Source organism: Ensifer sp. ENS02 (assembly GCF_014851885.1).
GTDB classification, from domain to species: Bacteria; Pseudomonadota; Alphaproteobacteria; order Rhizobiales; family Rhizobiaceae; genus Ensifer; species Ensifer adhaerens.
Genome location: NZ_JACVAO010000001.1, coordinates 610,857 through 666,753, shown reverse-complemented (window position 1 = coordinate 666,753; position 55,897 = coordinate 610,857). Strand labels below are relative to the sequence as shown.

Below are 55,897 nucleotides of genomic sequence, written 5' to 3'. Positions count from 1 at the left end.
CGCCACTTCCGGATCCTGGTCGTCCACACCGATACGGCACTTGACCGTAACCGGGATTTTTACCGCCGCCTTCATCGCCGCAACGCAGCCGGCCACCGTTTGCGGCTCCTGCATCAGGCAGGCGCCAAACGTGCCGGACTGCACCCGGTCCGACGGGCAGCCGACATTCATGTTGATCTCGTCATAACCGAAGCCTTCGGCGATCCGTGCCGCCTCCGCCATCTTCGCCGGATCGTTACCGCCGAGCTGCAGCACCACCGGATGCTCGGATACGTCAAAGCCGAGCAGCCTCTGCCGGTCCCCCCGCAGGATCGCCTCGGCGACGATCATTTCCGTATAGAGCAGCGCATGCTTCGATAGCTGCCGCGCGAAAAACCGATAGTGCCTGTCCGTCCAGTCGATCATGGGCGCAACGGCGAAGACCGGTGCGTTGAAATACGCCTTAGTGCGCGCAGCTTTTCCTGCGGTCTCAGTCATCTTTCGTGCGTCTCTTGTTCAATGGCCGCGGCAAGGGCAGCGCCGAATATTCGCGCATGCCGCCAGCAGGCATTATCTAGTGTTGCCGGGCTTATATAACGCGACGCCGAAGAAAGCGAGCTTTAGACACCTACGGCAATGAGAGGCAACGAGGAGGCCTCAGCAACGCGACCCGTCAGCCAAAGGGAACGGTCGTCCAGCGGTAGCGAATGCTGCGCAAGAGGAACGGCGGCAACGCCGCCACCTGCAGTGACAGTCGCTTGCACTCGCGCCAGAGCTTCTGATGTATCTTGAGCTTCAACTTCACGCGAGCCGCTGCTCCGGCCGGCTTGCGGATCGTGCTTCCATGCGCCGGGTCGGCGCTGTCGAGAAGCATGCCCTGGATGCAGACGGCCGGATAGAGCTGATGAATGCGGCAGTCGTCCGGCCGCGGCACCTCATCGTCGAACATGAAATGATCGACAGGGCATGGAAACGCCCCTTCCGAGAGCTCGAGCAGTCTTTTTGCATAGTCACGAGAGATGACATAGCCGCCCGTGCCGACATGACATCCCCGCAATGCATGGATCGTACGCCCGGCATCGGCGAGCACACGGGCACGGCTGAGAAACACCTTCTGCCGGAAAGTTTCGATCTTCAGCAGGCCCACTTCGGCCGGGATCCAATCCGATGACGACAGCGCGTGGGTTGCGCTCGGGGAAAAGAAGACATCGTCCTCGATCACCGCGCCATAGGCATCGCTCCCTTCCGCGATGATGGCCCAGCACTTCCGATGGCTCATGAAGCAGGCGATTTCAGCCTTGTTCATCCTCTTCCACTGCTTCGACACCGGCTGCATCGCCAACACGGCGTCATCGAGCTCTCGCCCGTCAACGGCAGCCACGCGCTCAAAATTCAGGCCGAAGGTGGAAAACTGGCTTCCGATGTGGATCAGTCGCTCAGGGGAACGGTCGAGATTGATCACCAGGCAGCGCATGGATACCCCTTGCTTCCTTCCATCTTGACGTGTGTGGGCCGAAGGCGCACGCCGCTTGGTCAGCCTATCGCGCCCGATCCTCGGAACTGCGAAAAAACGCTCCGAAATCAACGGCAGGGTAACCGAACCCATCGTCGGGATTCGTACAACTGCGCGACGAGCTACCACGGATCGCACGGCGTCACAACGATCAGCGCTGAAGCGACAAGCGCCTGCGTTGCGACAACTCCCCTGAACTCCTCGCGATACGGCACTGACGAGGCCACCAGCAAGGTGCCAGCAACACGGCCGCCGTCGATAGCGTCCTGCCGACGGCGGCTCCCCGCCGGGCATGGTTTCCACTTTGTTAAGAAGAATCGCACATCTTGCCGCCTCGACTGGATCGTCATCGGAGCGAAACATGAGCTACGATTGGAGCGGCGCACGGCGCCGACGGACAATAGCGACCGTCATCGGCGCGGCATTTCTGCTGCTGGCGCTGGCGGCCACGGTCGCTGCCGCGGTTGGCACAAGCCTTTTTTGAGCGACAAGCGCTTTTTGCGTCTTCGTTTCACAAAGGACGAAACTCGCAATTGCCAACGGAAAGAAGGCAGATGATCAGCTCGCCTCAGCCCCGCCGCTACGCACAGCACGGGGTTGACGGCGACCGCGGACAGGACTAGGGCAGCGTTCCTGTATCGTTACCGGTCACAGGAATAAGGACAGACGGCATGAAACGCGCGATCGCGGCACTTCTCACGCTTCTCTTGGCCGGGTGCCAATCGATGGAGTTGGAGGCGCCTGAGGTCGCAAAACCCCGGCCGACCGCCCCGTCCGTTCCGACGCTTTCGGGCGATGCGCTCCAGGCCTTCCTCGTCGGCAAGACGCTGCGCTACAATCTCAACGGCGTCAACTCCACCTTCTTCCCCGACGGCCGCTACGGTTATCGTGACTACGAGGTGCGCGATGGCGGCAGCTACACGATCACCGGCGACGAGGTCTGCATCACCTTCGAGGATGGCGGCCGGCGCTGCGACCAGTATGCGCAGATCGGCTCCGACTATTACCGGATCGAGGAAGGCGGTCGCCGAACCAAGGTGGACCGCGTCGTCCCGGCGGCCTGACAATCCCGACGGCAACGGGCGTGCCCGTATAACCCCTCATTCCCGAGGGGTTCAATTCGCCGGCCTTCTGCCATAGTGCGCGCGGGAATGCGGCCTTGTGGGAGGACGGGTGGCCCCATTGCGAGCGACACAATGCCTGGCGCTGTCGAAGGCCGACATGGAGCGGTTGCAGCGCGTCTTTGACGCGCTTTGCATCGAACAGGGCTGGGCGCGAGACGGGGAGCCTGCGCGGCGGCATGCCAGGATGCTGATCGACGACTATCTCGCAGGCAATACCAGCGAAGGACGCCTGCTTATTGCCGGTCGCGCCTTCGCCGAAAGCTTGCAGCGTGGCATCGCCAGATAACGCCAATCGTGGCACTCGCGCCAGGCGGAGCGGCCGCCGGCGGCAGCCTGTCCTGCCATAACCGAAAAGCTGCTTACAAAAGCGAACTCCTGCGCTACATTAGCAAGATCGACTGCCGACCTTCTCGAGAGGAGCCAGAGGCCGGCGGTCGCAAATGCCGATGTTCATTGAGATGATCTCGAGGAGGAGACGCATGCAATTAGTCTGGAAACAGCCGATCGAACTCGACTTCGTTAGCGGCGATTGCCGCACCGTCAAAGGCCCCTCAGACGCCCTCGCCTGCCTTGCAGACCACTGGCCTCGCCGCGGACCATTCTATGTCGCCGCCCGCAGTGCCTGCCGCGCCGCCATCGACGGCCGTCGCACCGCAGAAGAGGCCCGATCGCTGTTCATCTCGGCCGCCGAAGAAGCCGAGTTGCCTACGCACTAACGCGCCTACCGGCGCTGAACGAAAGGTGCCGCTGGAAGGCGGCGAGCGTTTGCCATCGAGCAAGCGACACGATGACTTTTTTGATTGAAAGCTTCGGCCATTGACGGCCGCGTACGATTATTCAGGCTCCGGGCATTCGCCCAGCAAACGCATCATTTCAGCACATTACTGCCCAATCTCGGGTGATTTTTCCAGAAATGGCCCGATTTCTGTCGTGAAGCATTCATTTCTTTCTACTATATTCTGAGGTGCCTCACAAAAACCAATTTCGGAGCGCCTTAGTCCCATTAAGGGAATTCAAGAAAAACGATATACGGGAGAGAACATATGAGCGAGAGCAATCTCTATCGCATCGTTGAAGTCACCGTGAAGCGTGAAGGTGGCCGTCGTGATCTCGGCATCATGACCGTGCGCCAGGCCCTTGAGCTTCCCCAGGTCCCCAGCCTCGAATACAGCCATCCTGAACTCAACTCGCGTTCGGACGGTCGGTTCCTGACCCGAGACCAGCTTCAGGCCTACGCTCATTGCGCCTGACTTTGCCGATGATGGCATCCTTTCGGATGCCGTGATCGCGCGCGCCCAGGTGGGCGCGCCTTAATCAAAATCTTCGTCCCCAATCCTTGTTCTTAATTTTTCTGCGGATCGATTCCGATTCGCGGATTTATGCAGTAACGTCCGGATTCTCTCTTGCCTCGCCTCAACCGAAATCGGCCAACGGCGAACGCCCAACAAACGCGCGGTGCTCTTCCTGTCGGTTGCGACAGGCGGACGCCCAAGACCGGACGATCATGGAAACAATCATCCCCCCACCGCTTCCCGTGCTGCTGCCGATTTCCGGCAGCCTCGTCGGCTTTCCGGTTCGCCGGGTCTATTGCGTCGGCCGCAACTATGCCGCCCACGCGATCGAAATGGGCCACGACCCGGACCGCGAGCCGCCGTTCTTCTTCCAGAAGAACCCGGACAACCTGCTTGCAGCCGGTAGCGCCTTCCCCTACCCGCCCTTGACCACCGACGTTCATCACGAGGTCGAACTGGTCGTCGCCCTGAAACGTGGCGGCAGCAACATCGCCGTCGAGGACGCGCTCGATTGCGTCTACGGCTATGCCGTCGGCATCGATTTCACCCGCCGCGACCTGCAGGCGGAGGCGAAGAAGGCTGGCAAGCCCTGGGCTGCAGCCAAGGCGTTCGAGCATTCCGCCCCGCTCTCGGCGATCGCATCGGCCGAAACGATCGGCCATCCGCTCAACGGCAATATCTGGCTGAAGGTCAACGGCGAACTCCGCCAGCAGGGCGATCTCGACCAGATGATCTGGAAAGTGCCGGAGATCATCGCCGAACTCTCCAAACTCTTCACGCTGGCCCCCGGCGACGTCATCATGACTGGCACGCCCTCGGGCGTCGGACCGGTCGCGCGCGGTGACGAGGTCACCTGCGGCGTCGACGGGGTTGCGGCGCTCGCCGTCAGCGTCGTCTAACCGGCTCACTTCCGGCAGGCGGCCCGCCGCCTGCCGACCGGCCCCGATCGGCCATGTTGCGAAAGGACAGAATGGATGCCGCTTTACGCCCTTGGATCACTTCGCCCACAGACGCCGCCGAAGGGCAGCTATTGGGTCGCCCCGGACGCCAATGTCATCGGCCAGGTCGAGATCGGCGAAGAGGTCGGCATCTGGTTCGGCGTAACCCTGCGCGGCGACAACGAGCCCATCCGGCTCGGGGCGCGCACCAACATCCAGGAAAACGTCGTCATCCATGTCGATCCCGGTTTCCCGGTGACGATCGGCGAAGGCTGCACCATCGGGCACGGCGCCATCATCCATGGCTGCACCATCGGCGAAAACTCGCTGATCGGCATGGGCGCGACCGTGCTTAACGGCGCCAAGATCGGCCGCAACTGCCTGGTCGGCGCCAATGCGCTCGTCACCGAAGGCAAGGAATTTCCGGATAATTCGTTGATCGTCGGCGCGCCGGCCAAGGCGATCCGCACGCTGGATGATGCGGCGGTCGAAGGCTTGAAACGCTCGGCAGCGCATTACGTCAAGAACTGGCGGCGTTACGCCGCCGACCTCACCCGGCTGGACTGAGCGCCAAACACCTCAAGGTAAGCTTTCCACGGGCCCTGAAGAGTTGCCCTTATGCGCAGCTCTGGCAATGGCCGCGGATCTCGATCGTCGTCTTCTCGGTCTTGAAGTTCTGCGCCCGCGTCAGCGTCGAAAGCCGCTGCTCGATCGCCTCGTCATGAAACTCGGTCACCTGGCCACAGCCTTCGCAGATGGTGAAGGCGGTGACGCCGTGATCGTGTTCGTGGTCATGCGGGCAGGAACAGGCGACGAAGGCATTCAGGCTTTCCAGCCGATGCACGAGGCCATATTCGAGCAGTTTGTCGAGTGCGCGGTAAACCTGCAGCGGGGCGCGGAAGCCGTGATCGCGCAGCTTGTCGAGAATGGTGTAGGCGCTCATCGGCCCTTCGGAGTGGCTGAGCGCATCCATCACCAACGTCTGGTTCTTGGTCAGTTGCGGCGTAGCCATTAGTGGTGCCCTCCAGGCGTGGAATGATGCGCCGCCTCGAGCGGGCGGCGGCCGATCGGTAGCAGACTCAGAACGAAAAGCCCAACCGCGGCAACAACGATAGACGGTCCCGACGGGGTATCCCAGTGAAGCGAGCCGAAAAGTCCGCCGGTGACGGCGAGCGCGCCGATGACCGATGCGAGTACCGCCATCACTTCCGGCGAGGTCGAGAAGCGCCGTGCCGTTGCCGCCGGGATGATCAGCAGCGAGGTGATGAGCAGAATGCCGACGATCTTCATGGCGATCGCAATCACCAGCGCCATCAAGAGCATGAAAAAGAGCCGCGTGCGTTCGGGCTTCAGACCCTCGGCTTCCGCCAGTTCCGGATTGACGGTGGAGGCCAGGAGCGGCCGCCAGAGATAGACAATCGCGAATATGACGAGGATGCCGCCACCCCAGATGATGTCGATGTCGGACTCGGAGACCGCCAGAATGTCGCCGAAGAGGAAGCCGACGAGATCGATGCGCACCCAGGTCATGAAGGCGACGATGACGAGGCCGAAGGAGAGTGCTGAATGGGAGAGGATGCCGAGCAGCGCATCCGTCGACAGCGCCCCGCGCCGCTGCAGGAAGAGCAGCAGCACCGAGACCACGGCCGCGACGATGAAGACGCTGAGCATCAGGTTGAGCTCGAGCAGCAGCGACAGCGCCACGCCGAGCAGCGCCGAATGGGCCATGGTGTCGCCGAAATAGGCCATGCGCCGCCAGATGACGAAGCAGCCGAGCGGCCCGGCCATGACGGCAATGCCGATGCCGGCGATCAGCGCGCGCACGAAGAAATCGTCAAGCATCGCGCTTCTCCTTCACTTCATAGCCGTGCAGTCGCGAATGATGGCCGCAGCCGCAATCCTCGCCGTGATCGTGCACGTTTTCCTCGTCGTCGTGGTGATGGCCGTCACCGGGGTAGCAATGTTCGGTGATCGAACCGTCCGCATGCAGCACCCGGCCGTCGGGCAAATGGGTGTGGTCGTGGTGGTGGCTGTAGACCGCAAGCGTATTGGCGGCCCGCCTGCCGAAAAGCTTCTGGTATTCCGGGCTCTGGCTGACCGCCTGCGGCGTGCCGCGGCAGCAGACATGGCCGTTGAGACAAACGACCGTATCGGTCTCGGCCATGACGATATGCAGGTCGTGCGAGATCAGGAGAATGCCGCAGCCTGTGCGGTTGCGGATCTGCTTGATCAGTTCGTAGAGCGCAATCTCGCCGCTGAAATCGACGCCCTGCACCGGCTCGTCGAGCACCAGCAGGTCCGGCTTGCGGGCAATCGCGCGGGCGAGCAGCGCGCGCTGGAACTCGCCGCCGGAGAGATGCTGCACCTCGGATTTCGCCAGATGCAGCACGCCGGTCGCCGACAGCGCCTCCTCGATCTCCCGCCCCTTCAAGGGGCCGGTCAGCGTCATCAGTCGCTCGACCGTCAAAGGCAGCGTCCAGTCGACGGCAAGCTTCTGCGGCACGTAGCCTACTTTCAGGCCCGGCTTGCGCTCGACATAGCCCTCGTCCGGTTTCAGCACTCCGATCGCCGTCTTCGCGGTCGTCGATTTGCCCGAGCCGTTCGGGCCGATCAGCGTGACGATCTCGCCCGGGCTGATCGAGAATTCGACGCCACGCACCAGCCAGCGACCGTTGCGGCGCACGCCGGCATTGCTGAGATTGACCAGTGGCAGCGCTTCTGGGGAACGGAAATTCAGCATGAAAAAATTCCGGATTGCATGGTTGCCACTGGCTATCGCACACGTTATAGCATAACGCAATTGATGTAATAACATTACATGACGACTTCAAGGCCGGCAACGGCCCGTTGGAGTAACAGTTTTGCATGCCCGAAGCGCGCTTGGCCGATGTGGCAGGCACGCCAATCAAGCCCGGAGAACCCGATGAAATCGACATCCGCCCTGCTTTTTGCCTCTACCATGCTTCTTGCGGCACCTGCCGCAGCGGACAGCCCCAATGTGGTGGTTTCGATCAAGCCGATCCACTCCCTTGTCGCCTCGATCATGCAGGGTGTGGGCGAGCCGTCGCTAATCGTCGAGGGCGCCGCCTCGCCGCACACCTACAACATGAAGCCTTCGAACGCCTCGGCCCTGCAGGCGGCAAAGGTGGTCTTCTGGGTCGGTCCCGGCCTCGAAGCCTTCCTCGACAAGCCGCTCGACGCCTTGAGCAGCGGCGCAAAGGTGGTGGAGCTCAGCGAAGCGCCCGGCATCGAGAAGCTGAAATTCCGCGAAGGCGGTGCATTCGAGGCGCATGACCACGGCGACGAAGGCCACAGTGAAGAAGGCCAGAGCGAGGAAGGCCACAAGCATGCCGAGGGCGAAGCGGGGCACGATCACGGCCATGACCACGATCACGGCCACGGCGATGCCGATCTGCACATGTGGCTCGATCCCATGAATGCCAAGGCGATGGCCGCCGAGATCGAAAAGACGCTCACTGAGGCCGATCCTGCCAATGCGGACGCCTACAAGGCCAATCTGGACGCCCTGAACAAGCGCCTGGATGCGCTCGACGCCAAGCTCACGGAAACCGTGGCACCGGTGAAGGACAAGCCCTTCGTCGTCTTCCACGACGCCTATCAGTATTTCGAGCACCGCTATAAGGTTCGCGTCGCCGGCTCGATCACCGTCAGCCCTGAGGTCCTGCCTGGCGCGGATCGGGTGTCGCAGATCCATGCCAAGATCAAGGAACTCGGTGCCACCTGCGTCTTTGCCGAGCCGCAGTTCGAGCCGAAGCTGATCAATGTGGTGATCGAGGGAACGCCGGCGAAATCCGGTACGCTCGACCCGGAAGCCGGCACGCTGGAGGCCGGCCCGGATCTCTATTTCCAGATGATGGAAGGGATCGGCACCTCGCTGAAGACCTGCCTCGCCTCGGCAAGCTGACCCGTCCTCCCAAGGCGGTATCGGTGGGCGCTCGCTTGGCTCGGCTATACGGGCGCCCGCCCCTCTCTCTATCATTCTCGGGATTGGCATTCTCGGCGAGATGGTGCGGAACCGGGCCGCCTGCTGGAACCTCGGGTCAAGGAGGATTGACGGAAAGACTAGCCACAGGCGACCAAAAGATTGGAACGACGACCTGCCGGCAAGTTGGGTTCAGCCCAGAGGTCCGGTGCCAAACTTCGCACTCGTATCAGGCGAGCAAACGCGCTCGCCTTTTTTACCGACGGTATTCGTAACGATATAACATACAGGACCAATCGATGGAAAAGCTCCCTGTCACCGTTCTCTCCGGCTTTCTTGGCGCCGGCAAGACGACACTGCTCAACCACGTGCTTTCCAACCGCGACGGGCTGCGCGTCGCCGTCATCGTCAACGACATGAGTGAGGTCAACATCGATGCGGCGCTGGTGCGTGATGGTGGTGCCGGTCTGTCGCGCACGGAAGAGCAACTGGTGGAAATGACCAATGGCTGCATCTGTTGCACGCTGCGCGACGATCTCCTGAAGGAAGTCCGCAACCTCGCCGAACAGAACCGCTTCGACTATCTGCTGATCGAATCGAGCGGCATTTCCGAGCCCCTGCCCGTCGCCACCACCTTCGATTTTCGCGACGAGGACGGTGAAAGCCTGGCCGATGTCGCGCGGCTCGACACGATGGTGACGGTGGTCGATGCCGCGAACCTGCTGGCCGACTATTCCTCGCTCGATTTCCTCGCCGACCGTGGCGAAACGGCGGGCGAAGGCGATACACGCACCCTCGTCGACCTCCTGGTCGAGCAGATCGAGTTCGCCGACGTGGTGGTCTTGAACAAGGTCGGCACTGCGACGCCCGAGCAGGTGGATGCCGCCCGCAAGATCATCGTCGGGCTCAATCCCGATGCGCGGCTGATCGAAACCGATTTTGGCAAGGTGAACCTGCGCGAGGTGCTTGGAACCGGCCGCTTCGATCTCGCCAAGGCCGAAGAACATCCGCTCTGGTACAAGGAACTTCACGGCTTCAAGGACCATATCCCGGAGACCGAGGAATACGGCATCCGCTCGTTCGTCTACCGCGCCCGCCGCCCGCTCGATCCCATGCGCTTCCAGGCCTTCCTCAACCGTTCCTGGCCGGGCGTGCTTCGCGCCAAGGGCTTCTTCTGGCTCGCCACCCGACCGCATTATGTCGGCGAGATCAGCCAGGCCGGCCCCCTTGTGCGGACCGGCAAGATGGGGCTCTGGTGGTCGGCCGTGCCTCAGGAGCAATGGCCGCGCGAACCAGGTTTCCTGAAGGCGGTCGGTCCCTACCTGGACCCGGTCTGGGGTGATCGTCGCCAGGAGATCGTCTTCATCGGCGCCGACCCGATGGACGAGGCGGAGCTTCGTGCCGAACTCGATGCCTGCCTGATCGCCGACGAGCGCTTTCGTCCGGAACGTTGGCGCGATCTTGCCGACCCCTTCGCCAGCTGGTCGCCACGGGCCGCCTGATGGCAGACGCCGCGCGCGTACCGCGCCGACCGCGCTTCACCTGCATGGCGCTCAACGCCGCCGGGCGGCCGGTGCCGATGTTCGATCCGTTTCTGGGAGATGAACCCGCAGATGGGGACGCGCCGGAAGCGGCAGGCGCTATCGAACTCCTGCTTTTTGGCGACCGGCAAAACCCACGCGCCGGTGACCGAAAAGGCGAAGGGGCGGCGTGAAAACGCCGCCCCTTCGCTGAACCCAGAGTGCCTTATCAGCGTGCTGCCGCCAGGCCGACAATGACGCCGGTGGCAAGGCTGATCAGCAGGAAGTCGTTGCCGGACCGTACCCATTGCTGGCCGCGCGGCGGCTGGCGAAGCTTGTAGTAACGGTAGTCGCGCACCTGCGCCATGTGGCGGCGCTCGGCCGGCGACAGGCGATGGCCGCGCGCCCAGCGCTCCTTCTTCTTGACGATCACCCGCTTTTCGATCGTGACGTGCTTGTCGACGTGACGATCCACGCGGCGGTCCATGTGACGATCGTAATCGCGATCGACGGGTCGACGCGAACGATCATAGTTCTGCGCCACCTCGAAGGATCCTGCCGGCTGGGCAAGGGCTGCGACCGGCGTAATCAGAACGGAGCTGGCGACGAGCGCGATCAGGAGACGTTTCATTCGGGTGTCCTTTCTTTGTCTGCACCCGAAAATTAGACCCCGCTTCCTGAACCGAATATGAAACTCTACATTACAAATACGTAATGATATCCATCACTTATTCCATAATTCTAATGTTTACGGATCAACTTGCCGCAAGGCTGACGTAGCGGAAGCGGTCGAAATCGGCAGCCTTGCCCGCGCCTGAGGTGTCGAAGGCGAACATGCCGGCGAAGGCCCCGGTGAAGGATCCATGCTCGCCGCGGCCGCCCTCGTCGGAGACCACGCCCGCATCGAGAACCGGGCCGATCGGCTGCCAATCCACCGCTGCGTTCGCCCGCCAGAAGAACTGCAGGTCATTGTCGCGAACGTCCATGGCAAGGTCGATCGGACCATCGGGAATGGCGATGCCGCTGCCGACGGGGAACTGCAGCCGGCCGTGCGGAAAATCGCCGGGGCATGAGAGGATCGTCAGCGCCCGGCCCAACGTTTCGTGCCAGGTGATGCCGAGCGCATGGAACTTGTGGCGATTGTAGTAATGCGTCACACCTGCAACCTGTTGGTAGGTTACGGCCGTGAAATCGACCGTCGTCTCGGCGCGGAAGGAATGATGCTCCTGCCGCCGCGCGACCAGCGCCTGCTCGAACCAGCTGCCGATGCTCTCTCTGCCGAACAGCCTGAGGTGGCCCGGCCGCCATTCGAGCGAGAAGATCCGCTCCAGTTCCGGCGTACGCAGCCATTGGAACTCGACGGGCAATGCCTGGCCGTCGAAATGCGTTTCCGTAACCACCGGTGTCGCCACCTGCCCCGCCGGTCCCGGCGCCGGCACGAGCACCTCCGGCACCGGGCCGCCGTTTTCGAGATAGAGCCAGCCATCATCGCGCCAGACACATTTTTGCAGGGCCGTCTCGCGACCGAGCGTACAGCGGCGTCCGGGAGGCAGCGGTCGGCCGGTCAGATGCGTATGATAGGCCTGCCCATCTGGCGTCTCGAGATATTGGCCGTGGCCCGCGCGCTGCAACGGCGCTTCGGGGTGATCCTTCGACGTGATCAGATAGATATCCGGATGCATCTCATAGGGGCCGTCGATCGCGCGTGAGCGGGCCATGGTGACGGCGTGGTCGTAGCCGGTCCCGCCTTCCGCCGTCGTCAGATAATACCAGCCGTTTCGCTTGAACAGATGCGGCCCCTCGACGAGGCCGAGTGGTGAGCCGGCAAAGATGTTCTTCACGGGGCCGACGAGCCTGCGTGTCCGTTCGTCCCATTCCTGCAGCAGGATGCCGTCAAAGGCCGGATGTTTCGGCGAGCCGCCGAAGCTTTCGGTGCGGTGGTTCCACTGCATGTTGAGGAACCACTTGCGGCCGTCGTCATCATGGAAGAGCGACGGGTCGAAGCCGGAGGAATTGACGTAGACCGGATCCGACCAGGTCGCCTCGATCGCCTCAGCCGTGACGATGTAGTTGTGCGCGTCCTTGAAGTTGCCGTCGAAGCGCTTGACGTCGGTGTAGACCAGCCAGAACAGGCCATCGTCATAGGAAAGACACGGCGCCCAGACGCCGCAGCTATCCGGGTTGCCGCGCATGTCGAGCTGGCTTGCCCGCTCCAGCGGCCGGCGGACGAGTCGCCAGTTCACCAGATCCCGCGAATGGTGGATCTGCACACCCGGGTACCATTCGAAGGTGGAGGTCGCGATGTAGTAGTCGTCTCCGACACGGCAGATCGAAGGGTCCGGGTTGAAGCCCGGCAGAATGGGGTTTCGGATCATGGCAGTCATGGTTCAGGCGTCCTCCCTTGGCGGCGCCATCCGACCTCAAAAATCATACAAATTCAAGCCTGCAACGTTGCAGTAATTCGCGCGTCGTATCGCCTGTGCCCGGCTTTCCACATCGATTCGCTTGGCGATGTGCACCTTAAGGCGGCTGACGATCGCCGTGCCTCGCCGTCTGCAACCGGATTGCACAAACAATGGGCAAAGCGCTGGATCACCCTATTCTACTTTAGTCGGAGGCGGCCGAACTACACGGGAAAATCGCACCTCAGACTTGAACGTGCGCTTGAAATCGGCACTCTGGCTATGCTTGGCACAAGAACCATAAAAGCCATCGCGGGGAGGAAATCGATGAGAGCTTTGCTCGGCTTTAGCCGACTTATAGACACGATCACGGAATTTATCGGAAAGAGCGTTTCATGGCTGATCCTGGCCGCTGTTCTCGTCAGCGCCGGCAACGCAGTGATCCGCAAGATCTTCAACATGTCGTCGAATGCCTGGCTCGAGGCGCAATGGTATCTGTTCGGCGCCGCGTTCATGTTTGCGGCCGCCTATACCCTGAGCCAGAACGAGCACATCCGCATCGACGTGGTCTACGCTCAGTTCTCGCGCCGCGTGCAGCATTGGATCGACCTTCTTGGGCACCTCCTCTTCCTGATGCCCTTCGTGCTGCTCGTGCTCTATTACCTCTTCCCCTATGTGAAGATGTCCTACGTCTCGGGCGAGGTCTCATCATCCGCCGGCGGCCTGATCATCTGGCCGGCCAAGGCCATCCTGCTCTTCGGCTTCCTGCTGCTGGCCTTCCAGGGCGTGTCGGAGATCATCAAGAAAATCGCGATCATGACCGGAAACATGGAAGACCCGACACCCTATGTGCCGACCCATGCGCCGCTTGACGATGTCGTGTCTCCGGAGACCCGTCCATGATCGAATTCATTGCTGAAAACCTGGCGCCGATCATGTTCGCGTCACTGATCGTGTTCCTGCTTTTGGGATACCCGGTCGCCTTCTCGCTCGCCGCCAACGGCCTGCTGTTCTTCATCATCGGCGTCGAACTTGCGCCGCTGTCGGATTCGATCAACCTCTCCTGGCCCCTGCTCAACGCGCTGCCTGACCGGTTCTGGGGGGTGATGTCGAACGACACATTGCTTGCCATCCCCTTCTTTACCTTCATGGGGATCGTGCTCGAGAAATCGGGCATGGCGGAAGACCTGCTCGACACGATCGGCCAGCTCTTCGGCCCGATCCGCGGCGGTCTTGCCTATGCGGTCATCTTCGTCGGCGCGCTGCTTGCAGCCACGACAGGCGTCGTTGCCGCCTCGGTCATCGCCATGGGCCTGATCTCGCTGCCGATCATGTTGCGCTACGGCTATGACCGGAAAGTCGCCTCGGGCGTCATCGCGGCTTCCGGCACGCTCGCCCAGATCATCCCGCCGTCACTCGTGCTCATCGTTCTTGCCGACCAGCTCGGCCGTTCGGTCGGCGACATGTATGCCGGCGCGCTGATCCCAGGCCTGGTGCTGACCGGACTGTACATGGTCTACATCCTGATCATGACGATCCTGAAGCGTGATTCCATGCCGGCCCTGCCGCTGGAAGCCCGCACGCTGGGCTCCGGCGTTACCTCGCTGTTCATCGCGCTCGCGGTCGCAGCCGGCATTGCCTATGCCGCCCACGTCTATCTCTACCCGACCCAGGGCGAGAACGCCGACATTCTCGGCGGCACAGTGGGCGTTGCCTTCATCTATATCGTCGCCCTGCTCGACCGCGGCCTGAAGATCAATGCGATGTCGAGGCTTGCCCAGCAGGTCATCATCGTGCTGATCCCGCCGCTGGCGCTGATCTTCCTCGTCCTCGGCACCATCTTCCTCGGCATCGCAACACCGACCGAAGGCGGCGCCATGGGTGCAGTCGGCGCGCTGATCATGGCGGCCGCCAAGGGTCGTCTCAATCTGGACGTCGTGCGCGGCGCACTGACGGCAACGACAAGGCTTTCCGCCTTCGTGCTGTTCATCCTGATCGGTGCACGCGTCTTCTCGCTCACCTTCTATGGCGTCAACGGCCATATCTGGGTCGAGCACCTGCTGACGGCGATGCCGGGCGGCGAGACCGGCTTCCTGATTGCCGTCAACCTGCTCGTCTTCTTCCTGGCGTTCTTCCTCGATTTCTTCGAGCTCGCCTTCATCATCGTGCCGCTGCTTGCGCCCGCTGCCGACAAGCTTGGCATCGACCTCATCTGGTTCGGCGTGCTCCTCGGCATCAACATGCAGACGAGCTTCATGCACCCGCCCTTCGGCTTCGCGCTCTTTTACCTGCGCTCGGTCGCGGCCAAGGTGCCCTATCTCGACAAGATCACCGGCAAGTCGATCCAGCCCGTTACGACCGGCCAGATCTACTGGGGTGCCGTACCCTTCGTCGGTATCCAGATCGTGATGGTGGGCCTGACGATCATGTTCCCGCAGATGGTCATGCACTACAAGGGAACCGGAACGGGCGTCGATCCGAACACCATCAAGATCGAGGTGCCCGGCTTCGGCGCCGGCGGTGGCGGTCTCGGCCTGCCCGGCGGCCTGCAGCTTCCAGGTGGCAGCCCGCTCGACCAAAAGCCGGCCGATCAGGGTGGCGCCCAGCCGCAGACCGCTCCGTCGAACGACCTCAGCCAGCCTCCGTCGTTTGGCAGCCCGGGTGCCCAGCCACAGCCGGCCCCCTCAAACGACCTCAGCCAGCCGCCGTCGTTCAAGTAGGACCGCCGGCAGACAGAAAAGCAAAGGGCGGCCGATAAGCCGCCCTTTCCATTTCTACAATCGCTGAGACGACGACCGAACTCGTTCAATCCAGCCGCTTGGCCGGATTTTCGCGGTACCAGTCGACGATCATCGGCATCGCCTCCTCGAATGGACCGCCGACATAAACGTTGAGCAGCCCCATGCGCGCCTCGCTCTCGTTCTTGAAGTCATGCATCGTCCCGCGCGGGATGACGAACAGCGAGCCCTTCGGCTTCTGGTGCCAGATGTCGCCGACGAGCACGCTCGCCGTGCCCTCGATCACGTAGAAGATCTCGTCGTTGTCGTCGTGCTTGTGGGCGCCCGGTCCCTCGTGCCTGGCATCGAGCCACCATTCCGAGACCGAAAATCGACCAGCGGTTTCAGCGCCGTCGGCTTTGAAGACGGCCTGGATGGCGCCCATGTCGTAGCGGCGGCCCTCGTCGGGACCGAGCACGACCGATTGGCCTTCGCTTGGCATAGTTCTTCCTCCGTCCTGTTGAGGCAGCAACCCTACCACGAAATGCGTTCAGTACGGCGCGCAGCAATACGCCGTGCGCGCGGCAACGAAAAAGCCGCCCGCAACGGATATCGCGAACGGCTCGTTTCAATCGGCAATGAGGGAAAAGCTTAGAGCTTGCCGCCGCGCTGCTGGATCATCATGAAGGTGTCGTAATTGTATTCGGCGATCTGGGCGTTGAGGTAGTACTCGCCGCGGAAAGCCTTGATCGAGTCCCAGATCTTCTTGAAGGTCGGGTTCGAGGCTTCCATCTCGGCATAGACCTCGTTGGCCTTGTCGAAGCAGGCTGACAGGATTTCGGCGCTGAACGGGCTGAGCTTGGCACCCGAAGCCACCAGGCGCTTGATCGCCGAGGGGTTCAGGTAATCGTACTTCTGCAGCATGTTCGCGTCAGTGGCGTGGCAGGCGGTGCGCAGCAGCGACTGGTAGTTCTTCGGCAGTCCTTCGAACGCCGCCTTGTTGAACATGGCGTGGACCGTCGGACCACCTTCCCACCAGCCGGGATAGTAGTAGTAGGGCGCAACCTTGTAGAAGCCAAGCTTCTCGTCGTCATAGGGGCCGACCCATTCGGCAGCGTCGATGGTGCCCTTTTCCAGCGCCGGGTAGATGTCGCCGCCGGCGATCTGCTGCGGCACGACGCCGAGCTTCTCGACGACCTTGCCGGCGAAGCCACCGATGCGCATCTTCAGGCCCTGCATGTCGGCAACCGTCTTGATTTCCTTGCGGAACCAGCCGCCCATCTGCACGCCGGTGTTGCCGCCCGGGAAGCCGACGAGGCCTTGGGTGCCGAGGAACTCGTTGAAGAGGTCGATACCTCCGCCATGGTAGTGCCAGGCGTTCATGCCGCGCGCGTTGAGCGCGAAGGGAACGGCTGCACCGAGCGCCCAGGTTGGGTCCTTGCCCCAGTAATAGTATGCAACCGTGTGGCAGGCTTCGACCGTACCGGCAGCAGCCGCGTCAGCGGCCTGCAGGCCTGGAACGATTTCGCCGGCAGCGAAGACCTGGATCTGGAAAGCACCGTCGGTTGCCTCCGAGACGTATCTCGACAGCACTTCGCCGCCGCCATAGATCGTGTCGAGCGACTTCGGGAACGACGACGCCAGGCGCCAGTTCACCTTCGGGTTTGCCTGCGCGATGGCCGGTGTCGCAAGCGCGGCTGCACCTGCGGCCGCCAAGCCGCCGAGGCTTGCGTTTTTAATGAATGAACGGCGATCCATGGTTCCTCCCCTAGTTCTCGCCAAAGGGCGGGCGCAGCGCGCCTCTACCCATCAATCCACCCTGCCCCTTCCCGGACAAACGGTGGCTCTCCTCCTCGTTACCCGCCGAAAGCGACTGAGATCAGCGGCGCAACCGGCAGGCATTGTCGCACCTTACAGAAACACCGGACCATGTCCAGAAGCCGCTTTCCGGCGTTTATTCGACTTTTGTCTAATACGCCGGAAAGCGATGTGCTTTGCCTAAAATGCAGGCAAATCAATATTTTCGGTCGAAATCAGAGCTCGGCTGACTTGGCCCAGAGGTTGATGTCCGCCTCGCGCGCATAAAGATCGATCTCGGCCAGTTCGTCGGCCGTGAACGTGTCGTTTTCGAGCGCCTTGACGCAATCGACGATCTGCTCGGAACGGCTGGCGCCGATCAGTGCCGAGGTGATCCGGCCGTTGCGCAGCACCCAGGCAAGCGCCATCTGCGCCAGCGTCTGGCCGCGCTTTTCGGCGATACCGTTCAGCTTGCGGATGTTGTCGATGATCTCGGGGCGGATGAAGTCCTTCTTCAGGAAGTGGTTCTGCGCCGCGCGGCTATCAGACGGGATGCCGCCAAGATACTTCGTCGTCAGCATGCCCTGGGCGAGCGGCGAGAAAACGATCGAGCCGATGCCGAGATCTTCGAGCGTATGGATCAGCCCATCGTCCTCGATCCAGCGGTTGAGCATGGAGTAGCTCGGCTGGTGGATGAGGCAAGGCGTGCCGAGATCCTTAAGGATCGCGGCGGCTTCGCGGGTGCGCTGCGAGTTGTAGGAGGAAATCCCCACATAGAGCGCCCGGCCCGAACGCACGATATGGTCGAGCGCACCGCAGGTTTCTTCGAGCGGCGTCTCAGGGTCGAAACGGTGCGAATAGAAGATGTCGACATAGTCGAGGCCCATGCGCTTCAGGCTCTGGTCGCAGGATGCGATCATGTATTTGCGGCTGCCCCATTCGCCGTAAGGGCCGGCCCACATGTCGTACCCAGCCTTGGACGAGATGATCAGTTCGTCGCGCAAGTGCGCGAAGTCCGTGCGCATGATTTCGCCGAAGGCAGTCTCGGCCGAGCCCGGAGGCGGGCCGTAATTGTTGGCGAGGTCGAAATGGGTGATGCCCAGATCGAACGCCGTGCGGCACATGTCGACCTTGCGGTCATGCGGTGTGTCGCCACCGAAATTGTGCCAAAGCCCCAGCGAGATCGCCGGCAGCTTCAGGCCGGAACGGCCGAGACGGTTATATTTCATGGTGTCGTAGCGGTTTTCCGCCGGTAGCCAGGTCATCGCACAATCCTCCGCGATCGATCTCCGGATGGCGAACTCGTCCGCCACCCTCAAAAATGAAACGGTTTCCGTAGCGGTTGGCCGCTACGGAAACCTCAGTTCACAAAGGTCTAAACCTCTCCGGTGTCGCTATGAAGCGGCAGCGACGCGATTTCCCGACATTTCTTCTTCGGTCTCGCGCAAGAGCGCCCGAGCTTCCTCGATGCCGAGGGCGGCCGGCTGGGTGCAGGTGGTGGAGAGTTCGATGAAACGTCCCTCCTCGCCAGATTTCAGGATCGACACCATGACGTCGACGCCGTGCAGCGCGCGGTCGAGCGAGCAGCGGGCATCGCGGCCTTCGAGGATGGCGAGCGCCATGTCGGCAAGGCCGGCGGTGCGGTAATTCGCCATCGGCCCCTGCGGATGCTCCTGGTTGGCAACACCGAAAGGATGATCCCAGGGCTCCAGCGGCTCGATTTTCTTGTCGCGGCCGCTTGCTTCCACCGTGCCGCCGAAGAAGTTCGGGTCGGGCACGTAGAGCGAGCCTTCGGTGCCGTAAAGCTCCATGTTGGCATGGCGGTGCGACCAGACATCCCAGCTGGCCGACAGCGTGATCGTCGCGCCGTTCTCAAATTCGAGCAGCGCGTGGATGTTGGTCGGCGTCTTGACCGGGATCACCTCGCCCTTGCGCGGTTCGCTGGTGATCGTGCGGGTCGGGTTGGCCATGGTGGCGAGCGCCGCCACGCGCTTCACCGGGCCGATCAGGTTGATCAGGTTGGCGATGTAGTAGGGACCGAGATCGAGGATCGGGCCGCCGCCGGGCAGGAAGAAGAAGTCCGGGTTCGGATGCCACATCTCCATGCCCGGGCTCATGACGTGGCAGGTGCCCGAGGTCACCCGGCCGATCTTGCCCGCGTCAACATAGCTACGGGCAAGCTGATGCGCGCCGCCGAGGAAGGTGTCCGGCGCGCAGCCGACGGAAAGGCCCTTCGCCTTGGCGATCGCCCTCAACTCCTCGCCCTGCTCCAGGGAGAGCACCAGCGGCTTTTCCGAATAGACGTGTTTGCCGGCTTCGAGGATTGCCTTGGAGACCGGATAGTGCGCGTCCGGAATGGTCAGGTTGACGACGATGTCGACATCGGGATTGGCGAGCAGCGCCTCGATGCTCTCAGCTTTAACGCCGTATTCGGCCGCCCGCGCCTCGGCTGCCGCCGGGTTGATGTCGGCGCAGGCGACAACCTTGATGCCCCGGAAAAGCGGGGCAAGCTTGAAGTAGGTGGTGGAGATGTTGCCGCATCCGATGATGCCGACGCCAAGTTCCTTGGTCATGGATAAACCTGCTTCTCAATAGGATTGGATGGAGGCGAGCGAACGCTTGGCGAAGCGCTTGAAATCACTCGGGTTGTCGTGCTCGGCGATGAAGTAGCGGGCCTTCGTGCCGGAAAGTGCCGCAAACAGGCCTTTCCAGTCGACCGTGCCCTCGCCGACATCGGCCCAGCCGTCCTCGTCCTTCTTCTCGCCTGTCGGCGCGATGTCCTTCACATGCACGGCGGTGATGCGGTCGCCATACTTCTTGATCCAGGCGATCGGATCGGCGCCGCCGCGGATGATCCAGGCGATATCGGCCTCCCAGGAGAGATCCGGTCCGCCCGCAAAGATCAGGTCCTGCGGAATACTGCCATCCGGAAGGGCCGCGAACTCGAAGTCGTGGTTGTGCCAGCCGAAGATCAGCCCGGCATCACGATAGGGCTTGCCGGCCTTCTGCAGCCGCTCGCCGAAGGCGCGCCAGCCGGCGGCATCGTTCGGGCGCTGGTCGGGCATCAGGTAGGGGCAATAGATCGCCTTGATGCCGAGCGCCTTGGCGATTTCGAGCACGCGCGCCGGATCGCTTTCGAGCATGTCCAGGCCAAAGTGCGCGGTCGGCATGGCGAGACCATTGTCGTCGAGACCTTCCTTGAAGCTGGCGATCTCGGCGTCGCTGAGCGCTGCGTAAAGCGCGCCGTAACCTTCGACCTGGCTGTAGCCGGCGTCGCCGAGTGCTTTCAGCACATTGGCGAAAGGCGGGAAATTGCGAGCGCTATAAAGCTGGAAACTGACGTCCTTCATGAAATCCTCCTCGATTTCGTCCTGGGGGTCTTGGGATAGTGGGATCTTGGGGTTGTTGGGGTCTCGGTATCACCTGAGCCAGGTATCGTAGTCCGACACCAAGAGGTGGGCGGGGCCTGCGTCCTCCTCGATCGCCGAGAAGCGACCGACCGGCTCGCGGAAATAGTTGTCGGTGAGATCGTCGTTGACGGTCGATACTTCGCCCATCAGCACGTCGGCGCCCTCGGCCCAGAAGGCGTGCCAGTTGCCAGGGAGAAGTGTGACGCTTTCACCGGCCTTGAGCTTCAGCAGGTCGCCAGCTTTCAGCGTGCGCTGCCGTGCATCGGTCGCCACAACGACGTCGCTCTCCTCGTCAACCGAGCCGTCCGGTTTGGAATTGTACATCTGCAGCACCAGCGAACCGCCGCCACGGTTGATGATGTCCTCGGTCTTGACCGCGTGACGGTGCAGCGGGTTGACCTGGTCCTTGGCGGTGATCATCAGCTTCTCGGCGTAAACCATGCCCTGCCCGGTCTTCAGATTGGCGGCATTGCCGTTGCGCAGCGTGAAGAGCACTAGCCCGAACTCATCGAAGCGGCCCTTGCCATAGTCGGTAATGTCCCAGCCGAGCCGGGCATCAAAGATCGTCGGACTGTCGGAAGCGACGCGCGCCTTCAGTTGCTCCGGCGACCAGTAGGCAAAGGGTGGCAGGGTGAAGCCGAAGCTCTTCATGAAGGCATCGCTCTCGGCGATGATGTCGTTGACGTGGCTGCGTTTCATGGCGGTCAACCCTTTCCCTGGCAGGATTCGAGATCGAAGGCGGAAAAGCGCGGCAGGTCACCTGCGCCAAGCGGCACCTTCGGGGTGAAACGGATGACCTTCGTCTCGCCGGCCAAGAGGTCGAAGGCGTTGTCGGAATAGCGCCCGGCGACATCCGCCTCGATCATCACATGCAGCGCCAAGCCGCTCGCCTTGACCGTGACGTCGAAGGCGCCTTCGCCTGCGGGCGCGACATCGAGTGTCAGGCCGGACGGCTTGAGGTCGAGCGCCTTGTAGGTGCCGTTGACGTGGTGCCCCTCACCGCGCATGCCGTTCGATGCCTCGAACGACCAGAACAGCAGGTCGCCTTCCGGAATGTCGAATGCCGCGATCGTCGCCAACGTTGCCGCCCGGTCCGGGCTGCAGGTACCGGCGACCGCCGCGAGCGGCATGCGCTGGCCATCGAGCGAAACCAGGAAGGTCTGCAGCTCGACGGTCACCGGCTCTGCCGTATCGTTGACCATCGAGAACGCGATTTCCTTTCCGTCTGCCGATGGGATCGCTGCGACCGAGACCGGCTGGAAGAAGCGACGGACCATGTAGTGCATCGCCTTCCAGCTGCCGCCATAGTCGAGGCTCGACCAGGAGGCGACCGGCCAGGTGTCATTGAGCTGCCAGTAGAGCGTGCCCATGCAATGGGGCTTCAGCGAGCGCCAGTAGTCGACGGCCGTGCGGATCGCCAGCCCCTGCTGCACCTGGCTGAGATAGACGAAAGCCGGAAAATCCTTGGGGAAACGGAAGTAGCGGAACATCGTGCCGGCGATGCGCTCGTTGCCGCCGACATTCTTCTGGTGGCTCTCGATCACGGGCGACGCGATATTGAGGTCCTTCTCGGCCGCAAACTGCCGGATGACCGGCATCGACGTATAGGACTGGAAGCCGAACTCCGAGCAGAAGCGCGGCCGCACGGTGCGGTAATTGTCGAAGGACTTGTTTTCGTGCCAGACCGACCAATAGTGCATGTCGCCGGAACCATCGGCATGCCAGGCGTCGCCGAAGTCGAGATATCCCGACGCCGGGCTCGACGGCCACCAGATCGCTTCGGGCAGCGCCGCCTTCAGCGCCACCTCGATGGTGCGGTTCAGCCGGTCATAGGAGACGAGATAACGGTCGCGATCCTTGCGCGGCTCATCGAACCAGGTGAGCGCGCCGACGAGCTCGTTGTCGCCACACCAGACCGCGATCGACGGATGCGACGACAGGCGCTTGGCCTGGTAGTCCACCTCGGCTGCGACATTCCCCAGGAAATCCGGCGTCGAAGGATAGAGGTTGCAGGCGAACATGAAGTCCTGCCAGACCATGAGGCCCAGCCGGTCGCACAGATCGTAGAACCAGCCCGGCTCGTAGAAGCCGCCGCCCCAGACGCGGATCATGTTCATGTTGGCATCGACAGCCGAGGTCAAAAGGTCCTCGACGCCTTCGCGCGTCACCCGCGACGCCAGCGCATCGGCCGGGATCCAGTTGGCGCCCTTGCAGAAGATCTCGCGGCCGTTGACGCGGAAGGCGAAGCGGCTGCCGGCCTCGTCCTTGTCGGTCAGAAGCTCGACGGTGCGGAAACCGATCTGACACGTCACCTGCTCCTGCGGCACCTCGACGGTCAGCCGCGACAGGTCCTGCTCGCCGCTTCCAGCCGGCCACCAGCGCTTGGGCTCGCTCACGGAGAAGACATGGGTGATGCGGGTCTCGCCCTTGCCGACGGCGCAATCGAGCCGTTCGCGGTCCTCATCGAGCGAGAAGTGCACCGGCACAATGCCCGGCCCATCGGCAAAGAGCGTCAGCGTCACCACCAGATCGACGCTGCCATCCTCCAGCCAGACCTGCTTGCTCGTCACATGCTCGATGCGGGCGATCTCCAGCCGGCAAAGGGCGATCTCTCCGTAGACGCCGAGCGGTGCGATCGCGAGGTTCCAGTCCCAGCCGAAATGGCACTGGGGTTTGCGCAGCATATTGCCGTTGGCGATCGGTGAATTGCCAGGGTGATAGGGCACGTAGAAGGGCTGCTCCGCCTGCCGCCGCGCGCCTTCGGCAATCGAGGAATGCAACACGATGCGGATGCGGTTCTCGCCTGCAACCAGCGTCTTCGAGACATCCGGGCGATAGCGGCGGAAGCAATTCTCCGCTTCAAGCACCAGCTTGTCATTGACGAACACCGAGGCAACCGTGTCGAGGTATTCAAGGTCGAGATACCAGTAACCGGCAATGTCGTCGGCACCGACCGTGACCGTGCGCTCGATCACCCAGTCCTTGTGCGCCACCCACTGCACGTCGTTCTCGTTGCGCCCCACATACGGGTCGTCGATCACGCCGGCCTTCAGCAGCGCCGAATGCACATCGCCCGGCAACTCCATTGCCAGCGCACGGCTATTGTCGACGGAAGAAAGTTGCCAATCCCCTGCGAGATCGAGACGAATGGCGGTGCGGGTGAAATCCTCAGAGAGCATGCGCATGGTTCCATAGATCGACCGGCCACGCCGGCACAGTCATTGCTGGGAGGTGCCGGGCAGAGGTGGCCGCCCGGCATCTCCTTATTTCAGAGTCGGTTCTCGCTTGTCGCATCGAAGATCGAGGCGACGCCCATGTCGAAGGAGAGCGTGACCGCCGTGCCCGGCGCATAGCGCCGCTGGCCGGCGATACGAACCGACATCGACTGTCCGGCAAGCTTCAGCCACAGCAGATTGTCGGCGCCCATCGGCTCCTCGATATCGACGACCGCCCGGTGCGAGGCCGGCGCGCCACTTGCCGCTTCGTCGACGCGCACATGCTCGGGCCTCAAGCCCAGCACCACCTTCTGGCCATGCACGAAGGGCGCGCGCGACGGATAGGCCGACACGTCGAAATCGACGCCGTTGGCGTGGACGTAGGCGCGCTGGTCGCGCAGCTGCAGTTCGCCGCGAAAGAAGTTCATCGACGGCGAACCGATGAAGCCGGCGACGAACAGGTTTTCCGGCGCGTTGTAGATCGTCATCGGGTCGGCAAGCTGCTGGATCACGCCGCTCTTCATGACCGCGATGCGGTCGGCAAGCGTCAAGGCCTCGATCTGGTCGTGGGTGACGTAGATCATCGTGTTCTTCAGCGACTGGTGCAGCCGCTTGATCTCGACGCGCAGCTCCGAGCGCAGCTTGGCGTCGAGGTTGGAGAGCGGCTCGTCGAACAGGAACACGTCGACATCGCGCACCAGCGCCCGGCCGATCGCCACACGCTGGCGCTGGCCGCCCGAGAGCTCCGAAGGCTTGCGCTTCAAGAGCGGCTGGATCTGCAGGATCTCGGCGGCGCGGCTGACGCGCTTGTCGATCTCTTCCTTCGGCACCTTGGCGACCTGCAGGCCGAAGGAGAGGTTCTTCTCCACCGACATCTGCGGATAGAGCGCGTAGGACTGGAACACCATGCCGATGCCGCGGTCCTTGGGCTCCTCCCAGGTGACGTTCTTGTTCTTGATGAAGATCTGCCCGTCGCTGACATCGAGCAGACCGGCGATGCAGTTCAGCAAGGTCGACTTGCCGCAGCCGGACGAGCCGAGCAGCACCAGGAACTCGCCGTCCTTGATGTCGAGGTTGAGCGTGTCGAGCACAGTGACGGCACCGAAGCTCAACGACAGGTCTTTGACCGATACGCTGACGTTTTGCATGTTGTTACCCTTTCACTGCGCCGGCGGCGATGCCGCGGACAAAAAGCCGTCCGGAGACGAAGTAGACGAAGAGCGGAACCGCCCCGGTCAGGATCGTCGCCGCCATGTTGACGTTGTATTCCTTCACGCCCTGGACCGAATTGACGATGTTGTTGAGCTGAACCGTCATCGGGTAGTATTCCGGCCGGGTGAACACGACGCCGAACAGGAAGTCGTTCCAGATGCCGGTGACCTGCAGGATCATCGCCACGACGAAGATCGGCAGTGACATCGGCAGCATGATCTTGAAATAGATCGTCCAGAAGCCGGCGCCATCGACGCGCGCGGCCTTGAACAGTTCCTCCGGCAGACCGGCGAAATAGTTGCGGAAGAGCAGCGTCAGGATCGGCATGCCGAAGATGGTGTGCACGAGGATGAGGCCGGTGAGCGTGCCGTAGATGCCCATTTCCCGCAGTACGATGACGATCGGATAGATCATCACCTGATAGGGAATGAAGGCGCCGACAATCAGGATGGTGAAGAACAGCTCCGCCCCCTTGAAGCGCCAGTTGGCGAGCGCATAACCGTTGACCGAGGCGATCGCGATCGAGACGATCGTCGAAGGAACGGTGATGCGCACCGAGTTCCAGAAGCCGCGCGAAAGGCCGTCGCAGTTGAGCCCCGTGCAGGCGCTCGCCCAGGCCTTTGCCCAAGGCTCGAAGGTGATTTCAACCGGCGGGGCAAAGATGTTGCCGAGCCGGATTTCCGGCATGCCCTTGAGCGAAGTCATGACCATCACGTAGAGCGGCAGCAGGTAGTACAGCGCCACGACGATCAGCGTGCCGTAGATCATGATGTTGCGGCCAGACAACGCCCGGCGGGGCTTGGCGCCGCGGGGGCCGGCGACGACCCGGTTTGTCTGCGCCTGCAGCGCGGCCTCTTCAGTCACCGAATTGAAAGCAACGATATCAGACACGCTTGCGCCCTCCCCCGAATTCCAGATAGGCCCAAGGCACGATGATGATGGCGACGGTGATGAGCATCATCGTCGAGGCGGCAAAGCCCTGACCGAGGTTCTGCGCCTGGAACATGTAGTCGTAGACATACTTTGCAGGCACTTCCGACGCGATGCCGGGACCGCCGCTCGTCTGCGCCACCACCAGGTCGTAAACCTTGACGATGCCGCTGGCGATGATCACCAGCGTGGTGATGAAGACGCCGCGCATCATCGGAATGACGACGAAGATGTAGGTCTTCCACATGGGTATGCCGTCGACGCGCGCGGCCTTCCAGATGTCCTCGTCAATGCCGCGAAGACCTGCGAGCATCAGGCACATCACGAGCCCGGTGCCCTGCCAGAGGGCTGCGATCAGGATGCCGTAGATGACGATGTCGGCATTATAGAGCGGGTCGAAGGTGAAGCTTTCCCAGCCGAGCGAGCGCACCACCGACTGGATGCCGAATTCCGGATTGAGCAGCCATTGCCAGACCAGGCCCGTCACGATGAAGGACAGGGCGAAGGGATAGAGCATGATGGTGCGGAAGGTATTTTCGAAGCGGATCTTCTGGTCCATCAATGCGGCCAGCACGAAGCCGATCAGCAGGCTGAAGATCAGCGAGAAGATGCCGTAGATTGCCAGATTCTGCACCGAAATCAGCCAGCGCGGCGCCGCCCAGAGGCGCTCGTACTGATCGAGGCCGACGAATGAGAGCCGCGGCAACAGCTTGGAATTGGTGAAGGAATAGACGACCGTCCAGATCGTGCCGCCGAGGAAGATCACCACGGCCGTCAAGATCATCGGGACGGAGGCAATCTTCGCGTTCAGGTTCCGCAGCCACTGGTTCGGTCGGCCCGAACCTTGTGTGTAACCCGCCATGTTTCGTTCCTCCGGAACTGCATTGGGTTTCGGACGATGGGCAGCCCCGCGCACTCAGCGCGCAGCGCTCTGCCACATCAGGGCGACAACCACTCCCATGGGGCCCGCAAACGCATCACGCGCGGACGACCGGCACATCCTGCCGAATGGGAGGCTTTGACCGGCCTCGTTTTCAAAGAGGCCGGCCAAGGCAGTTGCGGTTACTCCGCGTTCGCGATGATGTCGGCGAAGCGCTTCTGCGCGTCTTCCGGCGTGATCGACGGGTTGGCGAAGAATTCGGAGAACAGGTCTTCCTTCTGCTTCTGGCTGTCGGCCGAAAGCAGCTGGTCGGTACCCTGGATCACGTTGCCCTTGGCAAGAATGTCCAGCCCCTTCTTCATGCAGTCGTTGGCAGCCGCCAGATCGACGTCGCCGCGCACCGGCAGCGAACCCTTCTTGAGGTTGAAGGCGACCTGCGTCTTCGGATCGAGCAGCGTCGAGGCCAGCGCTTCCTGCGCCTTCGACTTTTCCTCGTCCTTCAGAAGCGGGAAGTAGAAGGCGTCGCCACCGGTCGAGATGATCTCGTTGACGCCGAGGCCCGGCAGGCAGGTGTAGTCGGTTCCGGCCTTCTGGCCGGCAAGCGCGAATTCACCTTGCGCCCAGTCGCCCATGATCTGGCCGCCGGCCTTGCCGGTGATGACCATGTTGGTCGCCTGGTTCCAGTCCTGGACGTTGGAGCCCTTCGACATGCGGCGGGCATCGTCGGCAGCCTTGAAGACCTTGGCGATCTCAGGACCCGCTGCCACTTCCTCGTCCTTGTCGCCGAACACCTTCTGGAAGGTGTCCTTGCCGGCGATCGCCACCATCAGCACGTCGAAGGCGCCGGCTGCCTGCCACGGCTGACCGCCGACGGCGAGCGGCACGATGCCTGCCTTTTCGAGCGCGGGCGCCGCGGCCACGAATTCATCCCAGTTCTTCGGAACCTCGACGCCGGCCGTCTTGAAGGCCGCATTCGACAGCCACAGCCACTGCCAGGAGTGGATGTTGACCGGGGCGCAATAGATCTTGCCGTCGATCGTGCAGGAATCAAGCAGGCTCGCCGGCTTGATGATGTCCTTCCACTTCTCGCGGGTTGCGACATCGGTGAGATCACGCATCAGCCCGGCCTGAACCAGTTCCTCGGCCTGGCGACCATGGTTGAACTGCGTGGCGCCCATCGGGTCGCCACCGGTGATGCGGCTGATCATGATCGGACGGGCGGTGCCGCCAGAACCGGCGATCGCGCCGTCGACCCAGTGATTGCCCGTCGCATCGAAGGCCTTGGCGAGTTCCGCGACCGCGGCAGCTTCGCCGCCCGAGGTCCACCAATGGGTCACTTCAAGATCGACAGCGTTAGCTGCGCTGAGCGGCAGGGCCACGGCGGCTGAAAGCACGGCGGCGAAAGAACGTAAATTCATGAGTCTCCTCCCTCACTGTAACGTTACCGTAAAAAACTTAGTGCAATCGATTACAGGACGCAACACCCACCACAATCGATTTAAACAGAATTTTAAAAAACACCCATTGCGTGCATACGGCAGCCGCGTTCCAAAGCGCTTTGCGCGCAATGGCGGCACCCACGCGGCCAGCAGGAATCCCTTACATCGCGCTGAAATACATATATTTTCCGCAAAAATGGCGTACCGGCATCGGAGGCGCCATCTCGCAAGTGCAAAAAGCATGCGCCAAAACTTCCGATTCAACCAGTCCGCTCCATCTTTCGCAGCGCAGCAACGAAAACGCTCGACATCGCAACTGTATCGTTACAGATTTGAAGCAATTTGATCCATCCAAAGCAGCATAGCCGCCACCGACTTTTCGTATATAACGCGATGACGTGACAGGGCGACGGCGCGGCGGATGGAACTGAACCGACGCGTTTCGCTGCCGGACGGGCAATCTGGCGGCGTGCGGCAAGAGAGTGGGCGGGTGACGGCAATGGACAACAAGACGAAAAACAGGCCGCAGACACTGCCGGATGGAGCCCGTCCGACATTGAAGACGATCGCCTTCATGACCGGGCTCGGCATCACTACGGTTTCGCGGGCGTTGAAGGATGCGCCCGATATCGGTGCGGAAACCAAGGAGCGTGTGCGGCTCGTCGCCAAACAGATCGGCTACCAGCCGAACCGCGCCGGCGTGCGCCTGAGAACCGGCAAGACCAATGTCATCAGTCTCGTATTGACGCTGGAAGAAGAGATCATGGGCATCACCAGCCCGATGGTCGTCGGCATCACCGAGATCCTTGCCGGCACGCCCTACCACCTGGTCGTCACCCCCTATAGCGCCGTCAAGGACGCGCTGGCGCCGATCCGCTATATCCTCGACACGGGTGCCGCAGACGGCGTGATCATTTCGCGCACCGAGCCGCACGATCCGCGTGTGGCGCTTTTGACCGAGCGCGGCCTGCCCTTCGTCACGCACGGCCGCACCGAAATGGGGATCGTTCACCCCTATCACGACTTCGACAACGAGCGTTTCGCCTACGAGGCGGTACGCAAACTGGTGGCGCGCGGCCGGCGGAAGCTGGTGCTGCTCGAGCCGCCGCCGCACCTCACCTTCTATTCACACATGCGCGCCGGTTTCGAGCGTGGGCTTCGCGATTTCCAGGCGGATGCAGTCGGCTTCCACCAGACCAACATTGACCATTCGCTGGTCGAGATCCGCGACGCCTTCGAACCCCTGATGCGCTCGGCGGACGCGCCCGACGGCATCGTTTCGGGCAGCGGCTCCGGTGCGATCGCTTTGATCGCCGGCCTGGAAATGGCCAAGAAGAAGCTCGGCGAAGACTGCGACATGGTCTCGAAGTCACCGAGCGACTTCCTGCGCTGGCTGCGCCCGGAAGTCATGACCATGTACGAGGACATCCGCGTGGCCGGCCGGGAACTGGCCAAGGCAGTCATCGGCCACATCGACGGCCAGCCGCCAGAAACGCTGCAGAGCCTCAGCCAGCCCGAGTTCCAGCCGCCAATCACGCGTGGCTTGCGCGCCTAGGAAAGGCTGAAAACGGCCCTCAAGTCTTGCTTGTGACGCAGAAACCTGCGACAGGCCGGGGCAACAATTGGGCGCGACTGCGCCCCGCTCCTCCCTTCAGGCTACCGCAGACATGATCCGTATCGAAAACATCAGCAAGCAGCTCAGCCACCGCATCCTTTTCATCGAAGCCTCCGCCGCGCTCAACCGCGGCGAAAAGGTCGGCCTCGTCGGCCCGAACGGCGCCGGAAAGTCCTCGCTCTTTCGCATGATCACCGGCGAGGAAATCCCGGACGAAGGCCAGGTCGCCGTCGATAAGGGCGTCACCATCGGCTACTTCAACCAGGACGTCGGCGAGATGTCCGGCAACAGCGCCGTTGCCGAAGTGATGAACGGCGCAGGCCCTGTCAGCGAAGTTGCCGCCGAACTGCGCGAGCTCGAAGCCGCCATGGTCGATCCGGATCGCCTCGATGAAATGGACGCGATTATCGAGCGCTACGGCGAGGTGCAGGCGCGCTACGAGGAGCTCGACGGCTACGCGCTGGAAGGCCGCGCCCGCGAAGTGCTGGCGGGCCTGAGCTTTTCCCAGGAGATGATGGACGGCGACGTCGGCAAGCTCTCGGGCGGCTGGAAGATGCGCGTGGCGCTTGCCCGTATCCTGCTGATGCGGCCCGACGTGATGCTGCTCGACGAACCGAGCAACCATCTCGATCTCGAAAGCCTGATCTGGCTCGAAGACTTCCTCAAGAACTACGACGGCGCACTGATGATGACCTCGCACGACCGCGAGTTCATGAACCGCATCATCACCAAGATCATCGAGATCGACGCAGGCCAGCTCAACGCGTATTCGGGCGACTACGGCTTTTACGAGCAGCAGCGCGCCCAGAACGAGAAGCAGCAGCAGGCGCAGTTCGAGCGCCAGCAGGCGATGCTCGCAAAGGAGATCAAGTTCATCGAGCGCTTCAAGGCGCGCGCCTCGCACGCCTCCCAGGTCCAGAGCCGCGTAAAGAAGCTCGAGAAGATCGACCGGGTCGAGCCGCCGAAGCGCCGCCAGACGGTCAACTTCGAATTCCGCCCGGCGCCGCGCTCCGGCGAAGACGTCATCAACATCAAGGGCGTGCACAAGAAATACGGCAGCCGCAGCATCTATGAAGGTCTCGACTTCATGGTGCGCCGCCGCGAGCGCTGGTGCATCATGGGCATCAACGGTGCCGGCAAGTCGACGCTTCTGAAGCTCGTCGCCGGTTCCACCGAGCCGGACGAAGGCAATGTCGCGCTCGGTGCCAGCGTCAAGATGGGCTACTTCGCCCAGCACGCCATGGACGTGCTCGATGGCGACCGCACGGTGCTGCAGCAGCTCGAAGACACCTTCCCGCAGGCGGGCCAGGCGCCGCTGCGCGCGCTTGCCGGCTGCTTCGGCTTTTCCGGGGACGATGTCGAGAAGAAGTGCCGGGTGCTTTCGGGCGGCGAGAAGGCGCGCCTCGTCATGGCGATCATGCTGTTCGACCCGCCGAATCTGCTTGTTCTCGACGAACCGACCAACCACCTCGACCTCGACACCAAGGAAATGCTGATCAAGGCGCTCGCGGACTACGAAGGCACGATGCTGTTCGTTTCGCACGACCGCCACTTCCTCGCAGCCCTTTCCAACCGTGTGCTGGAGCTGACGCCCGAGGGCATCCATCAGTATGGCGGCGGTTACACGGAATATGTCGAGCGGACCGGCCAAGAAGCGCCGGGTCTTCGCAGCTGAAGCAAAGCAAGCTGGGCGTCGCGCGCCGGCGCCCAGCATTTCGCAGTCACCGCCTTCCTCGGCGGGACCGAGGACCTGCAAGCAGAACCCAAACGCATAACGCGACCCTGCTCTAAATCGGTACTGAAAAAACTAGGTTCTTGTGGCGCTGCCGTGGCAACGCCCACCGATCCTAACTTATCGCGCCGTGAAATCGATGGGACTTTGGTCCGACTCTTGCTGCCAAAGGTCTGAGTGTCATTGCCGCGCCATGCACCGGTCACATATTGCACGGGCTGGGGCGCCATCGCAGCAAACTAAAAGCTGCCAATCACTTCAGACAGGTGATGTTCGGCATGACATCGAGAATTGCATGGAAAGACAGGCTGACTGACCGCGCGTGGGGCTTCCTGTCCAATCCCTTGACCATCGGCATCTATCTTGCGTTCGCCATGCTTTGCGCCTTCGTCGGCAGCGCAACGACCGGTGTCCCGGCCTATCTGCTTATGGCCATCGGCTTTCTGCTGGTGATCTTTGTCGATCCGCCAATGAGGCTGGGTAGGCTGCGGCAACGGCGCCGCAGCTCGTCACCGGCAAACACGGTTACGCCATTCCCGCGTCGAGCGGATGAGCGCGAAACGATGCGGGGTTCGCAGCGCCCTGGCGAACGCAGCCGAATCCGCGACGACCGCCACGCTTCTCGGCGCTAGCCGCGCCCGCCAGGGGTCTTTGGGACAACTGGCGTCACGCGGTGCACGAGCCTCAGCCCGCAACAATCGGCCCTTTCGGCCGCTTTCCGTCTGACGTACATTCCCATGAACGGACGCATGACGTCCACGGTGCAGCCAAGCCATCCAGCATGAGATGGCGATGAAAGCGCGTGGGCACGATGAAGACGAAACACTACGTGCTGCAAATCTTTCGCGCCGTCTTCACCGACAGGCTGCTGCTGATCATCGTTGTGCTGATGATTGCCTCGCTTTTCGCCGTCCTGCCGATCAAGTCCTGTTCCAATCCCACCGCGTCAGGCGGCGGGGGAACCACAGAACGATCTGTACCCGTCTCGATGACAGGCTAGCACCCCGTCCAGGCAAAACGAGGCCCAAACGAAAACGGGGCGACCCGAAGGCCGCCCCGCATTGATCTGTTTACCCGAACGGTCAGGCGTTGAGGCCGCTGCCCCACGGGCCATGATGGCTGTCGGCGCCGTCGACGCGGTCAAAGCCATGGGCGCCGAAGAAGTCGCGCTGCGCCTGGATGACGTTGGCCGTGCCGCGGCTGCGGCGGTAGCTGTCGAAATAGCCGAGTGCGGAGGCGAGTGCCGGAACCGGCAGACCGCCGAGAACGGCTGCCGAGACGACGCGGCGCAGCGCCCCGTCGGTGTCCTTGACCATGGCGGCAAAGGCTGGCGTCACGATCAGGTTGGCGGCGTCAGGCGCCTTGGTGAAGGCGGTGGTGATCTCGTCGAGGAACTGCGAACGGATGATGCAGCCGGCGCGCCAGATCTTGGCGATCGTCGGCATCGGCAGGTTCCAGTTGAACTCCTTGGACGCCGCCGACATCACGGCGAAGCCTTGCGCATAGGCGCCGATCTTGGCGGCAAGCAGCGCGCTTTCGAGATCCTTGATGAAGGCTGCCGTGTCGGCAACCTTAAACTCGCCGACTTGGGGAAGCCCGAGGATCTTCTCGGCCGCTTCGCGCTCGTCCTTCATCGAGGAGATGCTGCGCGCTGCAACCGCCGCCTCGATGCCGGTTGCCGGCACGCCCATGTTCTGCGCCTCGATCACCGACCACTTGCCGGTGCCCTTCTGGCCGGCCTTGTCGAGGATCAGGTCGACGATCGGCTTGCCGGTCAAAGGATCGGCAGCCTTCAGCACCTTCTCGGTGATCTCGATCAGGTAGGAGTTGAGGCGGCCCTTGTTCCAGGTGCCGAAGACTTCGCCAATCTCGCTCGCCGACATCTTCAGGCCGTCGCGCAGGATGCCGTAGATTTCGGCGATCATCTGCATGTCGGCATATTCGATGCCGTTGTGGATGGTCTTGACGAAGTGGCCGGCACCGTTTTCGCCGAGCCAGGCGACGCAAGGCACGTTGTCATACTTGGCGGCGATCGAGGTCAGCACGGTCTCGACACGCTTCCAGGACTCTTCCTTGCCGCCGACCATGATCGACGGACCGTGGCGCGCGCCTTCCTCACCGCCGGAAACGCCCATGCCGATAAAGGTCAGGCCACTGTCCTTCAGCGCCTCGAAGCGGCGCATCGTGTCGCGGAAGTTGGCGTTGCCGGCATCGATCATGATGTCGCCCTTGGCGAGATACGGCTTCAGGATTTCCATCTGCTGGTCGACCGGCTCGCCGGCCTTGATCATGATGATGATCGGGCGCGGCGGGCGGATGGCGGCGACAAACTCTTCAATGGTGTCGCAGGGCACGATCTGGCCCTGGAGGTCGCCGGCCTCCGCGTAGAATTTGTGCGTCGCTTCGACGGTGCGGTTGAACACCGCGATCTTGTTGCCTTTTTCAGCGATGTTGAGCGCCAGGTTCGAGCCCATGACGCCGAGACCGATTAGGCCGATTTCCGCCTGTGACACGTGATTGCCTCCATTGGACAGAAGTGCCGGGCGCGATCGGGATAAACGCGTCTGTGCCGGCCCTTCGAATTGAACTTCGCCCCCTCGCGCGGGGCTCTGTCGAAGGCCCAGGCGCGAGAAGCGACGGCGGAGGTTGTTTTGGCATTCAAATCGATTAAGGACAAGTGATTACTGACGAAATCACTTCTTTTCAGGCTTGCCATCGCCATCGTCGAGCACCCGCCAGGAGGCGCCTTCGAGGTCTTCGTATTGGCCGCTCTTCAGTGCCCAAAGGAAGGCGGCGAGGCCAATCCCACCGAGAAACAGCGCGATGGGAATGAGATAGATCAGCGTGTTCATGAGGCGCTCCCGACCGGCCGCAGCGTGACAGGTGCCTTCTGTTCGGCGACCTCCGTGACATTGCCGGTCGCCGCGCGCAGGCGCAAGGCGTTGGCAACGACGATCACCGACGAGGTCGACATGGCGACGGCCGCGATCAGCGGTGTGGCATAGCCGAGGATCGCGATCGGGACGGCGATGACGTTGTAGCCGATCGCCAGGGCAAAGTTCTGGCGGATCAGCCGCCCGGCCCGGCGCGACGTATCGATCGCCATCGGCACGGCGTTCAGCCCCTGGTGCAGGAAGACGAAGTCTGCCGCCTGGCGGCCAACATCGGCGGCCGTTGCCGGCGCCATCGAGACGTGCGCGGCGCGCAGCGCCGGCGCGTCGTTGATGCCGTCACCGACCATCAGCACGCGGTGACCACCCTCGGCGGCCGCTGCGCATTCATCGACCTTACCGCGTGGCGTCAGTTCCGCCTTGAAGCGCTCGATGCCGGCCCGCTTGGCGAGGGCGGCGACGACCGGCGCGCGGTCGCCCGAAAGAATGCCCGTCGAAAGGCCGAGCCGTCCAAGCTCCTCGATGCTCTCGCGGGCAAACGGCCTGAGCCGGTCCTCGAAGCGGAAGCAGGCGAGTTCGCGGCCATCGAGCGACAGGATCACTTCCGACTGGCCGGTCGCCTCGCCGGCATCGCCGCAGGCAAAGGCGCGGCTGCCAAGCCGGTAGAGACCGGCTTGCGTCTGCGCTTCAATGCCGGCACCGGGGATTTCGCGGATGTCGCCATTGACGACGGGCGCGATCGCCGCCGCATCATGAATGGCCATCGCCAGCGGATGGCGCGAATGAACGGCGAGCCCCGCCGCCGTCGCGAGGATCGATGGCTGAATGTCCCCGCCATTGACGAGCCGCGGCTCGCCAACCGTGAGTGTTCCGGTCTTGTCGAGCAGCACCGTATCGATCTCGGCAAGCCGCTCCATCGCCGAGCCGTCCTTGACCATGACGCCGTTCTGGAAGAGCCGTCCGGCGGCAATCGCCTGCACGACAGGTACCGCAAGCCCGAGTGCGCAGGGGCAGGTGATGATCAGCACCGCGACGGCGACCAGCATCGCATGATGGAAATCGCCGTTGACGAACATCCAGCCGATGAAGCTGAGCAGAGCCAGCAGATGCACCGCCGGCGAATAATATTGTGCCGCGCGGTCGGCGATGCGGCGGTAGCGCGCCCTGCCCCCTTCGGCGGCTTCCATCAGCCCCATGATCTCGGCAAGCAGCGAGTCGCGTGCCGCCGCCGTCGCCTCGATCGTCAGCGGTCCGGTGAGGTTCAGCGTACCCGCCTCGACGACGTCGCCGACCTTGACCGGCGCCGGCGCGCTCTCGCCATTGACGATCGAGCGATCGAGATCGCTGGCGCCCATGAGGATGCGGCCGTCAACGGGAATGCGCTCGCCGGCAGCGATCGCCAGTTTCTCGCCGGGCTTGATCTCGTCGACAGGGCGATACTCGCGTCCGCCGTCAGCATCCACCACCATGGCGCCGCGCGGCGAAAGCCTCGCCAGGCCGCTGATCGCCGAGCGGGCCCGCCCGCGCATCATGTGGTCGAGCGTGCGGCCGATCAGCAAGAAGAAGAGCAGCATCACCGTGCCGTCGAACCAGGCATGGGTGCCGTGGGTGATCGTCTCGTAGAGCGAGATCGAATAGGAGAGCGTGATCGCCAGCGCAATCGGCACGTCCATGTTGGTACGGCCGTGCTTCAGCGCGTTCCAGGCGGACGCATAGAAGAAGCGTCCGGCATAGATCAGCGTCGGGGCGGCAATCAGCGCCGAGATCCAGTGAAAGAGATCGCGGGTCGCCGCCTCCGCCCCCGACCACACCGAGACCGAAAGCAGCATGATGTTGGCCGAGGCAAAACCCGAGACGGCAACGGCGCGCACGAGCTTCTTCAGCGTCTGATCGCCGTCTTCCTCGCCCGGCGCGAAAAGATGGGTCTCATAGCCGCGCGAACGGATGGCCCGCGCCAGTTCCCGCGGATCGGTACGGGCGCCATTTACCTCTTCCTTCCAGACGATCGACACGCGCCGCGACGAAAGGTTCACGCGCGCCCGGTCAACCTCCGGCCGTGTCTTTAAGGCGCCCTCGAGCGTGGTAATGCAGGCGCCGCAATGCACGCCGGGCACGCTCAAATCCGTCTGGCGCAGGCCGCCGCCGAGCGACCGGCTCATCAACCACAGCTCTTCCGTTGTCGGCAGTCCCTGCCCGGCCCTGTCGACCTCCAGAGCCATTTCGGTTCCGGGAGCACAGCAGCTCATTTCGCAGCTCCCGGCACCATGAAGCGGATGGCCTGGCGGTAGACGACGGTCTCGCCTGATGTCGCGGTGATATCGGCGATCCACTGGCCGCGCTTCAGCGCGGTTGCGGCAACGAACACGCCCTCGCCCTGATGCGCCATCTCGACCGTGACGTCCTCATGCTCCTCGACCGGGCGTTTCAGCACAGCCACCACCTTGTCGGCAGTCATCTCCGGGTTGCCCCGGCGCGTCAGCGTGTAGCGCAGCGCCTCGTTTTCGACGCTGAGCTTGCCGTCGAGGCCATCGGCGACAAAGGCGTTCGCTTCCTTCACCTTGCCGTTGAACTGCTGGCTCGCGACATAGGTGTTTTGCACCACCAATCCGCTCCAGCTATGGCTGGCGTTCCAGGCCATGATCAGATTGACGGTGATGATCGTGCCGAAGAACAGCACCATGACGCCGAGCATGTGCCAGCCGGTGAAGGGCCGCGGTGCCTTTGCCTGTTTTGCCCCTGCCTGGTTTATCGTCATTTTGCGGCTCCCGGGCTGTTGAAGTTGGCCTTGTAGACGTCGCGCTCATGGCTCGACGGATCCTCGACGATCAGGCTGAAACCGTCGTCCGCCTCGCCGAGCTTGTCCTTTGGCAGCGTCACGAACACCTTGACTGCCGTCACCTTGTCCGGATCGACACCGAGGGCGAAGGTGCGGCCGTCGCCCGCTGCCTGGCCGGCGATGCGCATGGTCGCAGAGGGCATCCCGTCGATTGCGAGCGTGATCGTGCGTTGTTCCGGGATCATGTTCAAGAGCTTGACCATGTAGCCGTTGCGCACCGAACCATCGGATTCGACGACGAATTGCGGGTTGCGGTCGTGCAGCACGTTGAGTTCCAGCCGGTCGCGCGACAGGAGCGCATAGAGCAGACCGATACCGACCAGCGTCCAGACGCCGAGATAGACGAGCACACGGGGCCGGAAGACGATCTTCCAGTTGAAGTGGCGAACCTTGTCCGAAAATGCGCCGTCGGCGTTGCGCACCCGACCCGGATCGATCGCCGCCGTACCGCCATTGGTGGCCAGCGCCATGTTGGCGGCATAGTCGTTGAGCGTCGCATAGGAAATCAGCCCGCGGTCACGGCCGAGCTTGTCCATGACACCGTCGCAGGCATCGATGCAGAGCGCGCAGGTGATGCATTCGAGTTGCTGGCCGTCGCGAATGTCGATGCCCATGGGACAGACGACGACGCAGGCGTTGCAATCGACGCAATCGCCGACGGCCTCCCCGGCAGCGACGGCCTTTTTCTGGTGGCGCGAGCGCGGCTCGCCGCGCCAGTCGTTATAGGTCACGACCAGCGAGTTTTCGTCGAGCATTGCCGCCTGGATGCGCGGCCACGGGCACATATAGGTGCAGACCTGCTCGCGCATCAGTCCACCGAAGACATAGGTCGTCGCCGTGAGAATCGCGACGGTCATGTAGGCGACCATGGGCGCTTCCAGCGAAACGAAGCTTTTCAAAAGCGTCGGCGCATCGGCGAAATAAAAGATCCAGGCGCCGCCCGTGGCAATGCCGATCATGATCCAGATCGAGTGCTTCGACACGCGCTTGACGATCTTGTCGAACGTCCAGGGACCGGCATCAAGCTTCATGCGGGCATTGCGGTCGCCTTCGATATAGCGTTCGACCACCAGGAAGAGATCGACCCATACCGTCTGCGGACAGGTATAGCCGCACCAGGCGCGGCCGACGGCAGACGTCACCAGGAACAGGCCGAAGCCGGCCATGACGAGCAGGCCTGCGACGAAGAAGAACTCCTGCGGCCAGATCTCGATGAAGAAGAAATAGAAGCGCCGGGCGGCGATATCGACGAGCACAGCCTGGTCCGGCGCATGCTCGCCACGATCCCAACGGATCCAGGGCGTCAGATAATAGATGCCGAGCGTCACCAGCATCACCAGCCACTTGAAGCGGCGGAAGCTGCCTTCGGCACGCTTCGGGAAGATCTTCTTGCGCTTTTCGTAGAGCGGCTTGCGCACATGCGCCGCATTGACCGGTTCGGCCTCGTGACGTTCGACGGAGGCAGGATTTGCGGCGGATTGTGGGCTCATTTGTGGGAAATCCCCGGATATGTCATGTATTGCACCACGTTTTGCCTGATTTGGCGGCCGAAAACGTTGATCTGTGTCAAGTTTGCGGGCTAAAGCGCCAGCATGCGGCGAAAGGTCCAGGCGCTCGAAAGAGATGCCAGGCTCAAAAGTAGTAAACGGCCTTTCCCATCCGATCCGCACCGCGGTTCGCCACATCACCACACCTTGCAATACCAATGAGGAACCGCATGGACACGATCATCGGCTTTCTGAACACGATCTTTTGGGGCTACGTGCTGATCTACGGCCTGCTCGCCGTCGGCATCTACTTCACCCTGCGCCTCGGCTTTCCGCAGATCGTGCATTTCGGCGAGATGTTCCGGGTCTTAAGCAGCGGCGGCTCGAAGGATGCGGCCGGTATCAGCCCGTTCCAGGCGCTGACCGTCAGCCTCGCCTCGCGCGTCGGCACCGGCAACCTCGCCGGTGTTGCCGTTGCGCTCTATCTCGGTGGTCCCGGTGCCACCTTCTGGATGTGGATGGTGGCGCTCGTCGGCATGGCGACGGCCTATGCGGAAAGCGCGCTGGCGCAGCTCTACAAGGTGCGCAACGAAAACGGTCAATATCGCGGCGGTCCCGCCTTCTACATCGCCCGCGGCCTTAACGCGCCCTGGGCGGCGACGATCTTCTCCGTCTGCCTGATCCTCTCCTTCGGCCTCGTCTTCAACGCCGTGCAGGCCAATTCCATCGCGGACGCCGTCCAGGGTGCGTTCGGTGTGCCCAAGATCGCCGTCGGTATCGCGGTTGCGACCATCTCCGGCATCGTCATCTTCGGCGGCATCCGCCAGATCGCCCGCGTCGCCGAAATCGTCGTGCCCTTCATGGCGATCGCCTATCTCCTGACCGCGATCTACGTGCTCGTCGTCAACGCGTCGATCGTGCCGAGCGTGCTGTGGACGATCATCTCCAGCGCCTTTGGCCTGCAGGAAGCGGCAGGCGGTGTCGCCGGCGGCGTCACGGCTGCGATGATGAACGGCGTCAAGCGTGGCTTGTTTTCCAACGAAGCCGGGATGGGCTCGGCCCCGAACATCGCGGCCGTCGCCACGCCCGTGCCGCATCACCCGGCGTCGCAGGGCTTCGTGCAGTCGCTCGGCGTCTTCATCGATACGATCCTGATCTGCACCGCGACCTCGGTCATGATCCTGCTGTCGGGCACCTTGGAACCCGGTTCCGGCGTCACCGGAACGCAGCTGACGCAAGCGGCCATGAACGTGCATATCGGCTGGGCCGGCAGCTACTTCATTGCCATCGCGATCTTCTTCTTCGCCTTCACCTCGATCATCGGCAACTATTCCTATGCGGAGAATGCGCTCACCTATCTCGGCGGCGCCAATCGCGTCGGCGTTCTGGTCATGCGCTGCGCCGTGCTCGTCATGGTCGTCTGGGGTGCGTCCGAAAGCATCACCACCGTGTTCGACGCGGCAGACGCCTCGATGGGGCTGATGGCGACGATCAACCTCATTGCCATCGTGCTCCTCTCCGGTACCATTGCCAAACTGACGAAGGACTATTTCGCCCAGCGCCGGCAGGGTCTCGACCCGGTGTTCCATGCGGCCGACTATCCGGAGCTGCAGGGCCAGATCGACGGCGAGATCTGGTCGCGCCAAGAGGCGGCCGGCACGGTCCGAAGCGTGGAGGACAAGGCATGGACGGCGCCCACGGGCCGCTGAGACAGACGGAGCCGGCTCCGGCAGAGCCGACACTGGCCAAGCGGCGCGGTATCTATCGAGAGTATGCCGCGCCCGGCGCACTCGTCGGCCATGTCGAATGCCTCTGGCGCCACCAATTGCCGGAGGGGACGGCCGCACCCATCGCGGTCGTGCCCGACGGCTGTGTCGATATCCTCTGGTCCAGGCACGGCCTGGCGGTTGCCGGGCCTGACCGGGTGGCCGCTTTCCCCGTCTTCGCGCCGGGCACCGACATCATCGGCCTGCGCTTCCGCCCGGGCATCGCGGCATCCTTCCTGCACACATCGCTTTCGCAGATCATCGGCGCGGTCGTTCCGCTCGACGCCTTCTGGGGTCCAGCCGCGCGCAAACTCGAAACCAGGATTGAGGACGCGCCCGATGCGGTCCGCCGCGCCGAGATGCTCACGGAAGCGGTGCTTGAGCGCCTGCCGGCCGTCTCGCCGCCATCAGGCGATATCGCCGCCACCCTCGCCCATCTGCGGCCGAGCCATGGCTCGTCCGACAACAACCCCATCCGCGCCCTCGCTGCCGTCACCGGCACCAGTGAAAGGACGCTGAGGCGCCGCTGCCACCAGCATTTCGGCTACGGCGCCAAGACGCTCGACCGCATCCTGCGCCTACAGCGCTTCCTCGGGGCATGCCAAAGGGACCCCTCCGCCACGCTCGGCCTGCTTGCGCTCGATGCCGGCTATGCCGACCAGGCGCATCTGTCGCGCGAGGCCAGGCAGCTGACCTCGCTCTCACCCGCCGAAATCCGCCGCCAGCTCGTCGGCGACCGGCGGGCGGCCTGACTGGCCGTTTCGTTCAAGACCGGTCGGGCGACCCGTGCTACTCCGTCATGCAGGAGAACAAAGCATGGCAACACTTGAAGCAAAGATCGTTCACACCACCATCGACCGCGACTGGCGCGACGTCTATGCCTTCATGGCAAAGCCCGAGAACATGCCGCGCTGGGCGTCCGGCCTGTCGTCGGGCTTGACCCGCGAGGGTGATCACTGGCTGGCGCCGGGTCCGCTCGGTAATGCCCGCGTGCGCTTTGCGCCTGACAACGCCTTCGGCGTCACCGATCATCTCGTCACGCTGGAAGACGGCACAGAGGTCCACAATGCGCTGCGCGTCGTGCCGAACGGCGACGGCGCGGAGGTGATGTTCACGCTGCTGCGGCAGCCGGGCATGAGCGCCGAACAATTTGCCGGCGATGCCGGCTGGGTGGCGAAGGATCTCGCCACCTTGAAATCGATCATGGAATCCGGAGAAGACAGGTAGAAAAATGGGTAACAAGGGCAACGACAGCCGCATCGACTATGTCGAGTTCAATGTCTCCGACATCGCCGCCACCAAGGCCTTCTACGGCAGCGCCTTCGGCTGGACCTTCACCGACTACGGCCCGGAATATTGCGAATTCCAGGACGGCCGACTGACCGGCGGCTTTACCACCACCGGCCCCGTCGGCAGCGGCGGACCGCTGATCATCCTCTATGCCGACAAGCTCGAGGATATGCTCGCCCGCGTCGAAAAGGCCGGCGGCAGGATCGTCAAGCCGATCTTCACCTTCCCTGGCGGAAGGCGCTTTCATTTCGCCGACCCGGATGGTTACGAACTGGCGGTCTGGTCTGCGCAGTAAATTGCCGGGAGGGTCAGGCCAGGAGGGCGGTGGCGCTACGACCGCACCGCTTCCCTGTGGACACGCGCTCCGGCTTTACGCCGGTTTAATCTCTACACGTCAGAATTGCGCTCGACGAACACGAGGGCGCGCAAGAGCATGGCCGACACGCATGATTTTCTGAAGAACTCCGTCATCATCGGCGCGCATCCCGATGACGAGTTGCTGTGGTTCACCTCGATCCTCCGAAAAGTCGACGAGGTGATCATCCTTTACCGCGATATCTGGTCGGAGCCGCAGATGGGCGACGCACGCGCCGCTGCGATCAAGGCCTACCCGCGCGGCAACGTGCGCTTTCTGGAAATGGAAGAAACCGGCTCCTTCGATTGCGCCGACTGGACGAACCCGAAGCCCGGTCCCTTCGGAATGGAGTTCGGCACCGAAGGCACACGCCGCGAAGCCAAGCGCATCGTCAAGAAATCGCTGTCGCAGATCATGCCCGGCAGCTTCCGCCACTCCACCCGGCCAATCGCCCAGGCTTACCGGGACAATTACGAAACGCTCTATCGCACGCTGCTGCCGCTCCTGAAGCCCGACATGAACGTCTTCACCCACAATCCCTGGGGCGAATACGGCCATGAGGATCACGTCCAGGTCTTCCGGGTGCTGGACCGGCTGCGCGACGAGATCGGCTTCAAGCTCTGGATGTCGAACTATTGCACCGAGCGCTCCATGCCGCTCGCCATGCAGTATTTCAGCCGCAGGCCGCAAGACTATATCCGTCTGCCCGCCGACAAGGGCTTCGCCGAGCAGGTGGCAAACATCTACCGCCAGCACGGCTGCTGGACCTGGCGCGACGACTGGATCTGGTTCGACGACGAGTGCTTCATGGAAGCGCCGTCGAGCAAGCCGGAAAGCGGCGGTTTTCACCTCCTGCCGATGAACCTTTTCAACTTCGGCACGGTCGTGAGAAAGCCGGTCAACACCTCGCTGCTGCTCGGCACGGCGCTATCGAGCGTCGTGGTCGGCGCTACCATCGCCGCAGCCCTCGAATAAGAAGGCCCGGCGCCTGCCGCTTCGGGCGTCGCCGTCAGGCAAGCGCCGGTTCGGCGAAGTAAACCACCATCCGCAGATGCCGGTGCTCGTCCACAACCAACGTCTCGTGGCGGAAACACAGGCGCTCGCCCCCGGCATCGATCAGGGAACCGATCCCGCGACGGACCTCGTCAACGCCAGGCGCTGCCCACCAGCGCCTGAAATCGGCCGACAGGTCCTTCAGGCTTTCGACCAGGGCCAGCATCGACGGATCATCCGGCGCCACGGCAAAATCGTATCGGAACTGGGCAAGCAGCTTCGGCGCGTCCTCGCGCCAGGCAGGCATGCGCCTCCGTATCTCGGGATCGGCAAACACCATTTGCAGGATATTGCCAAGCTCCGGCTGCCGGGCGCTAAAGCCGAACAAAGCGTCTGCCGCAGCGTTCCAGGCAACGACATCCCAGCGCAGGTTGATCACATGGGCCGGCCGGACCCTGAGCTCGTCCAGCAACGTCTGGATCAGCGGCGAAACGGTGACGCGATGATGTGCCTCCGGCGGTGGCGGCCGCTTGTGGGCAAGCAGGAACAGATGGCTGCATTCGGCGTCGTCGAGCTTCAGCGCTCGCGCCACATTCAGCAGGAACGCCTCCGACACTTTGATGTCGCGCCCTTGCTCGAACCACGTGTACCAGGTGAGCCCGACGCCGGCGAGCGCTGCCACCTCCTCCCGCCTGAGGCCCGGGGTGCGCCGCCGCCCGGTGAAGGCAAGGCCGGCATCGGCCGGCGTCAGCTTCGCCCTGTGTCTCGTCAAAAACTCCGACAGCTCGTTCTTGCTTCGCTCAAGACTTCGTTCGTTCACGCTGTTGCTCTCAGTAATAGGATAACTACTTAAATTGTAACAGGATGATTGTGCCCTGAAGATGTGGTCTCCGCAACCAGCCCAAGCGAAGACGGAGGCCACTTTTGACAATTCTCAGCGACCGACCATCCCACCTCACCGACCATGCCGATCCCGGTGAAACGCGCGCGGGCCTGCGAGAATGGGCCGGGCTCGCCCTGCTCGCGCTCCCCACCATCCTGCTCGGGCTCGACCTGACGCTGCTGCATCTCGCTTTGCCGGCGCTCGCGGCGGATCTGAAGCCCACCAGCACCCAGGCGCTCTGGATCGTCGATGCCTACGGCTTCATGATCGCCGGCTTTCTGATCACGATGGGAACGCTCGGCGACCGCATCGGTCGCCGCAAGCTCTTGATGCTGGGCGCGGCCGCCTTCGGCGTCGCCTCGGTGCTTTCGGCCTATTCCACCAGCGCCACCATGCTGATCACTGCACGCGCGGCACTCGGCGTTGCCGGCGCAACGCTGATGCCGCCGACCCTGGCGCTGATCAGCAACATGTTCCTGAACCCGCACCAGCGCGCGCTTGCGATCGGCGTCTGGGCGACCATGTTCGCGCTCGGCATGGCCGCGGGGCCGATCGTCGGCGGCATCCTGCTCGAACGTTACTGGTGGGGGGCTGCCTTCCTCGTCGCACTGCCGATCGTCGGGCTGCTGCTCATCGTCGCGCCGTTTCTGCTGCCGGAATATCGTGCCCCGCAATCGGACCGCCTGGACATGGCCAGTGTGGCGCTGTCGCTGGCGGGGCTGCTGCCTATCGTCTACGGCATCAAGCAGGTCGCCAAGGATGGCCTTGGGCTCGGCGCCACGCTCGGCCTGACCGTCGGCCTCGTCGCCACGCTCCTCTTCATCCGGCGACAACGCCGGCTTCGAAGCCCGCTGATCGACCTCGAGCTCTTCTCCGACCGCGCCTTCCGCACCGCGCTGTTGATCCTCCTGATCGGCCTGACGGCTGTCGGCGGCACGATGCTGCTCGTCACCCAGTATCTGCAGCTCGTCGTCGGGCTTTCTCCGCTGTCGGCGGGCCTGAGAATGGGCCCCTCGGCGCTCGCCATGCTTTTGGCCGGCATCACCGCACCGCTCATCGCCAGGCGCTTCGGCCCCGGCCCCGTGATCGCAGCGGCGCTGGCGCTCTCCGTGGTCGGCTACCTCCTGCTCGCCCAGCTCGGCCATACGCCATACGGGGTCGGGCTGGTAACCGCCGCATTTGCGCTCGTCTATCTCGGCCTTGGAACCATTGCCGCGCTTGGCACCGATCTCGTCGTCAGTGCAGCGCCCGCCGAAAAGGCCGGTTCGGCCTCGGCCCTCTCCGAAGTGGTGCAGGAACTCGGCCTTGCCGTCGGCATCGCCACGCTCGGCAGCCTGACCACCGCCGTCTACCGCATCGAAATGGCCGGCCAGACGCTGATCCCCGGCGAGATCGGCGACAGGCTGTCGGACAGCCTCGCCGGCGCCGTATCCGTCGCGACCGAGCTACCGGCGGGCATGCTGGAGCAAGCCCAGGCCGCCTTCATGACCGGCTTCAACGCAGCCGCCGCCGTTTGCGCCGTCGCCATCGCGATCATGGCGACGCTGGCCGTGGTTTCGTTGCGAAGGCGTGTCGGCGAAAAGGCGAGATCTTGAGTGGACACGTCGGCCAATTCATTGACATTTCCCCTCAATGACGAAACGTCTCCAGATGAAAAAGGCCGCGCCCTTTGGCGCGGCCTTTTCGACTGGATGGATGAGAGCTGCCCCTCACTGTCCTGCCGGACATCTCTCCCCGCCTGGCGGGGAGAGGAACGCTGGGGTCACCCGCCCGGCATCAAGCCTGAAAAGTCTGAGCGGTAGCCCACTCAAGAACGTGATGGGCGGCTCCATCGCCAACCATACTTTTAACCTGGCGAGGCTAGCGCGGCTTGCGCCCTTCTCCCCGCCTGGCGGGGAGAAGGGCCAGCAGGCGAATGAGGGGCGCCACCATCACCTACGGATGAGTGGCAGGTCCGCAAGCCCCTCGTTCCTCTTATTCGCCGCCACCCAGCGAATGCACGAAGATGGCGAGCTGCTTGACGGTGGTGTCGCCGAGGCGCGGCAGCCAGGCGGGCATGACGCCGTGCTTGGGCGCCTTCATCTGGGCGACGATCGCCTGTTCGCTCGAGCCGTTGAGCCACAGCGCATCGGCAAGGTTGGGCGCGCCGAACTCGCGGTTGCCCTTGGCGTCGGCACCGTGGCAGGAGGCGCAGTTTGCCTCAAACAGCGCCTTGCCCGGCTCTACCATGGAGGCATCCGACGGCGTGCCGGTGAGGCTGACGACATAGGCCGCCGTCTGCTTGATCTCTTCCGGCTGCAGGATTTCCGCGAAGGACGGCATTTCCGAGACACGGGTGTCGTCGTCGCCGTTATAGCGGATGCCGTGGGCGATCGTCTGGTAGATCTCTTCGGGCTTGCCGCCCCAGAGCCAGTCGTCGTCGTTCAGGTTCGGGAAGCCGGCAGAACCGGCCGCACCCGAGCCGTGGCACTGGGCGCAGTTGACCTTGAAGGCCGAGGCACCGCCGGAAACGGCGAAGTGCTGCAGCTGCGGATCGGCCATGATGTCGGCGAGCGAGCTCGACGCGATCTTCTCGAGGTTGCCTGCCTGCGCCGCCTTGGCGCTGGCAAGCTCCGCACTCACCTCGGCGCGGCTCGAATAGCCGAGCACGCCCTTGGTGGCGTCGGTCAGAAGCGGCACGGCCGGATAGACGATCATGTAGCCCACCGCCCAGACGATGGTCGCGTAGAAGGTATAGACCCACCAGCGCGGCATCGGGTTGTTAAGCTCGCGGATACCGTCCCATTCGTGGCCGGTGGTCTCGACGCCGCTGATTTCGTCGACGTGTTTGTCCGCCATTCTATTAATCCTCCTTCAGGGGGATGGCTGCGGCATCATCGGCGGCCTTCTTGGCGCCGGGCCGGAAGATGAAGGCGACGACGCCCAGGAAAAAGAGCGTCATGGCAAGGAGCGCCCAGCTATCGGCGAACTGGCGCATGGCCGTGTAGGTTTCCATGGTGCGGTCTCCTTAGCGATAGCCGGTGGTGTCGTCGTAGGTGGAGAAGTCGACCAGCGTGCCGAGCATCTGCAGATAAGCGATGAGCGCGTCCATCTCCGTCAGCTTCTGCGGATCGCCGTCGAAGTCGCCGAGCTTGGCCTTCGGATAGCGGCCCTCGACGCCGGACGTGTCGGCGTTCGGATCTGCCTGCGCCTTGATGTCGGCAAGCGCGTTGTCGATCATCTCGTCCGTGTAGGGCACGCCGACCGCCTTGTTGGCCTTGAGGTTCGCGGCGATGTTGTTCACATCGAGCGGCGTCGCCTTGAGGAAGGCGTAGCTCGGCATCACCGATTCCGGCACCACCGAGCGCGGCTCGATCATGTGCTGCACGTGCCACTCGTTGGAGTAGCGGTCGCCGACGCGCGCCAGGTCCGGCCCAGTGCGCTTGGAGCCCCACTGGAACGGATGGTCGTACATGGATTCCGCCGCCAGCGAGTAGTGACCGTAGCGCTCCACTTCGTCGCGGAACGGGCGGATCATCTGGCTGTGACAGACATAGCAGCCTTCACGCACATAGATGTCGCGGCCGGCAAGCTCCAGCGGCGAATAGGGACGCATGCCCTCCACCTTCTCGATGGTGTTTTCGAGGTAGAAGAGCGGCGCGATTTCCACGATGCCGCCGACGGAGACGACGAGCAGCGAGCCGACGAGCAGCAGGGTCGCGTTGCGTTCGAGCGTCGCGTGTTTGTCGAGAATGGACATTCTCTATGCCCTCCTATTCCGCAGCCTTGAGCGCGGGCGTCGCACCGAAGATCGGGGCTTCATCGCGCACGCGGCCGAGGATGGTCATGGTTACGTTGAAGGCCATGAGCAGAGCTCCGGCGAGGAAGAGTGCGCCGCCAAGGGCACGCAGCACGTAGTAGGGAACCATGGCCGCGACCGATTCCGCGAAGGAATAGACGAGGAAGCCCTGGTCGTCGTACTCGCGCCACATCAGGCCCTGCTGGATGCCGGCAACCCACATGACCGCCGCGTAGACGACGATGCCGAGCGTGGCGAGCCAGAAGTGCCAGTTGACCATGCGCACACTGTAGAGGCGCTCGCGGTTCCACAGCTTCGGAACGAGATAGTAGATCGCGCCGAAGGTGATGAGGCCGTTCCAGCCGAGCGCGCCGGAATGCACGTGGCCGATGGTCCAGTCGGTGTAGTGGCTGAGCGAGTTGACCGTCTTGATCGACATCATCGGACCTTCGAAGGTCGCCATGCCGTAGAAGGCAACGGCCATGACCATCATGCGGATGATCGGGTCGGTACGGATCTTGTCCCAAGCGCCCGAAAGCGTCATCAGGCCGTTGATCATGCCGCCCCAGGAGGGCATCCAGAGCATGACCGAGAACACCATGCCGAGCGTCTGCGCCCAGTCGGGCAGCGCGGTGTAGTGAAGGTGGTGCGGGCCTGCCCAGATGTACATGAAGATCAGCGACCAGAAGTGGATGATCGACAGGCGATAGGAGTAAACAGGGCGATTGGCCTGCTTCGGGATGAAGTAATACATCATGCCGAGGAAGCCGGCCGTCAGGAAGAAGCCGACGGCATTATGCCCGTACCACCATTGTGTCAGCGCATCCTGCACCCCGGCAAAAGCCGAGTAGCTCTTGGAGCCGAGGAAGGAGACCGGAACCGCCAGGTTGTTGACGATGTGCAGCATCGCGATCGTGACGATGAAGGCGAGGTAGAACCAGTTGGCCACATAGATATGCGGCTCCTTGCGCGTCAGCAGCGTGCCGAGAAAGACGGCGAGATAGGCGACCCAGACGATCGTCAGCCACAGGTCCACATACCATTCCGGCTCCGCATATTCCTTCGACTGGGTGATGCCCAGCAGATAGCCGGTGGCGGCCATGATGATGAAGAGCTGGTAGCCCCAGAACACGAACCAGCCGAGATTGCCGCCGAAAAGGCGGGCACGGCTGGTGCGCTGGACGATGTAGAAGGACGTTGCGATCAGCGCGTTGCCGCCGAAGGCGAAGATGACCGCCGAGGTGTGCAACGGCCGCATGCGGCCGAAGTTGAACCAGGGCTCGATGTTGAGGTCCGGGAAGGCAAGCTGGAGTGCAACCACAACACCGACGAGAAAGCCGACGACGCCCCAAAAGACGGTGGCGATCACGCCGTACTTGACCACCTCGTCAAAATACTCCGACTGGGGTGGCGGCGGTGACGTCCTGCCCGCCGAAGCCGGGCTGAACTCGATGCGGCGCATCAGGAGGATGGTGCCGGCAAGAAGCGTGAAGAACAGCACCCACATATGGGCTTCGAAGTGCCGGTCCTGGGCAAACCCGGCGCCGACAAGCGCCAGGAATGCACCGACCCCGAGCAGGATCATCTCGAATGTGTATTTCATGGTTGGGTCCCCAACTTTATCCGAACGCACGCGACAACACCCCGAAACGAGGGGTGTCACCGCAGCTTGCCCGAAAGTGTCAGAATCGGGGCAGCCCGGCCTTGATTCAGATCAAGGCTTTGTCACCTCGTTTGGATCATCCTCGGCAAACAATAGGGAGCGCCGTGGGAGCTGGCGTCTGAAGCCGATGAAAAAGACTTTTGAAGACGGACGAATCCGCAGCCGGCTGGACCCGGCCCCCCGGCGGGAGTCCGTGGCCGAGCCGTTTGCCTGGCTTGCCCGCGCCCACGAGGAGCAGCTTGCGCTCTGCAATTGCCTGGAGGAAATCGCCGACAGCCTGCCTGCGGAAATCGACCGGCAGAAATGCCTCTATGCCGCAAAGGTGCTGGAGCCGCTGATCCGCGAGATGCACTCGGGCGAAGAAAACCTCGTCTTCTCCTGGATCGAACGCACCTACCGCGGCGATCCGACGCTCGGCGCGACGCTGGAGCGGCTGAAATACGAACACTGCGAGGACGAGTGCTTCGCCGAGGAGTTGACCGAAATGCTGGAGCGCCTCGGCGCTGCCGACCAGACGGTCAATGCCGAGACCGCCGGCTACATGCTGCGCGGCTTCTTCACGAGCCTCAGGCGGCACGTCGGCTTCGAGCAGGAATGTCTGCGCAGCGTCACCGCGCCGGTCGGATAAACCGGCCTTTGGGGCAGCGCGCCGCAAAACGGACACGTCAGGCGGCCGTTATCCGGCCGCGCATCCCCTCATGCATTTTCGATTGATACCGCCGGAACCGGCGCCTCAGGCCGCGATCGCGCGGCGGCGGTCGGCATGTTCCTGGATCACTAGAATAGCGCCGATGAGCTTGCCGGTGCTCGACATGCACGGCGTCAGCCGGCAGCGCACGACGACCGTGCGCGCGTCGACCGTCTTGGCGAAGGTGTAGTCCACCACCTCGCCGGCGAAACACCGGTCGAGATAGGATTTCACCCGAAGCTCGAACCGCTGGATGCCGATGAACTCGACAATATGCCGGCCGATCAGGTCCATCGGGCGGCTTTCCAGATGCTCGGCATTGCGCGGATTGGTGTAAAGATAGCGGTAGTCGGGCGTGATCACCGCAAGCCGGTCCGGGAAGCTGTCGAGGATCGCCTCGTTGAGCAATCCTTCGTCCGCCCTGCCCTTGTTCGGCTGCGCCGGCAGGCGCTCCAGTTGCAGGTCGGCGAGGTTCTCCGCACCGGTCGCCGCGAAGTAGCGATTGATCAGCGATTGCAGCAACTGCGAATGGCGCAGCACGCAGGAAATGTCGTCGGCTTCGACGCGCAGAATGTCGATCAGGAACTGGAACTGAAGCCGGGCATCTTCGACGCTCACCGCCTTCTCGTCGTAGACGGATCTCAAGATCGGATCCAATTCGCGATCCAGAATGCTGATCAAATGCTCGTCTGCCGTACGAACGGCATACTGCAGCTGCGAATATTTGAACCAGAACAGCTCAATCAGTGCGTTCAATTCGAAACCCCAATTCCCCCACGGCAAAACCGCTTCGATGCACTTACAAAACAGGCGTAGATGCTCAGGACACTGATCTGGTTCTTGACGTTTCCCCCACCACTTCCGCGTAAAACCGCACTGCTCGGGTCATCCAAAGCGCTTGCAGGCATTTTCTCACGCGACAGGCATAAGTTTACACTCATTGCGATAGCGTTCAACAGCAGAAAGAAAAACTTAACGTTTACGCACGTTTTCGAGGGAAGATCGGCGCCGATGCCCCCGCGTACTTGGCAAAACGCAAAGCCCGGCACACGGGGTGCCGGGCTTGCAGGAAGATCAAGCCTGCTTGCGCAAGACGCAATCTGGCTGGGGTCGCGGGCGAAGGAGAATCAGTCTTTCAGGTAGCGCTTGATGTGCCAGCGGTCGTGATACCAGAGCCATTGGCCGGGATACTCCCTCACCCAGCTTTCCACCTTGTCGTTCAGAACCTGCGCCGTAGCGGTCACGTCGACGCTGCCGTCGGCCTTGCGTGGGATGGCGATCGCCGGTTCGATCTCCAGGCGGAAACGGCCACCCGGCAAGCGGATGCAGCGGGCCGGATAGACCTCGCAGTTGAACTGGCGGACGAGCTTGGCGAGCAGCGGGTTGGTCTGCACGTCCTGGCCGAAGAACTTGGTCTTTAGACCCTTGCGGAACTTCTGGTCGACGAGAACCCCGACGCCCTGGCCGCGCTCCAGCTGGCGGGCGAGCGCAAAGGACGAGCCCGCATGCGACGGCACGAGCTTGCCCATGCGTTCTGCGCGGAAGTTGAAGACCTTTTCGGCCACGTATGGGTTGTTCGGCGGCCGGAACAGCACCGTCACGTCGAGCCCGAAGGCTGAGCCGGCGACCGGCAGCATTTCGAAATTGCCGCTATGCGCGGTAAAGACGATGAAGGGGCGTGGATTGTCGCGAAGCTCGAGGAACAAGGGAATGCCCGAGACTTCGATGCGCCCGGGCGTCGTGCGCTCCGGGTCGAAATCGAAGAGACGGTCGAGGAACACGTATTCGGCCGCCATGCGGCCCATGTTGCCCCAACTTTCGAGCGCGATCTGCTCGATCTCCGCTTCGCTCTTTTCCGGGAATGCGTTGCGCAGGTTCGTCAGCGTCAGCTTCTGACGGCTGGTCTTCGGGCCGATGAACCGCAGGGCGCGATCCATGAAGTTGATCGCGCCGTCAGCGGGAAACATCTTCAGGATCGTCAGAAGCAGAAACACGAACTGCGCAATCAGCCACTGGCGGAAACGATCCGCCGCCAGCACCAGCCGTGTGATCAGCATGCGCACGTCGATCAATCCATCTTCAGGATGATCTTGCCGAAGATCTGGCGCGATTCCATGCGCTCCAGCGCGCGGTCGATCTCGTCCAGGCCGATTTCGGTGTCGATGACCGGATGTACGAGGCCGCGCGCCATCTTCTGCATGGCGTTCGCCATGTTTTCCATGCGGCAGCCGAAGGAGCCGAGCAGCTTCAGCTGCTGCTGGAACAGCATCATCAGGTTCATGTCGGTGGACACGCCCGAGGTCGAGCCGCAGGTGACCAAGCGGCCGCCGCGCTTCATGCAGAGCATCGAGCCCGCCCAGGTGTCCTTGCCGACGTGTTCGAACACGACGTCGACGCCCTTCTTCTTGGTGAGCTTGCGCACCACGCCTTCGAAGCGGTCGGTGCGGTAGTTGATGACGTGATCGGCGCCGAGCGCCTTGGCCTTCTCGATCTTGTCGTCGGAGCCGACGGTGGTGATCACGGTGCAGCCGATCTTCTTGGCAAGCTGGATCGCCGCCGAGCCGATGCCGGAGCCGCCAGCATGCACGAGGATGGTTTCGCCGGGCTCAAGCTTGGCGTTATCGAACAGCATGTGCTCGACGGTACCGAAGGTGACCGGAGCGAGCGCAGCGGCAACCGCATCGACGCCCGGAGGTGCCGGAACCAGCAGGCGCGCCGGCAGGTTGATCTTCTCCTGTGCGAAGCCGTCGAGGTGGAAGCCGTGAACGCCGCCGACATGTTCGCAGAGGTTGTCGCGGCCTTCCTTGCACGGACGGCAGAGGCCGCAGGTGCGCGCGCCGTAGATCGAGACGAGCTGGCCCGGAAGCACGCTTGAAACACCGGGACCGATGCTGTCGACGACGCCTGCTGCCTCGGCGCCGATGACGAGCGGCATCTTGCGCTTGGCGAATGCCATGCCGCGCCAGCCCCAGACGTCGATATGGTTGAGCGCAACCGCCTTGACGCGCAACGTCACCTCGCCCGGGCCGGGTGCTTCCGGTTCCGGAATGTCGGTGATTTCGAGCTTGCGGTCATCGAGCAGTTGCAGGGCGCGCATGGTTCTTCCTTTAAATGTTCAGATCGACAGGCGGCATATACACGTCTTGTGGGCATGTCGCCATTCTACAGAGAGCGGCGCGTTAGCCCCCTCTGCCCTGCCGGGCATCTCCTCCACAAGGGGGGAGATTGGATGTGGCACCCCTTTGCCCTTCACGAAAAGCACCGAAATCGGGCCTTGTTATTGGAGCGATCGGCCGGCCGCGCGTCGATCTCCCCCTTGTTGGGGGAGATGGCCGGCAGGCCAGAGGGGGGTATTTCGTTTCACCAGGTCCGGCTCAAGCCGGCTCGGCCGTCATCACCAGGCTGGCGTTCTGGCCGCCGAAACCGAAGGAGTTCGACAGCACCGCAGACACCTGCTGGCTGCGTTTCACGTTCGGCACCACGTCGAGCACGATCGCCGGATCGGGGTTCTGGTAGTTGATCGTCGGCGGCAATGTGCCCGTCAGCATCGTCTGGATCGAGAACACCGCCTCGACCGCGCCGGCGGCCGTCAGGGTGTGGCCGATCATCGACTTGTTCGACGAGACCGGGATCGACGGCAGATGCTCACCGAAGACGGCAGACATCGACAGATATTCCATCTTGTCGTTTTCGGGCGTCGAGGTGCCGTGCGCGTTGATGTAGCCGATGCCGCCTTCGTCGATGCCGGCGTCGGCAAGGGCCGCGCGGATCGTCGCAATCGCCGGGCCGCCGTCGGGCGACGAGCGCGTGCGGTGGAAGAGATCGGCCTTCTCGCCGCAGCCCTTCAGGATGCCGTAGACACGGGCGCCGCGGGCAACGGCCGCTTCCAGCGATTCCAGCACCAGGGTCGCAGCGCCTTCGGCGATGACGAAGCCGTCCCGATCCTTTGTGAAGGGCTTGGAGGCCTTCTCCGGCGGATCGTTCTGGGTGGAGAGCGCGGAAAGCAGCGCAAAGCGGATGAGTGCTTCGGCGCTGACGGAGCCGTCGGTCGCGACCGTCAGCGCACGATCGGTGCGGCCCTGGCGGATCGCCTCGACGCCGAGCTGGATCGCGGTCGCGCCCGAGGCACAGGCCGTCGAGAGCGTCACCGGCAGGCCGCGCGTGCCGAAGCGATCGGCAAGGCGCTCGGAGATCGAGCCGAAGAGCACGGCCTCATGGAACACCGGATCGGCCTTCTGGCGCATCGCGGCGAGGAAACGGTTGTACGCATCGCCCGGCTGTTCGGAAGGCGGCGAGCGGTCGGCAAGCTCGAAGCGCGCGCTCCATTCCGGCTCGATCGGCGGGGCGGCCAGAAACAGCGGACCGTTGAAGTCGCCGGAAAGCCCGGCCTGCGCCAGCGCTTCCAGCGTCGTCTCGCGCGCCATGGCGTAGGAGCGCTCGACGGAGTTGGCCGCCGGCACCTCGATGAAATCGACCATGCCGGAGATGCGGGTGTTGAGACCCTCCGTCGGGAAACGGGTGATCTTGCGGATGCCGGAGACGCCGCCGGTCAGCGCCGACCAGTTGTCCTCGAGCCCCTGGCCGAGCGAGGTGATGACGCCCATGCCAGTGACGGCGACGATCGGACGACCGAGATGATCCTTGTAAGCGTTGCTCATCAATCGTTCCTCTTATTCGGCCGAAAGGACCGCGACGCCTTCGCCGCGTGAATGACCGACGGTGGTCACGACCGCCGACCGGGCAGCCGCCGTCATCGGCTTTTCGAAGCTGCCGTCGAAGGCCGGCACCTTGGCGCCGTGGCCGAGCGTGAGTGCAGCAAGCGCGAGGCCCGCCGGAAACTGGGCCTCGATGCTGTGCCCGACGACGCCGCCATAGGCACGCACCGGCGCGCCGGCCAGCTTGGCCTGCAGGAACGCCTTTTCGCTGGCGACGAGATCATGAAAGCCTGACGTGCCGGAAAAGACCACGGTGCCTGCCGGGTCGAGCTTTTCGGCCGGTTTCGCAAGGTCCGCAAGGCGTGCTTCGAGCTTGCCGTCAGCGCGGCTGCCGCGGTCGCTGCCGATCGCGTCGATCGTCGCATAGATGCGGGCACCACGGGCTTCGGCGTACTCGCGTGATTCCAGCACCAGGAAGGCTCCGACCGACCCGGGGATCATGCCGCCGCCGTTGTCGCGGCTGCGCGACCAGATCGGGTGCCAGTCACCGGTCGCCTGACCCTGGATCGCCTCGATCATCAGCATGATGTCCAGGCGTTCGGCCGAAAACGCGCCGCCGACGAGCGTATGGGTCGACTGGCCGGCCTTGATCCGGGCAAAGGCGGTTTCGATCGCCGAGATGCCGGCCGCTTCCTCGCCCATGAAGGTGCGCGACGAACCGGTGACCTTGTGCACGATCGAGATGTTGCCGGCGAGTAGGTTCGAAAGCTGGGCCAGGAACAGCGTCGGGCGCAGTTCGGTCGTCAGCTTTTCATTGAGGAGCTGTTCGCGGTCGTTGCGCTTCAGCGCCTCGTCGACGATCAGCGAATCGACGTTGATGTCACGCTCGCCGCCGCCGGCAGCGACGATCATGTCCATGCTGCCGCAGGCTTCGAGATTATCCTTGAGACCGGC

Annotated in this window: 56 protein-coding genes (2 of these 56 only partly in view); 23 read left to right on the top strand and 33 right to left on the bottom strand. The window is 63.0% G+C overall.

Going from position 1 to position 55,897, the window contains the following annotated elements:
- A protein-coding gene (dusA, locus tag IB262_RS03410) for a tRNA dihydrouridine(20/20a) synthase DusA (RefSeq protein ID WP_112976559.1) crosses the window boundary here: on the bottom strand, positions 1 to 477 show its beginning. 615 nt of this gene lie to the left of the window's left edge; 477 of the gene's 1,092 nt are visible here — the first part of the coding sequence; it begins with the start codon at positions 475 to 477; its stop codon lies beyond the left edge, outside the window.
- Between the two features lie 175 nt (positions 478 to 652).
- The gene (locus IB262_RS03405; RefSeq protein ID WP_060584957.1) at positions 653 to 1,453 is read right to left on the bottom strand and encodes a glycosyltransferase family 25 protein; all 801 of its coding nucleotides are present in this window, start codon (positions 1,451 to 1,453) and stop codon (positions 653 to 655) included.
- A gap of 400 nt (positions 1,454 to 1,853) precedes the next feature.
- Here IB262_RS03405 and IB262_RS36445 point away from each other — a divergent pair, with 400 nt between their 5' ends.
- From IB262_RS36445 to IB262_RS03375, 7 genes are all read left to right on the top strand, one after another.
- Complete coding sequence (locus tag IB262_RS36445; RefSeq protein ID WP_255380892.1) at positions 1,854 to 1,976, top strand: hypothetical protein; 123 nt, start codon at positions 1,854 to 1,856, stop codon at positions 1,974 to 1,976.
- Between the two features lie 187 nt (positions 1,977 to 2,163).
- Complete coding sequence (locus IB262_RS03400; protein ID WP_060584956.1) at positions 2,164 to 2,556, top strand: hypothetical protein; 393 nt, start codon at positions 2,164 to 2,166, stop codon at positions 2,554 to 2,556.
- A 109-nt stretch (positions 2,557 to 2,665) separates the two neighbouring features.
- Positions 2,666 to 2,902, top strand: coding sequence for a hypothetical protein (locus IB262_RS03395; RefSeq protein ID WP_226020688.1), 237 nt, complete (start codon positions 2,666 to 2,668; stop codon positions 2,900 to 2,902).
- Positions 2,903 to 3,095: 193 nt separating this feature from the next.
- A complete protein-coding gene (locus tag IB262_RS03390) occupies positions 3,096 to 3,332 on the top strand; it encodes a DUF982 domain-containing protein (RefSeq protein WP_082566472.1) in 237 nt (78 codons plus the stop codon).
- Between the two features lie 327 nt (positions 3,333 to 3,659).
- Entirely contained in the window at positions 3,660 to 3,866 is a 207-nt protein-coding gene (locus IB262_RS03385) for a hypothetical protein (RefSeq protein ID WP_034788476.1), read from the top strand.
- Positions 3,867 to 4,120: 254 nt separating this feature from the next.
- Entirely contained in the window at positions 4,121 to 4,807 is a 687-nt protein-coding gene (locus tag IB262_RS03380) for a fumarylacetoacetate hydrolase family protein (protein ID WP_060520644.1), read from the top strand.
- Positions 4,808 to 4,882: 75 nt separating this feature from the next.
- Complete coding sequence (locus IB262_RS03375; protein WP_060520643.1) at positions 4,883 to 5,413, top strand: gamma carbonic anhydrase family protein; 531 nt, start codon at positions 4,883 to 4,885, stop codon at positions 5,411 to 5,413.
- Between the two features lie 49 nt (positions 5,414 to 5,462).
- Here IB262_RS03375 and IB262_RS03370 read toward each other — a convergent pair whose 3' ends face one another.
- The 3 genes from IB262_RS03370 to IB262_RS03360 are packed head-to-tail and all read right to left on the bottom strand — an operon-like array spanning position 5,463 to position 7,586.
- Positions 5,463 to 5,858, bottom strand: coding sequence for a Fur family transcriptional regulator (locus tag IB262_RS03370; protein ID WP_034788467.1), 396 nt, complete (start codon positions 5,856 to 5,858; stop codon positions 5,463 to 5,465).
- Positions 5,858 to 6,688: a zinc ABC transporter permease subunit ZnuB gene (gene znuB, locus IB262_RS03365; RefSeq protein ID WP_034788464.1), complete on the bottom strand. Its 831-nt coding sequence runs from the start codon at positions 6,686 to 6,688 to the stop codon at positions 5,858 to 5,860. The genes IB262_RS03370 and znuB overlap by 1 nt, the downstream gene beginning before the upstream one ends.
- Positions 6,681 to 7,586: a metal ABC transporter ATP-binding protein gene (locus IB262_RS03360; RefSeq protein WP_112976557.1), complete on the bottom strand. Its 906-nt coding sequence runs from the start codon at positions 7,584 to 7,586 to the stop codon at positions 6,681 to 6,683. Before IB262_RS03360 ends, znuB begins: the two co-directional genes overlap by 8 nt.
- 183 nt (positions 7,587 to 7,769) lie before the next feature.
- On the opposite strand from IB262_RS03360, the gene znuA reads away from it, so the two are divergent.
- From znuA to IB262_RS03345, 3 genes are all read left to right on the top strand, one after another.
- Positions 7,770 to 8,771, top strand: coding sequence for a zinc ABC transporter substrate-binding protein ZnuA (znuA, locus tag IB262_RS03355; protein WP_112976573.1), 1,002 nt, complete (start codon positions 7,770 to 7,772; stop codon positions 8,769 to 8,771).
- Positions 8,772 to 9,088: 317 nt separating this feature from the next.
- Complete coding sequence (locus IB262_RS03350; protein ID WP_034788454.1) at positions 9,089 to 10,291, top strand: GTP-binding protein; 1,203 nt, start codon at positions 9,089 to 9,091, stop codon at positions 10,289 to 10,291.
- On the top strand, positions 10,291 to 10,503 hold the full coding sequence (locus tag IB262_RS03345) for a hypothetical protein (RefSeq protein WP_112976556.1): 213 nt from the start codon (positions 10,291 to 10,293) through the stop codon (positions 10,501 to 10,503). Before IB262_RS03350 ends, IB262_RS03345 begins: the two co-directional genes overlap by 1 nt.
- A gap of 35 nt (positions 10,504 to 10,538) precedes the next feature.
- Here the strand turns inward: IB262_RS03345 and IB262_RS03340 are convergent, their stop codons facing one another.
- Both IB262_RS03340 and IB262_RS03335 read right to left on the bottom strand, forming a co-directional pair.
- Entirely contained in the window at positions 10,539 to 10,940 is a 402-nt protein-coding gene (locus IB262_RS03340; protein ID WP_034788451.1) for an RcnB family protein, read from the bottom strand.
- A 124-nt stretch (positions 10,941 to 11,064) separates the two neighbouring features.
- Entirely contained in the window at positions 11,065 to 12,693 is a 1,629-nt protein-coding gene (locus IB262_RS03335; protein WP_192493389.1) for a glycoside hydrolase family 43 protein, read from the bottom strand.
- A gap of 345 nt (positions 12,694 to 13,038) precedes the next feature.
- On the opposite strand from IB262_RS03335, the gene IB262_RS03330 reads away from it, so the two are divergent.
- Positions 13,039 to 13,614, top strand: a complete 576-nt coding sequence (locus IB262_RS03330; RefSeq protein ID WP_192357183.1) for a TRAP transporter small permease subunit — start codon at positions 13,039 to 13,041, stop codon at positions 13,612 to 13,614.
- A complete protein-coding gene (locus IB262_RS03325) occupies positions 13,611 to 15,431 on the top strand; it encodes a TRAP transporter large permease subunit (RefSeq protein ID WP_034788443.1) in 1,821 nt (606 codons plus the stop codon). Before IB262_RS03330 ends, IB262_RS03325 begins: the two co-directional genes overlap by 4 nt.
- 85 nt (positions 15,432 to 15,516) lie before the next feature.
- Here IB262_RS03325 and IB262_RS03320 read toward each other — a convergent pair whose 3' ends face one another.
- The 11 genes from IB262_RS03320 to IB262_RS03270 form a co-directional block, all read right to left on the bottom strand.
- Positions 15,517 to 15,930, bottom strand: a complete 414-nt coding sequence (locus IB262_RS03320; protein ID WP_112976553.1) for a cupin domain-containing protein — start codon at positions 15,928 to 15,930, stop codon at positions 15,517 to 15,519.
- Between the two features lie 149 nt (positions 15,931 to 16,079).
- Positions 16,080 to 17,186 (bottom strand): TRAP transporter substrate-binding protein, encoded by a 1,107-nt coding sequence (locus tag IB262_RS03315; protein ID WP_112976552.1) that lies wholly within the window; start codon positions 17,184 to 17,186, stop codon positions 16,080 to 16,082.
- Positions 17,187 to 17,461: 275 nt separating this feature from the next.
- Positions 17,462 to 18,490, bottom strand: a complete 1,029-nt coding sequence (mgrA, locus tag IB262_RS03310; protein WP_034788432.1) for an L-glyceraldehyde 3-phosphate reductase — start codon at positions 18,488 to 18,490, stop codon at positions 17,462 to 17,464.
- A 129-nt stretch (positions 18,491 to 18,619) separates the two neighbouring features.
- Positions 18,620 to 19,798: a Gfo/Idh/MocA family oxidoreductase gene (locus IB262_RS03305; protein ID WP_060584938.1), complete on the bottom strand. Its 1,179-nt coding sequence runs from the start codon at positions 19,796 to 19,798 to the stop codon at positions 18,620 to 18,622.
- Positions 19,799 to 19,813: 15 nt separating this feature from the next.
- Positions 19,814 to 20,575, bottom strand: coding sequence for a sugar phosphate isomerase/epimerase (locus IB262_RS03300; RefSeq protein WP_192493388.1), 762 nt, complete (start codon positions 20,573 to 20,575; stop codon positions 19,814 to 19,816).
- A 69-nt stretch (positions 20,576 to 20,644) separates the two neighbouring features.
- Positions 20,645 to 21,334 (bottom strand): D-lyxose/D-mannose family sugar isomerase, encoded by a 690-nt coding sequence (locus IB262_RS03295; protein WP_112976551.1) that lies wholly within the window; start codon positions 21,332 to 21,334, stop codon positions 20,645 to 20,647.
- A 5-nt stretch (positions 21,335 to 21,339) separates the two neighbouring features.
- On the bottom strand, positions 21,340 to 23,814 hold the full coding sequence (locus tag IB262_RS03290) for a glycoside hydrolase family 2 protein (protein WP_112976572.1): 2,475 nt from the start codon (positions 23,812 to 23,814) through the stop codon (positions 21,340 to 21,342).
- Between the two features lie 89 nt (positions 23,815 to 23,903).
- Positions 23,904 to 24,998, bottom strand: coding sequence for an ABC transporter ATP-binding protein (locus IB262_RS03285; protein ID WP_034788421.1), 1,095 nt, complete (start codon positions 24,996 to 24,998; stop codon positions 23,904 to 23,906).
- A 4-nt stretch (positions 24,999 to 25,002) separates the two neighbouring features.
- Complete coding sequence (locus tag IB262_RS03280) at positions 25,003 to 25,944, bottom strand: carbohydrate ABC transporter permease (RefSeq protein ID WP_089044240.1); 942 nt, start codon at positions 25,942 to 25,944, stop codon at positions 25,003 to 25,005.
- Between the two features lies 1 nt (position 25,945).
- On the bottom strand, positions 25,946 to 26,854 hold the full coding sequence (locus IB262_RS03275; RefSeq protein ID WP_034788417.1) for a sugar ABC transporter permease: 909 nt from the start codon (positions 26,852 to 26,854) through the stop codon (positions 25,946 to 25,948).
- A gap of 200 nt (positions 26,855 to 27,054) precedes the next feature.
- Entirely contained in the window at positions 27,055 to 28,290 is a 1,236-nt protein-coding gene (locus tag IB262_RS03270) for an ABC transporter substrate-binding protein (RefSeq protein ID WP_060584927.1), read from the bottom strand.
- Positions 28,291 to 28,810: 520 nt separating this feature from the next.
- On the opposite strand from IB262_RS03270, the gene IB262_RS03265 reads away from it, so the two are divergent.
- The 4 genes from IB262_RS03265 to IB262_RS03250 all read left to right on the top strand — a co-directional run bounded on the left by IB262_RS03265 (position 28,811) and on the right by IB262_RS03250 (position 32,658).
- A complete protein-coding gene (locus tag IB262_RS03265) occupies positions 28,811 to 29,866 on the top strand; it encodes a LacI family transcriptional regulator (RefSeq protein WP_060520634.1) in 1,056 nt (351 codons plus the stop codon).
- A gap of 112 nt (positions 29,867 to 29,978) precedes the next feature.
- A complete protein-coding gene (locus IB262_RS03260) occupies positions 29,979 to 31,601 on the top strand; it encodes an ABC-F family ATP-binding cassette domain-containing protein (protein ID WP_090293970.1) in 1,623 nt (540 codons plus the stop codon).
- Positions 31,602 to 31,927: 326 nt separating this feature from the next.
- Positions 31,928 to 32,290 (top strand): hypothetical protein, encoded by a 363-nt coding sequence (locus IB262_RS03255; RefSeq protein WP_112976550.1) that lies wholly within the window; start codon positions 31,928 to 31,930, stop codon positions 32,288 to 32,290.
- 170 nt (positions 32,291 to 32,460) lie between these two features.
- Positions 32,461 to 32,658: a hypothetical protein gene (locus IB262_RS03250; protein WP_162728834.1), complete on the top strand. Its 198-nt coding sequence runs from the start codon at positions 32,461 to 32,463 to the stop codon at positions 32,656 to 32,658.
- An 82-nt stretch (positions 32,659 to 32,740) separates the two neighbouring features.
- Here IB262_RS03250 and gndA read toward each other — a convergent pair whose 3' ends face one another.
- From gndA to ccoG, 5 genes are all read right to left on the bottom strand, one after another.
- Complete coding sequence (gndA, locus tag IB262_RS03245; protein WP_112976548.1) at positions 32,741 to 34,171, bottom strand: NADP-dependent phosphogluconate dehydrogenase; 1,431 nt, start codon at positions 34,169 to 34,171, stop codon at positions 32,741 to 32,743.
- 180 nt (positions 34,172 to 34,351) lie between these two features.
- Entirely contained in the window at positions 34,352 to 34,510 is a 159-nt protein-coding gene (gene ccoS, locus IB262_RS03240; protein ID WP_034788403.1) for a cbb3-type cytochrome oxidase assembly protein CcoS, read from the bottom strand.
- Positions 34,507 to 36,795 carry a cation-translocating P-type ATPase gene (locus IB262_RS03235; protein ID WP_112976547.1) on the bottom strand — a complete coding sequence of 763 codons (2,289 nt, stop codon included), beginning with the start codon at positions 36,793 to 36,795 and terminating at the stop codon, positions 34,507 to 34,509. Before IB262_RS03235 ends, ccoS begins: the two co-directional genes overlap by 4 nt.
- Positions 36,792 to 37,304, bottom strand: coding sequence for a FixH family protein (locus IB262_RS03230; RefSeq protein WP_192493387.1), 513 nt, complete (start codon positions 37,302 to 37,304; stop codon positions 36,792 to 36,794). Before IB262_RS03230 ends, IB262_RS03235 begins: the two co-directional genes overlap by 4 nt.
- Complete coding sequence (ccoG, locus tag IB262_RS03225; RefSeq protein WP_112976546.1) at positions 37,301 to 38,875, bottom strand: cytochrome c oxidase accessory protein CcoG; 1,575 nt, start codon at positions 38,873 to 38,875, stop codon at positions 37,301 to 37,303. Before ccoG ends, IB262_RS03230 begins: the two co-directional genes overlap by 4 nt.
- 227 nt (positions 38,876 to 39,102) lie before the next feature.
- Here ccoG and IB262_RS03220 point away from each other — a divergent pair, with 227 nt between their 5' ends.
- The 5 genes from IB262_RS03220 (at position 39,103) to IB262_RS03200 (ending at position 43,258) form a co-directional block, all read left to right on the top strand.
- Complete coding sequence (locus IB262_RS03220) at positions 39,103 to 40,581, top strand: sodium:alanine symporter family protein (protein ID WP_089044184.1); 1,479 nt, start codon at positions 39,103 to 39,105, stop codon at positions 40,579 to 40,581.
- A complete protein-coding gene (locus IB262_RS03215) occupies positions 40,557 to 41,390 on the top strand; it encodes a helix-turn-helix domain-containing protein (protein WP_246802561.1) in 834 nt (277 codons plus the stop codon). Before IB262_RS03220 ends, IB262_RS03215 begins: the two co-directional genes overlap by 25 nt.
- A 64-nt stretch (positions 41,391 to 41,454) precedes the next feature.
- Positions 41,455 to 41,865: an SRPBCC family protein gene (locus tag IB262_RS03210; protein WP_112770918.1), complete on the top strand. Its 411-nt coding sequence runs from the start codon at positions 41,455 to 41,457 to the stop codon at positions 41,863 to 41,865.
- A gap of 4 nt (positions 41,866 to 41,869) precedes the next feature.
- On the top strand, positions 41,870 to 42,223 hold the full coding sequence (locus IB262_RS03205) for a VOC family protein (protein WP_034788390.1): 354 nt from the start codon (positions 41,870 to 41,872) through the stop codon (positions 42,221 to 42,223).
- 138 nt (positions 42,224 to 42,361) lie between these two features.
- Positions 42,362 to 43,258: a hypothetical protein gene (locus IB262_RS03200; RefSeq protein WP_060520627.1), complete on the top strand. Its 897-nt coding sequence runs from the start codon at positions 42,362 to 42,364 to the stop codon at positions 43,256 to 43,258.
- 34 nt (positions 43,259 to 43,292) lie between these two features.
- On the opposite strand, the gene IB262_RS03195 is transcribed toward IB262_RS03200, so the two are convergent.
- Positions 43,293 to 44,096, bottom strand: coding sequence for a helix-turn-helix domain-containing protein (locus tag IB262_RS03195; protein WP_112976544.1), 804 nt, complete (start codon positions 44,094 to 44,096; stop codon positions 43,293 to 43,295).
- A gap of 104 nt (positions 44,097 to 44,200) precedes the next feature.
- Here IB262_RS03195 and IB262_RS03190 point away from each other — a divergent pair, with 104 nt between their 5' ends.
- Entirely contained in the window at positions 44,201 to 45,754 is a 1,554-nt protein-coding gene (locus IB262_RS03190) for an MFS transporter (RefSeq protein WP_112976543.1), read from the top strand.
- Positions 45,755 to 46,133: 379 nt separating this feature from the next.
- Here the strand turns inward: IB262_RS03190 and ccoP are convergent, their stop codons facing one another.
- From ccoP to ccoN, 4 genes are read right to left on the bottom strand one after another with little or no spacing between them, the layout of a single operon-like run.
- Positions 46,134 to 46,997 carry a cytochrome-c oxidase, cbb3-type subunit III gene (gene ccoP, locus IB262_RS03185; RefSeq protein ID WP_060520625.1) on the bottom strand — a complete coding sequence of 288 codons (864 nt, stop codon included), beginning with the start codon at positions 46,995 to 46,997 and terminating at the stop codon, positions 46,134 to 46,136.
- Positions 46,998 to 47,001: 4 nt separating this feature from the next.
- On the bottom strand, positions 47,002 to 47,154 hold the full coding sequence (locus tag IB262_RS03180) for a CcoQ/FixQ family Cbb3-type cytochrome c oxidase assembly chaperone (protein ID WP_034788377.1): 153 nt from the start codon (positions 47,152 to 47,154) through the stop codon (positions 47,002 to 47,004).
- A gap of 12 nt (positions 47,155 to 47,166) precedes the next feature.
- Positions 47,167 to 47,898: a cytochrome-c oxidase, cbb3-type subunit II gene (gene ccoO, locus IB262_RS03175; protein ID WP_034788367.1), complete on the bottom strand. Its 732-nt coding sequence runs from the start codon at positions 47,896 to 47,898 to the stop codon at positions 47,167 to 47,169.
- A gap of 13 nt (positions 47,899 to 47,911) precedes the next feature.
- The gene (gene ccoN / locus IB262_RS03170) at positions 47,912 to 49,540 is read right to left on the bottom strand and encodes a cytochrome-c oxidase, cbb3-type subunit I (RefSeq protein WP_113553217.1); all 1,629 of its coding nucleotides are present in this window, start codon (positions 49,538 to 49,540) and stop codon (positions 47,912 to 47,914) included.
- Positions 49,541 to 49,727: 187 nt separating this feature from the next.
- Between ccoN and IB262_RS03165 the strand changes: the two genes are divergently transcribed.
- On the top strand, positions 49,728 to 50,228 hold the full coding sequence (locus IB262_RS03165; RefSeq protein WP_113553216.1) for a hemerythrin domain-containing protein: 501 nt from the start codon (positions 49,728 to 49,730) through the stop codon (positions 50,226 to 50,228).
- A 105-nt stretch (positions 50,229 to 50,333) separates the two neighbouring features.
- On the opposite strand, the gene IB262_RS03160 is transcribed toward IB262_RS03165, so the two are convergent.
- The 5 genes from IB262_RS03160 to IB262_RS03140 form a co-directional block, all read right to left on the bottom strand.
- On the bottom strand, positions 50,334 to 51,044 hold the full coding sequence (locus tag IB262_RS03160) for a PAS domain-containing protein (protein ID WP_034788334.1): 711 nt from the start codon (positions 51,042 to 51,044) through the stop codon (positions 50,334 to 50,336).
- A gap of 371 nt (positions 51,045 to 51,415) precedes the next feature.
- Positions 51,416 to 52,345 carry a lipid A biosynthesis lauroyl acyltransferase gene (locus IB262_RS03155; RefSeq protein WP_034788563.1) on the bottom strand — a complete coding sequence of 310 codons (930 nt, stop codon included), beginning with the start codon at positions 52,343 to 52,345 and terminating at the stop codon, positions 51,416 to 51,418.
- Between the two features lie 11 nt (positions 52,346 to 52,356).
- On the bottom strand, positions 52,357 to 53,385 hold the full coding sequence (locus tag IB262_RS03150; RefSeq protein ID WP_034788322.1) for a zinc-binding dehydrogenase: 1,029 nt from the start codon (positions 53,383 to 53,385) through the stop codon (positions 52,357 to 52,359).
- A gap of 277 nt (positions 53,386 to 53,662) precedes the next feature.
- A complete protein-coding gene (locus IB262_RS03145) occupies positions 53,663 to 54,946 on the bottom strand; it encodes a beta-ketoacyl-ACP synthase (protein WP_060520623.1) in 1,284 nt (427 codons plus the stop codon).
- 12 nt (positions 54,947 to 54,958) lie between these two features.
- Positions 54,959 to 55,897 carry the 3' portion of a beta-ketoacyl-ACP synthase gene (locus tag IB262_RS03140; protein WP_060520622.1) on the bottom strand. It continues 264 nt past the right edge of the window, so 939 of the gene's 1,203 nt are visible here — the last part of the coding sequence; its start codon lies beyond the right edge, outside the window; its stop codon occupies positions 54,959 to 54,961.

Coding starts and splice junctions, on each gene's coding strand:
- IB262_RS03335 (WP_192493389.1), bottom strand. CDS start 12,693: ATGACTGCCATGATCCGAAACCCCATTCTGCCGGGCTTCAACCCGGAC.
- IB262_RS03215 (WP_246802561.1), top strand. CDS start 40,557: ATGGACGGCGCCCACGGGCCGCTGAGACAGACGGAGCCGGCTCCGGCA.
- IB262_RS03205 (WP_034788390.1), top strand. CDS start 41,870: ATGGGTAACAAGGGCAACGACAGCCGCATCGACTATGTCGAGTTCAAT.
- ccoS (WP_034788403.1), bottom strand. CDS start 34,510: ATGAACACGCTGATCTATCTCATTCCCATCGCGCTGTTTCTCGGTGGG.
- IB262_RS03230 (WP_192493387.1), bottom strand. CDS start 37,304: ATGACGATAAACCAGGCAGGGGCAAAACAGGCAAAGGCACCGCGGCCC.
- IB262_RS03145 (WP_060520623.1), bottom strand. CDS start 54,946: ATGAGCAACGCTTACAAGGATCATCTCGGTCGTCCGATCGTCGCCGTC.
- IB262_RS03295 (WP_112976551.1), bottom strand. CDS start 21,334: ATGAAACGCAGCCACGTCAACGACATCATCGCCGAGAGCGATGCCTTC.
- ccoO (WP_034788367.1), bottom strand. CDS start 47,898: ATGTCCATTCTCGACAAACACGCGACGCTCGAACGCAACGCGACCCTG.
- IB262_RS03150 (WP_034788322.1), bottom strand. CDS start 53,385: ATGCGCGCCCTGCAACTGCTCGATGACCGCAAGCTCGAAATCACCGAC.
- ccoN (WP_113553217.1), bottom strand. CDS start 49,540: ATGAAATACACATTCGAGATGATCCTGCTCGGGGTCGGTGCATTCCTG.
- ccoP (WP_060520625.1), bottom strand. CDS start 46,997: ATGGCGGACAAACACGTCGACGAAATCAGCGGCGTCGAGACCACCGGC.
- IB262_RS03385 (WP_034788476.1), top strand. CDS start 3,660: ATGAGCGAGAGCAATCTCTATCGCATCGTTGAAGTCACCGTGAAGCGT.
- IB262_RS03200 (WP_060520627.1), top strand. CDS start 42,362: ATGGCCGACACGCATGATTTTCTGAAGAACTCCGTCATCATCGGCGCG.
- IB262_RS03165 (WP_113553216.1), top strand. CDS start 49,728: ATGAAAAAGACTTTTGAAGACGGACGAATCCGCAGCCGGCTGGACCCG.
- IB262_RS03320 (WP_112976553.1), bottom strand. CDS start 15,930: ATGCCAAGCGAAGGCCAATCGGTCGTGCTCGGTCCCGACGAGGGCCGC.
- IB262_RS36445 (WP_255380892.1), top strand. CDS start 1,854: ATGAGCTACGATTGGAGCGGCGCACGGCGCCGACGGACAATAGCGACC.
- IB262_RS03270 (WP_060584927.1), bottom strand. CDS start 28,290: ATGAATTTACGTTCTTTCGCCGCCGTGCTTTCAGCCGCCGTGGCCCTG.
- IB262_RS03180 (WP_034788377.1), bottom strand. CDS start 47,154: ATGGAAACCTACACGGCCATGCGCCAGTTCGCCGATAGCTGGGCGCTC.
- IB262_RS03285 (WP_034788421.1), bottom strand. CDS start 24,998: ATGCAAAACGTCAGCGTATCGGTCAAAGACCTGTCGTTGAGCTTCGGT.
- IB262_RS03345 (WP_112976556.1), top strand. CDS start 10,291: ATGGCAGACGCCGCGCGCGTACCGCGCCGACCGCGCTTCACCTGCATG.
- IB262_RS03400 (WP_060584956.1), top strand. CDS start 2,164: ATGAAACGCGCGATCGCGGCACTTCTCACGCTTCTCTTGGCCGGGTGC.
- IB262_RS03305 (WP_060584938.1), bottom strand. CDS start 19,798: ATGACCAAGGAACTTGGCGTCGGCATCATCGGATGCGGCAACATCTCC.
- mgrA (WP_034788432.1), bottom strand. CDS start 18,490: ATGACCTGGCTACCGGCGGAAAACCGCTACGACACCATGAAATATAAC.
- IB262_RS03275 (WP_034788417.1), bottom strand. CDS start 26,854: ATGGCGGGTTACACACAAGGTTCGGGCCGACCGAACCAGTGGCTGCGG.
- IB262_RS03155 (WP_034788563.1), bottom strand. CDS start 52,345: ATGCTGATCACACGGCTGGTGCTGGCGGCGGATCGTTTCCGCCAGTGG.
- ccoG (WP_112976546.1), bottom strand. CDS start 38,875: ATGAGCCCACAATCCGCCGCAAATCCTGCCTCCGTCGAACGTCACGAG.
- IB262_RS03360 (WP_112976557.1), bottom strand. CDS start 7,586: ATGCTGAATTTCCGTTCCCCAGAAGCGCTGCCACTGGTCAATCTCAGC.
- IB262_RS03290 (WP_112976572.1), bottom strand. CDS start 23,814: ATGCTCTCTGAGGATTTCACCCGCACCGCCATTCGTCTCGATCTCGCA.
- IB262_RS03315 (WP_112976552.1), bottom strand. CDS start 17,186: ATGGATCGCCGTTCATTCATTAAAAACGCAAGCCTCGGCGGCTTGGCG.
- IB262_RS03300 (WP_192493388.1), bottom strand. CDS start 20,575: ATGAAGGACGTCAGTTTCCAGCTTTATAGCGCTCGCAATTTCCCGCCT.
- IB262_RS03380 (WP_060520644.1), top strand. CDS start 4,121: ATGGAAACAATCATCCCCCCACCGCTTCCCGTGCTGCTGCCGATTTCC.
- IB262_RS03350 (WP_034788454.1), top strand. CDS start 9,089: ATGGAAAAGCTCCCTGTCACCGTTCTCTCCGGCTTTCTTGGCGCCGGC.
- IB262_RS03370 (WP_034788467.1), bottom strand. CDS start 5,858: ATGGCTACGCCGCAACTGACCAAGAACCAGACGTTGGTGATGGATGCG.
- IB262_RS03390 (WP_082566472.1), top strand. CDS start 3,096: ATGCAATTAGTCTGGAAACAGCCGATCGAACTCGACTTCGTTAGCGGC.
- IB262_RS03255 (WP_112976550.1), top strand. CDS start 31,928: ATGTTCGGCATGACATCGAGAATTGCATGGAAAGACAGGCTGACTGAC.
- IB262_RS03405 (WP_060584957.1), bottom strand. CDS start 1,453: ATGCGCTGCCTGGTGATCAATCTCGACCGTTCCCCTGAGCGACTGATC.
- IB262_RS03260 (WP_090293970.1), top strand. CDS start 29,979: ATGATCCGTATCGAAAACATCAGCAAGCAGCTCAGCCACCGCATCCTT.
- IB262_RS03375 (WP_060520643.1), top strand. CDS start 4,883: ATGCCGCTTTACGCCCTTGGATCACTTCGCCCACAGACGCCGCCGAAG.
- znuB (WP_034788464.1), bottom strand. CDS start 6,688: ATGCTTGACGATTTCTTCGTGCGCGCGCTGATCGCCGGCATCGGCATT.
- IB262_RS03235 (WP_112976547.1), bottom strand. CDS start 36,795: ATGAGCTGCTGTGCTCCCGGAACCGAAATGGCTCTGGAGGTCGACAGG.
- IB262_RS03265 (WP_060520634.1), top strand. CDS start 28,811: ATGGACAACAAGACGAAAAACAGGCCGCAGACACTGCCGGATGGAGCC.
- IB262_RS03220 (WP_089044184.1), top strand. CDS start 39,103: ATGGACACGATCATCGGCTTTCTGAACACGATCTTTTGGGGCTACGTG.
- znuA (WP_112976573.1), top strand. CDS start 7,770: ATGAAATCGACATCCGCCCTGCTTTTTGCCTCTACCATGCTTCTTGCG.
- IB262_RS03340 (WP_034788451.1), bottom strand. CDS start 10,940: ATGAAACGTCTCCTGATCGCGCTCGTCGCCAGCTCCGTTCTGATTACG.
- IB262_RS03330 (WP_192357183.1), top strand. CDS start 13,039: ATGAGAGCTTTGCTCGGCTTTAGCCGACTTATAGACACGATCACGGAA.
- IB262_RS03210 (WP_112770918.1), top strand. CDS start 41,455: ATGGCAACACTTGAAGCAAAGATCGTTCACACCACCATCGACCGCGAC.
- IB262_RS03325 (WP_034788443.1), top strand. CDS start 13,611: ATGATCGAATTCATTGCTGAAAACCTGGCGCCGATCATGTTCGCGTCA.